General features: G+C 52.0%; 45 protein-coding genes and 1 pseudogene (2 of these 46 cut by a window edge). 39 read left to right on the top strand and 7 right to left on the bottom strand.

Annotation, left to right across the window (positions count from 1 at the left end):
* From OHJ21_RS11000 to OHJ21_RS10970, 7 genes are all read left to right on the top strand, one after another.
* Positions 1-326, top strand: partial view of a galactose ABC transporter substrate-binding protein gene (locus OHJ21_RS11000; RefSeq protein WP_394057367.1) — the final stretch only. It extends 700 nt beyond the left edge of the window; the window shows 326 of its 1,026 coding nt (coding positions 701-1,026); its start codon lies off the left edge, out of view; its stop codon occupies positions 324-326.
* A gap of 119 nt (positions 327-445) precedes the next feature.
* On the top strand, positions 446-1,975 hold the full coding sequence (locus OHJ21_RS10995) for a sugar ABC transporter ATP-binding protein (RefSeq protein WP_394057369.1): 1,530 nt from the start codon (positions 446-448) through the stop codon (positions 1,973-1,975).
* Entirely contained in the window at positions 1,953-2,972 is a 1,020-nt protein-coding gene (mglC, locus tag OHJ21_RS10990) for a galactose/methyl galactoside ABC transporter permease MglC (protein ID WP_100537674.1), read from the top strand. The genes OHJ21_RS10995 and mglC overlap by 23 nt, the downstream gene beginning before the upstream one ends.
* 632 nt (positions 2,973-3,604) lie before the next feature.
* Complete coding sequence (locus tag OHJ21_RS10985) at positions 3,605-4,678, top strand: Gfo/Idh/MocA family oxidoreductase (protein ID WP_486020047.1); 1,074 nt, start codon at positions 3,605-3,607, stop codon at positions 4,676-4,678.
* A gap of 3 nt (positions 4,679-4,681) precedes the next feature.
* Entirely contained in the window at positions 4,682-5,521 is an 840-nt protein-coding gene (locus tag OHJ21_RS10980) for a sugar phosphate isomerase/epimerase family protein (RefSeq protein WP_486020046.1), read from the top strand.
* Between the two features lie 150 nt (positions 5,522-5,671).
* On the top strand, positions 5,672-6,364 hold the full coding sequence (locus tag OHJ21_RS10975) for a response regulator transcription factor (protein ID WP_394055199.1): 693 nt from the start codon (positions 5,672-5,674) through the stop codon (positions 6,362-6,364).
* Positions 6,361-7,443, top strand: coding sequence for a sensor histidine kinase (locus OHJ21_RS10970; protein ID WP_326113272.1), 1,083 nt, complete (start codon positions 6,361-6,363; stop codon positions 7,441-7,443). Before OHJ21_RS10975 ends, OHJ21_RS10970 begins: the two co-directional genes overlap by 4 nt.
* 25 nt (positions 7,444-7,468) lie before the next feature.
* Here the strand turns inward: OHJ21_RS10970 and OHJ21_RS10965 are convergent, their stop codons facing one another.
* On the bottom strand, positions 7,469-8,662 hold the full coding sequence (locus tag OHJ21_RS10965; protein WP_486020044.1) for a glycoside hydrolase family 88 protein: 1,194 nt from the start codon (positions 8,660-8,662) through the stop codon (positions 7,469-7,471).
* A gap of 259 nt (positions 8,663-8,921) precedes the next feature.
* Here OHJ21_RS10965 and OHJ21_RS10960 point away from each other — a divergent pair, with 259 nt between their 5' ends.
* The 9 genes from OHJ21_RS10960 (at position 8,922) to OHJ21_RS10920 (ending at position 21,083) form a co-directional block, all read left to right on the top strand.
* Positions 8,922-9,104: a tautomerase family protein gene (locus OHJ21_RS10960; protein ID WP_076321763.1), complete on the top strand. Its 183-nt coding sequence runs from the start codon at positions 8,922-8,924 to the stop codon at positions 9,102-9,104.
* A 6-nt stretch (positions 9,105-9,110) separates the two neighbouring features.
* A complete protein-coding gene (locus OHJ21_RS10955) occupies positions 9,111-10,073 on the top strand; it encodes an ABC transporter permease (protein ID WP_100537668.1) in 963 nt (320 codons plus the stop codon).
* Between the two features lie 18 nt (positions 10,074-10,091).
* Positions 10,092-10,964: a carbohydrate ABC transporter permease gene (locus OHJ21_RS10950; protein WP_326113735.1), complete on the top strand. Its 873-nt coding sequence runs from the start codon at positions 10,092-10,094 to the stop codon at positions 10,962-10,964.
* Positions 10,965-11,089: 125 nt separating this feature from the next.
* Positions 11,090-12,667 carry an extracellular solute-binding protein gene (locus OHJ21_RS10945; protein WP_326118325.1) on the top strand — a complete coding sequence of 526 codons (1,578 nt, stop codon included), beginning with the start codon at positions 11,090-11,092 and terminating at the stop codon, positions 12,665-12,667.
* Positions 12,668-12,776: 109 nt separating this feature from the next.
* The gene (locus OHJ21_RS10940; protein ID WP_100537665.1) at positions 12,777-13,826 is read left to right on the top strand and encodes a response regulator transcription factor; all 1,050 of its coding nucleotides are present in this window, start codon (positions 12,777-12,779) and stop codon (positions 13,824-13,826) included.
* Positions 13,823-15,694, top strand: a complete 1,872-nt coding sequence (locus tag OHJ21_RS10935) for a cache domain-containing sensor histidine kinase (RefSeq protein WP_100537664.1) — start codon at positions 13,823-13,825, stop codon at positions 15,692-15,694. Before OHJ21_RS10940 ends, OHJ21_RS10935 begins: the two co-directional genes overlap by 4 nt.
* Positions 15,695-15,709: 15 nt before the next feature.
* Positions 15,710-16,477, top strand: a complete 768-nt coding sequence (locus OHJ21_RS10930; protein WP_486020043.1) for an SDR family NAD(P)-dependent oxidoreductase — start codon at positions 15,710-15,712, stop codon at positions 16,475-16,477.
* A complete protein-coding gene (locus tag OHJ21_RS10925) occupies positions 16,474-18,717 on the top strand; it encodes a heparinase II/III domain-containing protein (protein ID WP_486020042.1) in 2,244 nt (747 codons plus the stop codon). Before OHJ21_RS10930 ends, OHJ21_RS10925 begins: the two co-directional genes overlap by 4 nt.
* Complete coding sequence (locus OHJ21_RS10920) at positions 18,714-21,083, top strand: DUF4962 domain-containing protein (RefSeq protein ID WP_486020041.1); 2,370 nt, start codon at positions 18,714-18,716, stop codon at positions 21,081-21,083. Before OHJ21_RS10925 ends, OHJ21_RS10920 begins: the two co-directional genes overlap by 4 nt.
* 173 nt (positions 21,084-21,256) lie before the next feature.
* Here the strand turns inward: OHJ21_RS10920 and OHJ21_RS10915 are convergent, their stop codons facing one another.
* Positions 21,257-22,144 (bottom strand): helix-turn-helix transcriptional regulator, encoded by an 888-nt coding sequence (locus tag OHJ21_RS10915; RefSeq protein WP_486020040.1) that lies wholly within the window; start codon positions 22,142-22,144, stop codon positions 21,257-21,259.
* A gap of 191 nt (positions 22,145-22,335) precedes the next feature.
* Between OHJ21_RS10915 and OHJ21_RS10910 the strand changes: the two genes are divergently transcribed.
* The 14 genes from OHJ21_RS10910 (at position 22,336) to OHJ21_RS10845 (ending at position 42,953) form a co-directional block, all read left to right on the top strand.
* The gene (locus OHJ21_RS10910) at positions 22,336-23,376 is read left to right on the top strand and encodes a Gfo/Idh/MocA family protein (protein WP_486020039.1); all 1,041 of its coding nucleotides are present in this window, start codon (positions 22,336-22,338) and stop codon (positions 23,374-23,376) included.
* A 327-nt stretch (positions 23,377-23,703) separates the two neighbouring features.
* Positions 23,704-25,956: a helix-turn-helix domain-containing protein gene (locus OHJ21_RS10905; protein ID WP_486020038.1), complete on the top strand. Its 2,253-nt coding sequence runs from the start codon at positions 23,704-23,706 to the stop codon at positions 25,954-25,956.
* Between the two features lie 447 nt (positions 25,957-26,403).
* Positions 26,404-28,032, top strand: a complete 1,629-nt coding sequence (locus tag OHJ21_RS10900; RefSeq protein WP_486020037.1) for an extracellular solute-binding protein — start codon at positions 26,404-26,406, stop codon at positions 28,030-28,032.
* Positions 28,033-28,125: 93 nt separating this feature from the next.
* The gene (locus tag OHJ21_RS10895) at positions 28,126-29,028 is read left to right on the top strand and encodes an ABC transporter permease (protein WP_100537657.1); all 903 of its coding nucleotides are present in this window, start codon (positions 28,126-28,128) and stop codon (positions 29,026-29,028) included.
* 26 nt (positions 29,029-29,054) lie between these two features.
* Complete coding sequence (locus OHJ21_RS10890) at positions 29,055-29,930, top strand: carbohydrate ABC transporter permease (protein ID WP_100537656.1); 876 nt, start codon at positions 29,055-29,057, stop codon at positions 29,928-29,930.
* A 27-nt stretch (positions 29,931-29,957) separates the two neighbouring features.
* Positions 29,958-31,730 carry a hypothetical protein gene (locus OHJ21_RS10885; protein ID WP_486020036.1) on the top strand — a complete coding sequence of 591 codons (1,773 nt, stop codon included), beginning with the start codon at positions 29,958-29,960 and terminating at the stop codon, positions 31,728-31,730.
* The gene (locus OHJ21_RS10880) at positions 31,727-33,952 is read left to right on the top strand and encodes a glycoside hydrolase family 88/105 protein (RefSeq protein WP_486020035.1); all 2,226 of its coding nucleotides are present in this window, start codon (positions 31,727-31,729) and stop codon (positions 33,950-33,952) included. The genes OHJ21_RS10885 and OHJ21_RS10880 overlap by 4 nt, the downstream gene beginning before the upstream one ends.
* Positions 33,953-34,087: 135 nt before the next feature.
* The gene (iolD, locus tag OHJ21_RS10875) at positions 34,088-35,953 is read left to right on the top strand and encodes a 3D-(3,5/4)-trihydroxycyclohexane-1,2-dione acylhydrolase (decyclizing) (protein WP_486020034.1); all 1,866 of its coding nucleotides are present in this window, start codon (positions 34,088-34,090) and stop codon (positions 35,951-35,953) included.
* Between the two features lie 79 nt (positions 35,954-36,032).
* Positions 36,033-36,947, top strand: a complete 915-nt coding sequence (iolE, locus tag OHJ21_RS10870; RefSeq protein WP_486020033.1) for a myo-inosose-2 dehydratase — start codon at positions 36,033-36,035, stop codon at positions 36,945-36,947.
* 253 nt (positions 36,948-37,200) lie between these two features.
* Positions 37,201-38,214, top strand: coding sequence for a 5-dehydro-2-deoxygluconokinase (gene iolC, locus OHJ21_RS10865; protein ID WP_394055226.1), 1,014 nt, complete (start codon positions 37,201-37,203; stop codon positions 38,212-38,214).
* Between the two features lie 248 nt (positions 38,215-38,462).
* The gene (locus OHJ21_RS10860; RefSeq protein ID WP_326113288.1) at positions 38,463-39,908 is read left to right on the top strand and encodes a CoA-acylating methylmalonate-semialdehyde dehydrogenase; all 1,446 of its coding nucleotides are present in this window, start codon (positions 38,463-38,465) and stop codon (positions 39,906-39,908) included.
* A gap of 24 nt (positions 39,909-39,932) precedes the next feature.
* Positions 39,933-40,964, top strand: coding sequence for an inositol 2-dehydrogenase (gene iolG, locus OHJ21_RS10855; protein ID WP_326113289.1), 1,032 nt, complete (start codon positions 39,933-39,935; stop codon positions 40,962-40,964).
* 74 nt (positions 40,965-41,038) lie between these two features.
* The gene (iolB, locus tag OHJ21_RS10850) at positions 41,039-41,839 is read left to right on the top strand and encodes a 5-deoxy-glucuronate isomerase (RefSeq protein WP_326113290.1); all 801 of its coding nucleotides are present in this window, start codon (positions 41,039-41,041) and stop codon (positions 41,837-41,839) included.
* Positions 41,840-41,942: 103 nt separating this feature from the next.
* On the top strand, positions 41,943-42,953 hold the full coding sequence (locus OHJ21_RS10845) for a LacI family DNA-binding transcriptional regulator (protein ID WP_326113291.1): 1,011 nt from the start codon (positions 41,943-41,945) through the stop codon (positions 42,951-42,953).
* Positions 42,954-43,158: 205 nt separating this feature from the next.
* Here the strand turns inward: OHJ21_RS10845 and OHJ21_RS10840 are convergent, their stop codons facing one another.
* Entirely contained in the window at positions 43,159-43,995 is an 837-nt protein-coding gene (locus tag OHJ21_RS10840) for a helix-turn-helix transcriptional regulator (protein ID WP_486020032.1), read from the bottom strand.
* Between the two features lie 199 nt (positions 43,996-44,194).
* On the opposite strand from OHJ21_RS10840, the pseudogene OHJ21_RS10835 reads away from it, so the two are divergent.
* From OHJ21_RS10835 to OHJ21_RS10825, 3 genes and pseudogenes are all read left to right on the top strand, one after another.
* A pseudogene (locus tag OHJ21_RS10835) lies at positions 44,195-45,037 on the top strand (sugar-binding domain-containing protein); the annotation flags it as partial.
* A 56-nt stretch (positions 45,038-45,093) separates the two neighbouring features.
* A complete protein-coding gene (locus tag OHJ21_RS10830; protein WP_486021030.1) occupies positions 45,094-45,882 on the top strand; it encodes a glycoside hydrolase family 2 TIM barrel-domain containing protein in 789 nt (262 codons plus the stop codon).
* Between the two features lie 70 nt (positions 45,883-45,952).
* Positions 45,953-46,543 (top strand): TetR/AcrR family transcriptional regulator, encoded by a 591-nt coding sequence (locus OHJ21_RS10825; RefSeq protein ID WP_486020031.1) that lies wholly within the window; start codon positions 45,953-45,955, stop codon positions 46,541-46,543.
* A 134-nt stretch (positions 46,544-46,677) separates the two neighbouring features.
* On the opposite strand, the gene OHJ21_RS10820 is transcribed toward OHJ21_RS10825, so the two are convergent.
* The gene (locus OHJ21_RS10820; RefSeq protein ID WP_326113295.1) at positions 46,678-47,658 is read right to left on the bottom strand and encodes an oxidoreductase; all 981 of its coding nucleotides are present in this window, start codon (positions 47,656-47,658) and stop codon (positions 46,678-46,680) included.
* A gap of 170 nt (positions 47,659-47,828) precedes the next feature.
* On the opposite strand from OHJ21_RS10820, the gene OHJ21_RS10815 reads away from it, so the two are divergent.
* Positions 47,829-48,245 (top strand): Lrp/AsnC family transcriptional regulator, encoded by a 417-nt coding sequence (locus OHJ21_RS10815; RefSeq protein WP_326113296.1) that lies wholly within the window; start codon positions 47,829-47,831, stop codon positions 48,243-48,245.
* A gap of 186 nt (positions 48,246-48,431) precedes the next feature.
* Here the strand turns inward: OHJ21_RS10815 and OHJ21_RS10810 are convergent, their stop codons facing one another.
* Positions 48,432-49,022: a TetR/AcrR family transcriptional regulator gene (locus OHJ21_RS10810; RefSeq protein WP_486020030.1), complete on the bottom strand. Its 591-nt coding sequence runs from the start codon at positions 49,020-49,022 to the stop codon at positions 48,432-48,434.
* Between the two features lie 242 nt (positions 49,023-49,264).
* Here OHJ21_RS10810 and OHJ21_RS10805 point away from each other — a divergent pair, with 242 nt between their 5' ends.
* The 4 genes from OHJ21_RS10805 (at position 49,265) to OHJ21_RS10790 (ending at position 53,557) form a co-directional block, all read left to right on the top strand.
* Positions 49,265-50,023 (top strand): SDR family oxidoreductase, encoded by a 759-nt coding sequence (locus OHJ21_RS10805; RefSeq protein WP_326113297.1) that lies wholly within the window; start codon positions 49,265-49,267, stop codon positions 50,021-50,023.
* A gap of 192 nt (positions 50,024-50,215) precedes the next feature.
* Entirely contained in the window at positions 50,216-52,219 is a 2,004-nt protein-coding gene (locus tag OHJ21_RS10800; protein ID WP_100537640.1) for a Na+/H+ antiporter, read from the top strand.
* Between the two features lie 129 nt (positions 52,220-52,348).
* The gene (locus OHJ21_RS10795; RefSeq protein ID WP_486020029.1) at positions 52,349-52,798 is read left to right on the top strand and encodes an RrF2 family transcriptional regulator; all 450 of its coding nucleotides are present in this window, start codon (positions 52,349-52,351) and stop codon (positions 52,796-52,798) included.
* Between the two features lie 123 nt (positions 52,799-52,921).
* Positions 52,922-53,557, top strand: a complete 636-nt coding sequence (locus OHJ21_RS10790) for a nitroreductase family protein (protein ID WP_486020028.1) — start codon at positions 52,922-52,924, stop codon at positions 53,555-53,557.
* A gap of 130 nt (positions 53,558-53,687) precedes the next feature.
* Here OHJ21_RS10790 and OHJ21_RS10785 read toward each other — a convergent pair whose 3' ends face one another.
* Positions 53,688-54,311 carry a TetR/AcrR family transcriptional regulator gene (locus OHJ21_RS10785; RefSeq protein WP_100537637.1) on the bottom strand — a complete coding sequence of 208 codons (624 nt, stop codon included), beginning with the start codon at positions 54,309-54,311 and terminating at the stop codon, positions 53,688-53,690.
* A 167-nt stretch (positions 54,312-54,478) separates the two neighbouring features.
* Between OHJ21_RS10785 and OHJ21_RS10780 the strand changes: the two genes are divergently transcribed.
* The gene (locus OHJ21_RS10780) at positions 54,479-56,716 is read left to right on the top strand and encodes an MMPL family transporter (RefSeq protein ID WP_486020027.1); all 2,238 of its coding nucleotides are present in this window, start codon (positions 54,479-54,481) and stop codon (positions 56,714-56,716) included.
* 121 nt (positions 56,717-56,837) lie between these two features.
* On the opposite strand, the gene OHJ21_RS10775 is transcribed toward OHJ21_RS10780, so the two are convergent.
* On the bottom strand, positions 56,838-57,671 hold the 3' portion of the coding sequence (locus OHJ21_RS10775) for a LysR family transcriptional regulator (RefSeq protein WP_207797470.1). Its footprint extends 45 nt past the window's final position; 834 of the gene's 879 nt are visible here — the last part of the coding sequence; the start codon falls outside the window, past its right edge; it ends in the stop codon at positions 56,838-56,840.

Raw genomic sequence — 57,671 nt, 5'->3', positions numbered from 1 at the left:
CGGTTCTGGCCAACAATGACGATATGGCGCTCGGTGCCATTGAAGCATTGAAAGCAGCGGGGTACTTCAGCGGCGACAAATATATGCCGGTTGTGGGCGTAGATGCGACAGCTCCGGCCATTCAGGCACTGGAAGACGGCACGCTTCTCGGCACCGTGCTTAATGATGCCAAGAGCCAGGGCAAAGCTTCCGTCGCGATTGCCGCAGCACTATCCAAAGGAGAAACGCCGAACAAGGACAACACCGGATTTGATATTACCGACGGCAAATACGTATGGATCGCTTACAAAAAAATAACGAAGGACAATATCGCCGACGCGAAATAATAGCAGGGTTATAGGAAGGGGCAGCGGCTATTCGTAGCGTTGTCCCTTTATATTCGGCTCTTTTCGACCCGGCCAGCGAAGGAGGTAACCCCAACGTGACGGAACCGTATGTGCTGGAGATGCGGAATATATCGAAGGCGTTTCCCGGTGTTCAGGCCCTAAGCGACGTAACATTTAAGGTAAGACCAGGCACCGTGCATGCTCTTATGGGAGAGAACGGGGCAGGTAAATCAACGTTGATGAAATGTTTGTTCGGCATATACAAGCCTGATGAAGGCGATATTTATTTGAACGGCAGCAAGGTAACCATCAACAGCTCCAAGGATGCACTGAATCACGGAATTTCCATGATCCATCAGGAACTTCATCCCGTGCCGCACCGCAACGTGATGGAGAATATATGGCTGGGAAGATTTCCGGTGACGGGCTTCTGGCCTTTGAAATTCGTGAATGAGAAACAGATGGCAGAAGATACGCTCCGTCTGTTCCGCGAGCTCGATATCGATATGGATCCCAGGGCAAGAACAGGTGCGCTCTCTGTATCCAAAATCCAATCGCTGGAAATCGTCAAAGCGGTATCCTATCGCTCCAAGGTCATTGTCATGGACGAACCAACCTCATCGCTGACAGGCAATGAAGTGGAGCATCTGTTCAGCATGATGAACAGGCTGCGTTCGCAAGGCGTGTCCATCGTCTACATCTCGCACAAAATGGAAGAGATTTTGCGCATATCCGATGATGTGACGATCATGCGCGATGGGAAGTATGTGGGCACCTGGCAAGCCGGCGAGCTGACAACCGATTTGATTATCACCCGCATGGTGGGGCGGGACTTGACGGAGCGCTATCCGGAACGGATGAACGTTCCCGGCGAAACCCGGATGCAGGTCCACCAATTGAGTTCCCCGAATCCGAAATCGTTTCAGAATGTGTCCTTCGAGCTAAGACGGGGAGAGATTCTGGGCGTTGGCGGCCTTGTCGGCGCACAGCGAACGGAATTGGTTGAAGCTATATTCGGGCTTCGTCCAGTGGCTTCCGGAACCATATCGATAAACGGGAAGCCAGTAAAGATCAAATCACCCTCGGATGCCAAGAAAAATAATATGGCGCTGCTGACGGAAGAGCGCAGAGTTACCGGCATATTTCCGGTTCTCTCGGTCTATGAGAATACCGTCATTGCCAATCTTCGAAGGTATCAGAATTGGGCGTTCCTGTTAAATGAACGCAGAGGAATCGAGGATGCGCGAACGAACGTGGAGCAGCTGAGAACCAAAACTCCCTCGGTCCATACCCAGATACGGAACCTGTCGGGTGGCAACCAGCAGAAGGTACTGCTGGCGAGGTGGCTTCTGACTGAGCCTGAAATCCTTCTGCTGGATGAACCGACCCGTGGAATTGATGTCGGCGCCAAGTTCGAGATTTATTCGATCATTACGCAGTTAGCCAAGCAAGGAAAGAGCATTATTATGATTTCCTCCGAAATGCCCGAGCTGCTCGGAATGTCCGACCGAATCATGGTGATGAGCGAAGGGCGGCTGACGGGAATTCTCGCAGGGCAGGAAGCAAGCGAAGAGGAAATCATGAGGCTTGCCGCACAGCGGTCAGCTGATTCGGGAGGGGAAGTCGATGAATACGCAAACCATCGGTAAGGTGAAAGATTATTTGGCGCAGCGCGCCATATTTGTAGTATTGATATTACTTGTTGTCGGGATTGCAGTCGCAGATCCCAATTTTCTGGCCTTCTCCACGCTGCGGGATATTTTACAGCAATCCTCCACCCGATTAATTATCGCCCTTGGCGCGGCGTTCATTCTGATCACCGGCGGGGTTGACCTCTCCGCAGGACGCGTTGTCGGGTTAACGGCGGTTGTATCGGCTTCCATGCTGCAAACGGATGTATACGCAAACCGCTTCTTCCCGGACCTGCCCCAAGTATCGGTTGTATTGCCGATTCTTATCGGTATATTAGCGGGGCTTATCGTTGGGTTAATCAATGGTTTCATTGTAGCTAAACTGCATGTGCCGCCATTCATAGCCACGCTCGGTACGATGGTCGGCATTTACGGCATCAATTCCATCTATTTTGATATGGAGCCGAACCAATCCCAGCCGATTGGCGGCTTGAGACCGGACTTTACCGTGTGGGGCAGCGGCTACATTGACTTCGGCGGCGGATATTCACTCCCTTACATCGTCATTATCGCCGTCTTCGTTGCGTTCATCTGCTGGGTGATATTCAACAAAACCCGGCTCGGCAAAAATATGTATGCCATCGGCGGCAACGTGCAAGCGGCGCATGTTTCGGGGATCAATGTAGCCCGTAATCTTATAGCGATCTACGCTATTTCCGGTGCGTTGTACGGCATCGCCGGCGTACTGGAGGCTGCGAGAACCGGGGGCGCGACGAATAACTACGGCAATATGTATGAACTGGATGCGATTGCCGCATGCGTGGTTGGGGGGGTGTCCACTGCGGGAGGCATCGGTACGGTGCCGGGCGTGATGGCCGGGGTTCTTATCTTCGGCGTCATCAATTACGGATTAACCTTTATCGGCGTCAGCCCATACTGGCAATTGATCATTAAAGGGCTTATTATCGTAGCAGCGGTCGCATTTGACATTCGCAAATACATGGCAAAAAAATAAGAGGGATTGCGGCCGCAGGAGTATATCCTGTGGCTTTTGCCATAGATTATAGAATTTATTAGTTTTCAGCGGAGCTGAACCATTCAATAATCGCAAGAAAAACTTCCTTTAACCGCGACCTGTCTTCCGAGGAAGTACGTCGATAGACGTTTTTCTTTAGATATCAGGAAGTATAAACTTCGAGGCTTGGGCCTTCCTGATATCGCAAGGAAAACATCCTATAACCGCGGTCTGTCTTCTGAGAAGGTACGTCGATAGACGTTTTTCTTTAGATATCAGGAAGTATAAACTTCGAGGCTTGGGCCTTCCTGATATCGCAAGAAAAACATCCTATAACCGCGGTCTGTCTTCTGAGAAGGTACGTCGATAGACGTTTTTCTTTAGATATCAGGAAGTATAAACTTCGAAGCATGGGCCTTCCTGATATCGCAAGAAAAACATCCTATAACCGCGGTCTGTCTTCTGAGAAGGTACGTCGATAGACGTTTTTCTTTAGATATCAGAAAGTATAAACTTCGAAGCATGGGCTTCCTGATATCGCAAGAAAAACATCCTCTAACCGCGGTCTGTCTTCTGAGAAGGTACGTCGATAGACGTTTTTCTTATAATCATCCATTACAGGAGGTGCTGTCATGATCATGGAGAAGAAGGTGTTAAATATCGGCGTACTGGGCTGCGGCCCCATATCGCAGTACGGACATTTCGAGGCTTGCCGGAGAGCGCGCAATGCCAGGCTATACGCGATATGCGACGTCGCGGAGGATTTGCTGAACCGCATGGCCGATATCCATCAGCCGGTACAAACCTACAATGGTTATGACAAGATGCTGGCTGATCCCGAGGTGGAGGCTGTTATCATCGGCATCGCGGATCAATTTCACGTGGAAGCCGCTCTTAAAGCCATTGAAGCAGGGAAACATGTTCTAGTGGAGAAGCCTCTTGGCGTCACCGTAGAAGAGTGTGAGGAATTGCAGCGGAAGGCGCGGCATTCCGGATGTATTGTCCAAATCGGCAATATGAAGCGCTTTGACCCGGGCATCGCTTATGCTAAGCAGTTTATGGATCAAGAAATGGGTGAGATGCTGGCGTTGAAAGCATGGTACTGCGACTCAACCTACCGGTATACGGTCACCGAGAACGTACAGCCCATGGTACAGTTAAGTCCGAATGCGTTAAGGCCGGAAGGGAATCCAAAGCTGGATAAGCTGCGTTATTACATGCTGACGCATGGCAGTCATCTGGTGGATACGGCTCGCTTTTTAGGTGGAGAGATAGATAGCGTTACAGCCTGGAACACGCAAAAGTTCGGGGCGTATAACTGGTTTGTCACGGTGCAGTATGCCTCGGGCGCTGTAGGACATCTGGATCTAACGGTTGCCGTGCGGATGGACTGGCATGAGGGCTTTCACATCTACGGCGAACACGGAAGCGTGATTGGCAAGACCTATAATCCTTGGCTTTTTAAGTCCAGCGACGTCGAGGTATTCTCGGCACGGGATGGTTGTTATCATCGTCCGCTTGGCGAAGATGCGCATTTCTTCAAGCTGCAGGTTGAAGGCTTTGCGGATACGATTCTGGAGCAGGCACCCATGCGAGGAGCCAATCTGGAGGATGGAGTGGCTGCTATGCGTGCCATGGCGGCGATCGCACGATCGGTGGAGAGCGGGGATACGGTGAAGCTGGCTAATGTAACGGGAGGTGTATGAGGCATGAGGCTGGGCATTTTCTCCAAAACGTTTGAACGACCTACATTGGAGGAAAATTTGGACGCAGTGAAAGCAACCGGACTGAGTGTGATCCAATTTAATCTTTCCTGCGCGGGTCTCCCCTCACTACCGCACGAGATCGATCTGGAAACCGCGGTATATATAAGAGAAGAATGTGAGAAGCGCCATCTACATATAGCCGCCGTATCCGGAACCTTCAATATGATTCACCCGGACCGGCAGAGATTGCGAGGTGACATTCGACGATTTCGTCAATTGGCAGCCATGTGCCATTCGATGGGGACGTCGGTCATTACCCTGTGCACCGGCACAAGGGATAAGGACAATATGTGGAGGGAGCATCCGGATAACGATTCACAGGAAGCGTGGGATGACCTGTTAACGACTTTGCATGAAGTAGTGAATATGGCAGAGGAGTTCGAGCTGGAACTGGCTATTGAACCTGAGCCTGCCAATGTGATCAGCGATGCTGTCAAAGCCAGACGGCTGCTGGATACGATGGATTCTCCCCGGTTAAAGGTCGTTCTGGATGCAGCGAACTTGTTCAGTCCGACTGAGAGGAGGCCCCTGGCAGAAGTTATCGGTCAAGCGCTGTCACTGCTCAGCGAACATGTCATTATTGCGCATGCCAAGGATTATTCGACCGTAGACGGACTCCATTATACGGCTGCAGGAACCGGTGAACTGGATTATAAAGCTTACATGAAATTGCTGCACGCTTATCATTTCAAGGGTCCGCTGATCCTTCATGGCCTGCATGAACGTCAGGTGCCGCAAAGCGTCTCTTATCTGAAGTCCCAAATCACAGCGGCCATGTTATGACACGAACCTCAGCGCAATAACAGCAGCACTTATGCATGTTACGGGCTTCTTGGTTCATCCTCATCGAATCTTCACAAGTTTCAGTTACAATGGGGTCTTATGTTAAAGTTGACTTGTACTGACGAAGGATTCAATAAGGAGAAACCCAGAATGAAGACGATATTAATCGTGGATGATGAACCGAATATTCGAGAAGTTCTTGTATCTTACCTGAACAAAGAACATTATCTGACGCTGGAGGCGGCCAACGGTGCCGAAGCGTTCGATTTCTTACGAGAGGAATCCGTCGATCTTGTCATACTGGACCTCATGCTTCCGGATATGGATGGTGAGCGGATATGCCAGGAAATTCGTACGTTCAGCGCGGTGCCTATCATGATGTTAACGGCTAAGGTGGCCCAGAGCAGCCGGATTGGCGGGTTTGCCATCGGAGCGGATGATTATATCGTGAAGCCGTTCGACCCTCGGGAAGTTGTGGCAAGAGTCAAGGCCGTCTTGAGGCGGGGAGATGACAGCAAGCTGCTGGCGGACGTTATTGTATATCACCAAGGCGCGCTGGCCATTCATTCGATGAAACACGAAGTTACCTGCCATGGACAGGTCGTAAATTTGACGCCAAGCGAATACAAACTGCTGCTTCTATTGGCTAAGTACCCCCAGCGCAATTTCTCGCGCGAAGAACTGGTCGATCGTGTGTTAGGCTATGACTTTATCGGCGATATCCGAATTATTGATCAGCATATCAAGAATCTTAGGCAAAAGATTGAACCCGACCCAAGGCAGCCCCAGTATATCATCACCGTTTACGGATTCGGATACCGCTTTGGAGGTGATGGGCCTTGAAGCATCGGCTGGACCTGAGGCTTGCCGCCATCATTATCAGTATCACGGCAGGGATTCTGATCATGTTTACCGTGATCAATATTGTGACTAACCATTATCATATAGCCATGTTCCAGCAGCAATCATCCGTACATCATGGAATGGCTGAGCTGAATTATCATTTGGAGCAGGCGCAGATGCAATCCATCATTTTGACATGTCTCCTATCCATTGCGATTGCTTCCGTAATAGGCATGTATGTTGCAAGGAGAATATCGGCTCCCCTCGTCCAGATGAAACGAGCGGCTGAAATGATGGCGCAGGGGAATTGGGACATTCGTGTGGCAACCAAAGGGTACGATGAAATCGCAGGACTTGGCTCTTCGCTGAACGAGCTGGCTGTGCAGCTACAGAAGCAGGCGTTGCTTCGCAGGAATATGACCCAAGATATCGCACATGAACTGCGAACGCCGTTAACCACATTAAAGAGTCACACCCGTGCACTAGCGGATGGCATATGGGAGCCGACTGCAGAGCGGTTTCAAACGTGCCTGGAAGAGATTGATCGATTGATTCAGCTCGTCACGGAGCTCGAGGATTTGCATGATATGGAATCGCCGGAGTTTCAACTATCCCGATCCAAGCAGGAGCTTGGTCACATCATGGAGAGGGCCATCACCTTGGCGGCAGCAATGTATCATGAAAAAAAGGTGGACCTGCAATATGTCAGCGGTTCGCCGATCCTAGCCGAGGTGGATGCCGACCGGATGCTCCAGGTTCTCATCAATATGTTAAGTAATGCCTTACACTACACGCCAGCTGGGGGAACGGTACAAGCCGAACTCGTGGACGAAGGGGCAAACGCCCTAATTCGAATCAAAGATTCAGGGCAGGGGATCTCTTCCTCCGATCTGCCGTATATTTTCGAAAGGCTGTATCGGGGTGATAAGTCAAGGAATCGGTTAAGTGGCGGAAGCGGGATGGGGCTGGCCATCGTCAAGCAGCTGGTATCTGCACATGGCGGTCAGGTATGGGCTGAGAGCGGAGAGAAGCATGCCGGCGGCAGCTGCTTCTATATCCGGATTCCTAAAGAAGAATAGTTGAATGGACATGCAAAAAACCGGATCAGAAGATCCGGTTTTTCCATCCCATTAACTTGGCAGCGGTCTCAACATAATAGTAATCCCCATAGATCAGCGAGACGTTTATATTTTGTCCGGCAGGCAGATGCCCCGTGGCTTCCTTCAGTATGCCTTCATACGCGGGGTCATCCCATTCGGCGTAATGGGCCGTCAAGGAGTCGATGATACGCAAGGCACTTTCGCGGTACAGAGGGCTTTCGGTTAAAGGCACCAGGTCCGCGATTTCAAGCAGACCGGAAGCAGCGCAGGATGCTGCTGACGTATCCCGTGGTTCGGAAGTGATCGGGAATGATTCCGACTGTTCACGATCGGATGTTCGCATCTCCTTGCGCTCCGCACGGAAATCCCAGCGGGGTATGGAATCCTCCTCAAGGGAAGCTATGAAAAAATGGGCAACCCGCTTGGCGGCTTCAAGATACCGTATATCGCGGGTATAACGATAGGTATTAGCCATGCCATGCAATGCCCAGGCCGCTCCACGACTCCACGCAGACTCGGGACCATAGCCTTGTCCTCCCAGCGCTTCGATGAATTCTCCCGTTAACGGATCAAATCGGCAGATGTGCCGAACGGAGCCGTCCGGTCTTATGAAATGCTCGGCAACCGTATTGGCTTGCTCTCTGGCGACATGAGCGAATCTCGGGTCACCACTCTCCTCGGAAGCCCAGAATAGGAGGGAGAGGTTCATGGTGGAGTCGATAATGGACCAGCCTTCATTCCCATGATTCCATGAGGTTGGTTTCACTTGATTCCAAGCACGAATAAATCTGCCGACCGGGTTATACCTCCCGGCCAGCAGGGTAGCCGCCAACATTCCTCTCCGCCTGGCATCCGGATCGCCGGTCAGTTTGTATTTGATGACGGCTGTCGGCAGAAATTGAAAGCCGACATCGTGATGAAAATTACTGTCCCCGATAAGCGCTTGTTCAAGTCGAACATCCCATTCCCAAGCCCATTCCTTATACTGCGGCTCCTTGGTCATATCATACATGATCCAGAGCATTCCCGGCCAAAAACCGGAGGTCCACCAGTCGATCCGGGTGGAATCATAGATTCCGTTCGTTGTTGCATGAGGAACTTTGCCTTGGAGCTGTCCCGTCATGCGCGACAGTTTCTTATCCAATTGTCCCCATAATAACGAATAGGGCATTATCGTTTCCTGATGTTGTCCGTTCATCGCTAACCTCCCAAAACTGATGTCATCGTTTGGCTAATTATCGCAACTGCTTTGATCCATTGTTCCATAGAACGCTGCCAAATTCTACATATACCGCTTAAGAACTATTGAAATAACAAGCCGATCTTAAAAAAACACAAGCCGCCGATCCACCTAAAAAAAACACAAAGGAACCGATCTTCTTCCATTGCTGCCCGGTCATGAAAACTTATAGGATAAGGATATTCATCACATCCATTTCCTAAGGAGGCGAAAGCCGATGCCGCAAATTACGATTAAAATGTATGAAGGACGCACGGATGAGCAGAAGAACGAAATCGTTGATGTTTTTACAAAGGAGCTGTCACGGATCATTGACCGGGAGCCTGAATTTATCAGCATCCGGTTTGACGAAATTCCGATAGATGACAACGCACCGGCCAATTTGAGAAACAAGAGGTGATGACAGATGGCCGAGCCAAGCAAAGCAGGGGTAAGCCCGATTCTGGAGGGAAAGCTCGATAAACGGAGAAGATTACTTGGCTTCATGTGGAAATACAGGGCGCTGTACTTCATATCGCTGCCGGGACTGCTGTTCTTCGGATTATTCAAATATGTTCCATTAATGGGCTCCGTGATCGCATTTCAGAACTACAATCTGTTTGCGGGCGTAACGGGAAGTCCCTGGGTGGGCCTTGAGCACTTTGGGCGAATGTTCCAGCACTATGATTTTTTGAAAATTCTGCGTAATACGCTTCTGCTGGGTACATATGACATTTTGTTTGCTTTTACCGCCCCCATTGTTCTGGCTTTATTGCTCAATGAGGTTCGTCAGGTCGTTTACAAGAAAATAGTCCAGACGATATTCTATGCACCGCATTTTCTGTCATGGGTTATTGTAAGCGGTATCTTTGTGGGAATCCTGTCCCCATCATCGGGGATCGTGAACGTGATACTCGGCTGGTTCGGCATAGAGCCGATCTATTTCCTTGGCGAAGATTCCTATATTCGAACGGTATTGGTGGGCTCCGGATTATGGAGAGATGTCGGATGGGGGACCATCATCTATCTGGCGGCGCTCGCAGGCATAAATCCGGATCTCTACGAAGCCTCCGAAATCGATGGAGCGGGAAGATGGCGCCAGACCCTCAGCATTACCCTGCCAGCGCTGCTTCCCGTAATAACGATCCTGTTCCTGCTCAAGATCGGGGACTTCATGGATTATGGGTTTGAACGCGTATTCGTGTTTCAGAACCCGCTTAACATCCAGTCCAGCGAAATCTTGGACACGTACATTTACAAAGCGGGCTTGCAGCAGCTTCAGTACAGCTATGCCACCGCCATCGGGGTGTTCAAATCCGTTGTTGGCTTGTTCCTGATTTCCATTGCAAACACCATCAGCAAGAAAGCGACCGGCGAGTCGCTGTATTAGAGGGGAGTGACAACCAACGTGAAATATGACAGTGCAGGCAGAAAACTGTTTCTTGTATTGAACTATATCCTCCTTACCTTTCTTGCCCTCACCATGCTGCTCCCTTTTCTCAATGTCATTGCCCAGTCGTTCAGCAGCCCGGGCGCTATCGATCGCGGAGAAGTGATGTTTTGGCCGGTGGAGTTCACCTTTGCCTACTATCAGCATGTATTCAACGATGTCTCCATCTGGAGGGCCTTCGGGATCAGCGTCTATATTACGCTATTCGGAACCTTCATTAATCTGGCGGCAACCGCTTCGCTGGCGTATCCGCTCTCCAGGCCGGAATACGTCGGTCGAAAAACAATCATGATTATTATCCTGATGACCATGATATTCACGGCACCGCTGATTCCGCAATTCATTTTGATGCGCGAGCTGAATCTCGTCAACACGCTGTGGTCTTTGATGCTGCCATCCGCGATCAGCGCATTCAATCTGTTTGTGCTTCGAACCTTCTTCACCCAAATTCCGAGCGAACTGATCGATTCGTCCCGAATCGACGGATGCAGCGAGGTCCGTACCCTGTGGAGCATCGTGCTTCCGTTATCGAAACCGGCGCTGGCGACGGTAGGGATATTCTACTCCGTGACCAATTGGAACAAATATATGGACGCCCTTTACTATATCAATGATCGGGCCAAGTATCCGCTCCAGGTAAAATTGAGGGAGCTTCTGGTGAACGAGGGCCTGACCGATACGGGCAACATGGCATTTGAAGCAAGCTCCCAATCCGTTCAAGGCATTCAGATGGCGGTGATTCTGGTAGCCACGCTGCCCATCATTCTCTTGTATCCGTTTCTGCAGCGCTTCTTCATTCATGGGATGATGATCGGGTCGATCAAAGAATAACCCTAAAAAAACGACAAACCGAGCCAAAGACATTCCTTGTTCCCGCCCAGACGGCTCACTATACTGATATTAAGTTTGAAAGCGCTATTATAAGCGACTATATTAGCTTGAAAAGAGGGGTATTCATGAGAAAAAGCTGGACACGTGCGCTTACATCAGGTCTCGTACTGGCCATGCTTGTTGGCTGTTCGGGTAACAATGGCGGAGGCGGAGGAGCCAATGCGAGCGGCGACGGCCAAAGCGGGAATGAAGCGGGAGCCACGAAATTTTCCATGTCGATGCGGACGCTTAACGTATCCTACGTTGAGAAAAATCCGGATATCAACAAGGATAAGTACGTGCTGGAGCTAGAGAAAATGACGAATACGGACCTGGATATCCGTCTGATTCCGCATAACGAATATCAGGATAAAATGGTGCAAATGTTCGCAACGAATGACATTCCTGATGTGGTGCAGGGCACTGGCGGAATCAGCGGTCCCGAGCTGGCGGGTGCCGTAGAGAACGGAGTCTTTCTTCCGCTGAACGACCTCCTCCAGGAGCATGGGCAGGATCTGCTCAAGTTCATCCCCGAGGAAGCCTGGAAGCGGATGACGGATTCCAAGACGGGCAATATCTACGGAATTCCCGAAATCTTGTCCAATCCGTCCAGACGGGCCACATGGATTCGGACCGACCTCCTGGAGAAGGTAGGCAAGGAGATCCCGACAACGGTGGAAGAGACGATGGATGTTCTGCGCGCGTTCAAGGAAGCCGGGGTGGAGCAGCCTTATGCCGGACGTCAGAATTTCAAATATGCGGATACCTTCTTCGGTGCCTATGACGTGCTGGGTTACCTGAACCAATTCAAGGTATTCCCGGACGGGAAGGTAAAGCCAACCTTCTTTGATGAAGAAAACATGAAGCAAGCGATTCAGATCTATAAGACGATGCATGAGGAAGGATTGATCAGCAAGGAATTCGCGACGATTGAAAGCGCGGATTTCAAATCCATTGTCACGAGCGGCAAAGCGGGCATGTGGTCCATGAACGCGAATGAGCTTCCGATCTGGGGCACCCAACTGAAGGAGAATGTGCCGGACGCGAAAGTAGCGCTGATTCCTTCCCCTGTAGGACCAGACGGTAAAGGGGGATATGCCCATTACAATCCGGTCACGCGTTCCTTCTTCATCAACGCAAAGGCGAAGGATAAAGCGGAGGATATCGTGAAGTTCTTCAACTGGATGGTCAGTGAAGATGCGGAATTGTTCTTCAGCTTCGGCATTGAGGGCGAGGATTATCAAGTAACCGACGGCAAGCCGGTCTTCGAGGTTCCAACGGACACGGCAGGTGCGGATAAGATGCGTTATTTGAACTACTGGCTGTGGCTGGTGCAGGACACGACCTACAACAAACGCGTATCCGAGTTGTCCGATTCCGGCAAAGAGCTGATTGATGCTTTTGATAACATGCTTACGAAAGAGGGCCGCCGCGGCATTGAATTCGATCCGCGTCTGGAGGCGATGGTGAAATATCCGGAGCTGAATCCGAAATCGGATGAACTGCCGCCGCTGATTCTGGAGCATGTGCTCCGCATGGTATACGGCAGGGAGCCTATCGATAACTACGGCAAGGTGCTCGAGGAATATCTGTCCAAAGGCGGCAGCGAGATTATTGAGGAAGCTACGAAACGATATAACGAAAAAGAAAACGCTTTCGAATAAGCGGAGCATGTTTTAGTATAGTGTTGAAGAATGACTCCTCTGCTTGTCTGGCAGAGGAGTATCTTGCTAAAGCTAAACTACTCTCGCTGTCTTGAAAGGGGAATGGGTGATGTACCGCATTCTGGTCGTTGATGATGAACCTATGATAAGAATGGGCTTGGCGAAACTGATCACGCAGACGGATCCGGCCATGATTCAAGCCGCAACGGCCGGCAACGGCATGGAAGCATTGGAAGCGATCCAGACGACACGACCGGACTTTATTTTTACGGATATCAAAATGCCCAAGATGGACGGCCTGGAGCTAAGCAAGCAGCTATATGAAACATACGGCGATATCACGGTTGTTGTCATCTCCGGTTACGGCGATTTTGAATATGCCCAGAAATGCATGTCCTATGGGGTTAAGGAATATCTGCTCAAGCCCGTGACCAAATCGGTGGTACATAACACCATGAATAAATTGATGGCGGATCGAAAGTCCATGCAGGAGAAGCAGCGGTTCTATTTTCCGCTCTCCAAGCTGGAGGATTGGCTGGAGCAGCTCGAGCTGGCCGTATGGCATTTGCAAATGAACGATATCCAGAACAAGCTGCAAGAAATCGAGGATTATTGCAGTGAGCGCAGGCTCGAATCGATTCAGCTTCAGGAGCTGCTCGATGAGCTGTACGCGAAACTGATCAAGCAGCTAAACGGCCGGGATGTGTATTCGTTCGAGCGGATGACAGGTATCTCGGGGGCGGAACCCGGAGGGAACCATCATTATTTCGAGAGATTCCGTCATGCCGTGGATCAGACGGTAAAGCTCATACGCGACAAGAGGAAAGGAAATGCCAAGGAGCCTGTAGAGGAAGCGAAAGCCTATATAGAGCGGAACTTATCCCGCGATCTCTCACTGGATGAGGTTGCGGATATGCTCGGACTCAACCCGTCGTATTTCAGTCAGCTGTTCAAACAGATGACGGACGAGACCTTTGTCCACTATCGGATCAAGAAACGAATGGAGAAGGCAAAGAAGCTCCTTGCCATTCCGCATTATAAAATAACGGATATTTCGTTCGAAGTGGGGTATGCGGATCATCCCCATTTTACCAAAACCTTTAAGAAGGTCACCGGCTATACCCCTTCCGAATACCGGGAGCTGCTGGGGATCGAATGATGCGCAAGAGCCTGTCTCGTCAAATCTTTTTGTACTTCTTTATCGTCATATTGTTCTCGCTATCTACGGTCGGCGTATTCTTCTATCTCAAATCATCCGAAGCGATTGATGAACAGGTCGAGAAGTATATGACCACCGTCATCACGAACGCCGCAAGGCAAACGGATAATCAGCTGAAGATGTTTGAGCGAATCAGCAATACGATTTTGCTCCAGGATTCGGTGAAGCGATTTTTGGATATGGACCCAAGCGACAGCTATGAGCATTACCGGTTCACCAATCTCATCCGAAAGGATGTCTTTCAGAAGATCTTCATTCAATACCCTACCCAGACCCATATGATGTACATTCTTGGGTTTCATGGCCGGTCGATTTTTGATCAGAATCAGAATTTCTCCGCCATGTCGATCGATCCGTCGGACCGTCTTCGTGAACTGAGGGAGAAGACGCCGGGGAACGGGGAGATTGTCATTTTGAAGACCAGCCTGCTGGAACAGGATCGGGACAACGTCATTACGGTTGCCCGCAAAATCCGGGGAATGAACTCGTACGACGTGAAAGGCGTGCTTGCGGTTGAGTTCAATGAAGATCAGCTGTCGGGTTTATGGAACGGCGTCGATCTCGGGGAGCAGGGCTTCTTCTTCATCCTGGATCGCGAAGGTGAAGTGGTCTATGCCCCTGAGCACGTGGATATGGACGGAATTAGTTCAACCGACCTGCCGGAGCGCATTATCGCCAAAGGCGATCATCGCTTCATTGAACCGGTGTTAGGCGAGAAAGCGATGATCATCTCGCGCCAGTCCGAGTATTCAGGCTGGAGCCTCGTCATTATGATGCCGCTGGATGAGCTTCGGGCACCGATTTCGGGGATTCGGTCCACCACCATTATCGTAGGCTTCGTTACGCTGATCATAGCGCTCATTCTTGCCTATAGATTCGGCAAATCGATCGTGAACCCGATCCGCAATCTGAAGAACGGGATGAGGCAGACGGAGAAGGGAAACTGGACGCATATCACCGATGTGAAGCCGCGGGAGGACGAGATCGGCGGATTGATCCATAGCTACAATCTCATGGTCAGCCGCTTGTCCGATATGATCGAGCAGGTATACGACACGGAGCTCCACAATCAGAAAACGCAGCTGGAGCTGCAGGACATCCAGCTGGAGCGCCAGCGGGCAGAGTTCCAGGCGCTCCAATTACAGATCAATCCGCATTTTCTGTACAACACGCTGGAAACGATCAATTGTTACGCGATCGTTCAGGATTCCGACGAGATCTCGGACATGGTGGAGGCCATGGCTTTCATGCTTCGATATTCCATTCAGACCAACCTGGAGGAAATCACCATTGCCAACGAGCTGAACCATGTGCGGCATTACATGATGATCTTAAAGCATCGGATCGGGCGCGATTTCGAGATCGAGGTGGCGACGCCGCCCGAGCTCCTATTGGAGAAGATGGTCAGGCTCTCCTTACAGCCGATTGTCGAAAATATTTTTCAGCATGCTTTTCCGGAAGGGATCGAAGCATGGCATTACATTCGGATCGACACGAGAATCGAACAGGACAACTTGCTGGTTATCGTCGAGGACAACGGGGCAGGCATAGCGGACCATAAGCTTCATAAACTGCGCAAAAGGCTCGAGGAAAACCGCCTGGTCGATGATGAAGAGGGGATGCATGCGCGGCGCAGGGGTGGCATCGGCATCGTGAATGTCCATCGGCGAATTCAGATGGTTTACGGCGAAGAGTACGGGATAACGGTTCATAGTTCGCCGGATCAAGGCACAAGCATCGTCATGACGATGCCGCGAATGGAAAGAGTGCGTGAACAAGAAAGCAGACTGAAACAGCTGCAAACCTAATCAGGAGGGATCAACATGCATATTAACTTATCGGGTAACATCGCTTTAGTCACAGGTTCGAGTGGAGGGATCGGTCGTGCGGTAGCATTGAGGCTGGCAAGAAGCGGGGCCAAGGTTGCCCTGAACTATCTAAACAGCAGGGAAGCCGCCGAAGAAGCCGTAGCGGAGATTCGAAGTTTAGGCGGCGAGGCTTATGCATTTCAAGCAGACGTCACGCATGTGGAGCAGGCAGAGGCACTCGCAGCCGAAGTAGAGAAGGCATTCGGCGGCCCGGTTACGATTCTGGTTAATAATGCTGGGCATTTGGTTGAGCGTCTGGCGAATGCGGAAATGACCGAAGAGCTATACAACAAGGTTATGGATGTAAATATGAAAGGCACGGTATTCGTGAGCAAAGCCGTCATTCCGGGTATGAAAGCCGCAGGTCAAGGTCGCATTGTCAATATGACCTCCGTAGCGGCACATAACGGCGGCGGACCGGGCGCAAGCATTTATGCAGCCAGCAAAGCTGCCGTCCTGAGCTTTACCAAGGGGCTGGCGAAGGAGCTTGCTGCAAGCGGTATTAATGTGAACGCCGTATCGCCAGGCTTTATCGGACAAACAGCGTTTCACGCCACCTTTACCCCGGATGACGCGCGAAAAGCAACGATCAAGGGCATTCCGCTCGGCCGAGAGGGCACCCCGGACGATGTCGCTGGCTCCGTTCTGTTCCTCGTCTCGGAGCTGTCTTCTTATCTAACGGGGGAGACGATCGAAATTAACGGCGGTATGTTCATGCGATGAGGGATTGGATGAAGGTCAACGTGAAGTCGAAATTCTATCCTTGGAGCGAACGCACAATCGATATCCTGAAGGCCGAGCTTGATCAAGTCATCGACCGGCGGCTGGATGTTCCAGTTGACCCAGGCGGCTGGTGGCACCAATATGTGTGTTCCGAACATCATACGGAACTGGTGTTTGATCCGCTGGAAGCTGACTGCAGCCGCTTTCGTTGTCCGCATGGCTGCGAATGGGAAGGAGAACCGTATCGGGGAGCATGGTTGGTATTCAAGCATCAGGCCATGGCCCGATATGCTCTGCAATCTGCCGCCGTCTATGCAGGCACGGGGGAGGAGGCCTACGCCGATCTTGGAAAAAGGCTGATCGTCCGCTATGCGGAGCAATTTCCGCTATACCCTGTACATCCCGATGCCCAGCCCTGGATGCTGAAAGGTCGCGCATTCCATCAGGCTTTGACCGAGGCCATCTGGGCAACGACATTGCTTCGCGGCTACCTGCTGCTGGAGGATGCGCAAGTGTCGTTCGACGAGGCTGACCGCCGGAAGATTCATCAATTTCTGTATATGCTGGAGAGCAGCATGACGGAGTATCATCATATTTTGACCCGGGAGCGTGGAAATCCAGAGAACAACTATACCGCCTGGCTGATTGCCGCGCTGTTCAGCATCTACGCGGTACAAGGCGAAACGGAGAAGCTGCGGCAGCTGGTCGTGAAGGAAGGCGGCCTGCGGCATCATCTCAGCATTGCCATCAGGCCGGATCAGCTTGAATTTGAAGGCAGCATGTATTACCACGTATTTGTACTCCGTGCTTACCTGATTGCTGCGGAAATGGGGGGCAGAGTTGGTGAAGAGCTTTTTTCCCTGAAAGGCGAGCAAGGCCAATCCATGCAGGGAATGCTGGAGGTACTGGTTCGATTGTCAGACCAGAACGGATTTCTGCCTGCACTTCACGACGGTCCTTATTGCAGGGCTCCGTATGCGCGAGAAATTGCCGAAATAGCGGAAATCGGTTTATCCGTATATGGGGACAAGAGCTATCAGCAATTGCTAGACAATGTATATCGTGAACTGAATGGAGAAGCCGGCCGGATTGGCATGCTGGAAGCTCTGCTATACGGAATGGGCCATTGGGATGGGAGATACGGAATGGCTGCTTCTGAGGCGAAGGGTTCTCATAAGGAGACAGCGGGTGGAGTATGGGAAGTAGGGGACATCATCGAAGTCCGAGTTACACGAGAAGTCCGGCCAGCAGGTGATGCAGAACATGTAAAACAAGCAGGTTATGAACATGGTGGTAATGAAGCATGGCACATCGAAGGCAGAAACGAGAACGACTTGCCCGATCTGTGTAGTCCTTCCGTCTTTCTTCCTCACAGTGGATTCGCCCTGTTAAAGTCGTACCATTCGAATGGGCTTCATGCGTTGGTCGATTTTGGCCCTCATGGAGGATCACATGGTCACTTCGATAAACTGAATTTGATGATTCATGTCGGGAACCAGCCTCTTTCACCAGACCGTGGAACCGTACCGTACGGTTCGATCCTGAAGAAGGAGTGGTATCCCCATACAGCCTGCCACAATACCGTCTCGGTAGGAGGCCGTTCCCAGAATCCGGCAGAAGGCATATGCATGCGGTATGAATCCGCTTCAAACCGTTCCTATATTTGGGTTCGGGCCGATGAGGCCTACGATCAAGCCATTCTGGACCGGCATTTGATATTGACGGAAGATTGGCTGCTGGATTGGTTTGAAGTGGAATTGGATGAACCGGAAGCCGTGGATTGGTGGTTCCATTACGTTGGCATGGGGCAGCTGAGCGGACTTCCAAATACTGATCAAGGCCACGTTAAAACGGATCTTGGAAACGAAGACGGATACGCATATGTAAAAGAGAGGTGCACCTGCGTCTTGTCCCAGGATGGCTTGCAATTCAATCTCCACATTGCCAATGCATTAGGGCCGCTGGCGGTAATCTCATTTATCGCCTTCGAGGGGATGGAATGCTCACAGGTAGAGTCACCTGGGCTTGCTGACGATCCCAGCCGCCTCATGGAAGGAATCCGGCTTCACCGATTGGATTCGAAAGCCCGCTTCATTGCCGTCTATCGTGCCGGCGATGAGCCGATCACCATGGGATGGACGCGCTCAGAGGATGGGGATTGGCTCAGCCTGTCCGATGGAAGGACCGCAAGAAGCTTCACGATGACCAACAACGGGTTGGAGGAGAGGGGTACTCGATGAAAACCTTGTTTGAACCGAAAAGCGGATTGTTGTCCGTGCCATATCAACCGGATGAAGAGAGTAAGCTGCTTGAGAATCCTCCCCGTTTCACCTGGATGCCGGGACAGCTGGAGAACGATCGTTATATGCTGCAAATTTCGACCTCGCCCTCGTATGAAACGGAAGCGACAACGACGATATCGCCGATTCCCTATAACTTATACACGCCGGAGCAACCGCTGGAGCCGGGTACTTATTATTGGCGATATGCCTTGCTGACCGGGGAGCCAGTGGAGGATACGCCAGACTTGGACCATAACCGTTCTTCATGGAGCCAATCCCGGATGTTTCATGTCCCGGGGGGGCTGCCCGAAACTCCCCTGCCTGGCAGAGGGGAGCGGTACGAAAGCACGCATACCGGTCATCCGCGGTTATGGCTGGACGAAGAGGGAATTGAAGCGTTCCGGGAATGTCTCCGAAAGGATGAAAATTACTGCGGCTGGCGCGCTTTTTACGAGAAATCGGTCCTTCCGTGGCTGGATAAGCCGTTAATTCCGGAACCGGAACGTTATCCTGGCAATAAGCGTGTCGCCAAGCTGTGGAGAAAAATGTACATGGATTGCCAAGAAACGCTGTATGTTATCCGGCACTTAAGCGTGGCAGGGGTCATTTTGCAGGATGATGTTTTGATAGCCAAAGCGAAGACGTGGCTGCTCCACGCGGCCCGGTGGGATACGGAAGGTACAACGTCCAGAGATTATAACGATGAAGCCGCATTTCGGATGGTGGGTGCACTTGCATGGGGATATGACTGGCTCCACGATTACCTCAGCGCAGAGGAGATTCATCTCGTCAGGGGAGCTCTTCTGCGACGTACGGAGCAGGTGGCCTTCCATGTGATGGAGCGCTCGAAAATCCATCATGTCCCTTATGACAGCCATGCTGTTCGTTCGTTGTCCTCCGTTCTTGTTCCGGCCTGTATTGCCATGCTTCATGAAAAGGGTGAGGCACAGACATGGCTGGATTACACCTTGGAATACTACGCCTGCCTCTATTCGCCTTGGGGCGGAGAAGATGGGGGCTGGGCCGAAGGGCCGCTCTACTGGACAACGGGCATGGCATTTGTGATCGATGCGCTCAATCTCATTCGCAACTACGTAGCCATTGATTTCTTTCGACGGCCGTTCTTTGGGCGCACGGGCGATTTCCCACTCTACTGCAGCAGTCCGGATACGATCCGGGCCAGCTTCGGGGACCAGTCCTATCTCGGCGAACCCGTCAGTCTGAAGACGGCTTTTAATATTCGCCAGTTTGCAGGCATTACAGGGAATGGATTATATCAGTGGTATTATGAACAAGTAGCCAAGGCGGATACGGACGCCGACTCCAAGTTCTACAATTACGGCTGGTGGGATTTCCGTTTTGACGATATGCTGTATCGGCATGATTACCCTCAGGTGGAAGCTGTTTCTCCTTCACTTACCGTTCCGTTTTCTTTAGATAACGTCTCGGAACCAAAGGATGGAACCATCCAATCCGTCAAATGGTTCCGCGATATTGACTGGGTGGCGATGCATCACCGCATGGATGATCCGGATGAGCACATTATGCTGCTTGCAAAGAGCAGCCGTTACGGCTCCATGAGCCACAGTCACGGTGACCAGAACGGATTCCTGCTGCACGCGTATGGTGAACCTCTCGCAATTGAAAGTGGATATTACATCGCTTTTGGAAGCACGATGCATATGAATTGGCGCAGGCAGACGCGTTCCACGAACAATATTCTCATTGATGGCCATGGTCAGTATGCGGGAAAAGATAAGGTGCTTTGCATCCAAGCCAGCGGAAAGGTCGAGCAAGCAGCTGCGTCATCGGGTTATGGGTACGCCCGTATGAACGCTACGCAGGCCTATCGGGAGAATGTCCCTTATCTGGAGCGGTATGTGCGCGAGATCTATTTTTTTGACGAATCTTATTTTGTCATCGTGGATACGGTGGATCTTGCCAAGCCAGCCAGCATCGAATGGCTGTTTCATACCCTGAACCGGATGAAGCTGTCCGGGCAGACGTTTCGGGTGATGGGCAGCAAAGCGGAAATGGAAGGGCGATTCGTGTACTGCTCATCAGGCGATCTATCGCTGAATCAGCATAATCAATTCACTGACGTCGATCCCGAAGAGATTGAAGGGCTGGATAACCAGTGGCATCTGCATGCTGAAACGAAATCAGCCACAAGCCATCGCATCGCGACTCTCCTGGTTCCCATGAAGGCACAGGAGAGTAAATACGTCTCGTATTTTCTGGACGATCAGGACCATGGGGTTCATATCTATTTCACCAATGAAGACGGGAACACAAGAAAGGTCGAAGTGCCTAAGGCATATTAGGTCTTAGAGGCGCTGATTCGAACCAGAATTCACAAAAAGACTCAACTTCAGCGAAAGCTGCTGTATGTGGAGTCTTTTTTTGCATATTCGTCACCATGCTTATGATTCAGCTGGCGTTTTCGTACAGGTCATGGCCGCAGATCGTTCGCTAAGGAGTGTTCTGGAACCCGGATCTATAACTGCCTAGCCTGAGAAGGCGTCATGCTCTTGTACTGTTTGTACAGCTTGGTAAAATAATTCGGGTTGCTGCAGCCGACGATGCCGGCAATCTCCGTGATGGTCAACGACCGTTCACGGAGCAGCTTCTCCGCTTCATTCATCCGGGTCAGGTTGACGTAATCCACGAACGTGCGGCCCGTTAAACGCTTGAACATTTTACAAAAATGAAACGGATTCAAACCGACCTCTGCAGCGGCGGTCTCTACCGACAATTTCTCACCGATGTTGCTCTCGATGTGCTGAATGAGTTTTTTATAACGATCCCGATTCGCAAAATACGGCTCGGCCGACTTCTCCGTGAACGGTGTGGGCATAAATGTACGTGCCAGCAGAACGAACAGCGTGTACAGCTTGGACTTGGCAATGAGCTCATAGGCCGGACGGCGGGCAACAAGCTCATCAATGACTTCATCCAGCAGCGGATAGCAGTCTGCGCCAGCTGGTTGGCTCTCGGCAGGCTTGACGGGGAAACGGAGCCGGCCTTCCATATAGGGAGCGACATAACGCGCATGAATCGGATCATGAAGGAAATCGTTAAAGAGGGATGCATTCACCACGACACAATCAAAACGCACGTCGCCATCTTCAAGGGCATATCCCACGTGCAGGCTGCCGCCGGGGATGATGATCATTTCTCCAGCCTTTACGTCATACGGAGTTGTATCAATATGGAATACCGCGTGCCCTTGGCGCATGCTAATGATCTCAAAGTGTTCATGCCAGTGGAGATACAGGATACAGTCTTTCGATTTGGCATGGGAGCAGAAGTTATTAAATACCTGCACAGGATAGGCTTTATAGTCAAGTCTCGTATTTTCATGAAGCTCTCTTGGATTGGACATGTGAATTCACCTCGGACCGCAAGATAAGAGTGGTAATGCACAAGGTTGTATAGAGAAATTGTTGAGTTTCGCCATTATAATGAAGTTGCTTCATTTACATTAAGCCAATATTGGAATGATGACAACAGTTTAGGATGTATTATTGTAAGCGGTTTACAACATTATGACGTATTCAGGGGGAGTTAGCGAGTATGACCACGACATATAAAGTTGTGATAGCAGGATGCGGCAGTATGGCGAATACATGGGCGGAATATGCGAAAGGGCGAGAGGACGTTGAAATCGTGGGCCTCGTGGATATCCAGGAGAAATTTGCAAAGGCATTTGCCGATCGGCATGGACTTTCTTGTCCCACATATACCAATATTACGGAGGCTCTTACTTCAAGCGAAGCGAATATCGTATTTGATGTGACCATTCCCGCCAGCCACTATGGGATTAGCAAGGCAGCGCTTAAGCACGGGTGTCATGTATTCAGCGAAAAACCGTTAGCGGAATCGATGACGGAATGCCTGGATATTGTGAGGCTCGCAGGGTCGGCAGGCAGAACCCATGCCGTCATGCAAAACCGCCGATTTGATCCGCGAATTCGGGCATACAAGGATTTGATTGAAAGTGGAGTGATTGGAAAGCCCGGGTTCATAGGAGCGGATTTTTTCCTTGGCGCCCATTTTGGCGGGTTTCGGGACCTGATGGACAGTCCCCTGCTGCTTGACATGGCCATTCACACCTTCGATCAAGCCCGAATGATCAGCGGAGCCGATCCGGTATCCGTGTACTGTCAGGAGTTTAACCCGCCGGGTTCCTGGTATGCCGGAAACGCGATGGCGATATGCATCTATGAAATGACGGACGGCTCCGTGTTCAATTACCGCGGTTCCTGGTGCGCCGAGGGCGCCCAGACCTCCTGGGAGGCCGCATGGCGCGTAACGGGAGAGAAAGGGACTGCGATCTGGGACGGCCACGATGATATTTATGCGGAGATCGTGGCGGAAGGGGATCAATCAGGAAACTTTATCCGGAAGTATGAACGGATTGAAGGGACGCTGCCCGAAATGGAGAAGACCGGACATCACGGCTGCCTGGAAAATATGTTTCATGCTCTCGGAGCCGGCATCAAGCCGGAGACGGATTGCAGCGACAACGTCTTCAGCATGGCGATGGTGCTGGCTGCATTGGAGAGTGCCAAGACGGGACGGAAAGTCTTGATATCGGAGTTCATGAAGGGTTGAAGGGAACGAGTGAGTAATCTTTCGACATTTTGATACAACTTTGGTCTTGGCTGGACGGTAGCCTGCTCTTGCAGGTGTAGTTGGGGACGAAAGCAAATAGGGTAAATGAAGCCGCGGATTCGCGGCTTTTTTTGTTTTAAGTACCGTGTAGAGAAGATTAGACTGTACCTGCCTTTTCGGTGCGAATGATCCATGAAGCAGGAAGAATGAAAAAGGTATCATTCCAGTGGTCCTTCCTTCGAAGACACCCCTCTTCCAGAGAGGGACAAAGCCGTGCTACAATATAGCACAAGCATAAGTAAAACGCTTAACCTGGAAGAGAAAGGAATGACCTCTTTGCAGCAAAACTGGTACCGCAAGCTGCTTCTTTCCTATTTTCCCATTTTCCTTATTACCATTACAATCATCGTGTTTCTTTCTTTCATCATGTTTAATGAGGCCTCACGCGAAGAGGCAGCCAAAGCAAACGGGATTTCCACAAGGTTTATTATGGAAGACCTGGACCGCTCCATCCATGCCATTGAGATGAACGTGCTGAACGAAGTGGAGACGAGTTCCCTATACTCAAGCTATCTGTTCAGTACCCCGTCATCCGACCAAAATCTGATGTACTCGCTGGTGAAACGACTTCGCGTGCTGCAAACGGACAGCGACATGATTGAATCGGTCTATTTGTACCGTCATTCGGATCAGTCCGTGTTGACCACCAGCGGACAGAGCTCCCTCTCGTCGTTCCCGGACCGTTCATTTATCGAGCACGCCGTGAAGGACCACGATTATCGGGGCTGGTCGGCCGTACGCTCCATGACGGGTCTCGGGGAGAACGAACCGAAGCAGGTCATCTCCATGTACAAAAATTTGCCGCTTCCCTTCGGAAGCCAGGGGCTGCTGGTGATAAACGTCAGCATGTACCGGTTGGAGCAGATGATTAATCCGATGATAAATGACAGCGTTTCCTTTTTGAATATTCTGGATTCCAGCGGGGAGCTGATCTTTGAAGCATCCCAGACGGGAGAGGATAACCGGGCCAAAGAAGGCAAGGTGCTGACAACGCTGCAATCGGAACAGCTGGGCTGGACTTTTGAAAGCGGTCTCCGTGCGGGCCAGCTCTATGCCTGGGTGTCCGTCGTATCCTATATCTGGGTCGTTATCGGCTTCGTGACTGTGGTGCTTGCCGTTATTTACATCATTTATATTAGCAGGCGGAATTATCAGCCGATCAAAGCCATAATGAACCGCATAGAATCCATTCAGCTGAACATGCCGCAGGCGGCCAAGGATGAATTATCCGTGATCGACAGCGCGCTTGAAAGCCTGATCAACAGGTCCATGGATTATGACAAAAAGCAGGACGAGAATCTCCAGCTTCAGCGCAGTCAGCTGTTTATGGACCTGATCGGCGGGCAGAAGCACGAAGAGGAGCTGCAATCCCGGATGAGCGAGCTGACCCCGATGACCCTGCCGGAGCAACTGGAGGGCTACGTTATGATGCTCGGTGAAATCAATGATTACAGCGGCTTTCAGGATGTTCATACCGCTCGGGACCAGAACGTGTTGAAGTTTGCCTTGATGAACGTGTTCCAGGAGCTTTCACGTAATGCCGGCTTCAACAGTTGGCTCGAATGGATCTCCGGCAGCCGCGTCGGTATTCTGATCGCGCTGCCGGAGGTAAAAGATGAGACTCGTCCGGCCCTGATTCATGCTGCCGAGGAATGCCGCGGCTGGGTTGAGGACAAGCTTCGCCTGCCTTTGAGCTTCGGGCTAGGCAGCACGGTCACCGGGCTTCATGAGGTCGGGGCCTCGTACCGCTCCGCCTCGGAGGCGCTCGGCCATAGACTGGTGATGGGGGATCATGGCGTCCTGGTTGGCGATGAGCTGTCCAAGGAGGATTTAAGTCACCTGCTTCCTTATCTGACGGAAATTTCAGAGCTGGTCAAGGACTTTCGCTTAAATAACGATGGCTGGAGAACCCGTCTGCAGGATATGTTCGTTTCGTTCAAGGAGGAGCGGCTGAAGGATGATATCATCCGTTCTCTGGTCAACAGCATGCTTCAGCTGCTGTCCCGGGAGGTTGGGGTGTTATCCGGCGAGCTGCGGAATCAGCTTTCGGAGAGCAAAGACCATATGCTGGCGGGAGCAGCGACCCTGGAGGAGCTGCAGAGCAGGATCGGCGATCAGTTAACGGAAACTTACCGTACTTACGTTGCGCTTAGCGAAACCAAAAGCTACCGGGCCATGATCAGCGAGATGAAGCACTATATCGAAGAGCATTTTGAAGATCCGGATTTGTCCCTGAAGCATCTTAGCGACCGTTTTCAGATTTCCGGCAAATACGCAAGCTATCTGTTTAAGATGGAATACGATATGAAGTTCGTTGATTTCCTGGTTCAGCTGCGGATGAAGCGGGCGGAGGAGCTTCTGGCGGAGACCGAGTTCTCCATACAGGAGATTGCGGAGAAAATCGGGTATGCAAACGCCATAACGTTCGGGCGGGTGTTCAAACGGACGGCCGGTGTGACGCCGGGAGATTACCGCAAGCTGAAGATGAAGCCGTCTTCTGGTATGGAGCCGGGATCTTAAATCAGCGGCTCGGATTGCGAAAGCAGTTTATGACTATAGTTTATCAAGAAGCGGGTGCAGAGATTTCCGACTAGGAGCAGCACCCGTTTCGTATTTCCGCAAAATTACGGCATGTTTCAAACCAGGACATCATCTGGCGAGATATTCCACGTAAGGATCAAACCATGCATGCAGCAAGGCTTTAAGGCGGTCGTGTGAAAACAGTTTATGATACGAAAATAGTCATTGCTAAACGGAGGAACCTTGTAACCATGCGGGTTCTGTCGATTGGAATTTGGTTTATTGTCATTCCCGGGCCTCTGAGGCATACTGAGGACACCCAAGAGGTTAAGCGCTTACATGAATGGATCCCAAAGCAGCGCAGGGATGCAGCCGCAGGATATATTCAATTAAAAGAACGGCGCGAACGTCAGGGCAATTATCCAAATAAGAAAAGGGGATGTAACTATGGCGGCAAGCAAGAAAAAATGGGGCAAGCTCGCAAAGCTCTCGCTCGTCATGCTGTTGGCCGGAACGGTCGTATTATCCGGTTGTTCATCAGACTCGGGCAGCAGCACCAATACCTCAAGCGGAAGCGGAGATGCCGGCTCTAATGACGGCAAGCAGGTCACGCTGAAGGTTGAAATTTTTGACCGCGGCAATACACCGAAGCCATACACCATAACCGACAGCTACCTAACGAGATACATCCAGGACAACTTTGGAACTCCTAACAACATTAAAATGGAATTCGTACCGGTACCCCGTTCGGAGGAAATCAAGAAGCTGAACGTTCTGATGGCCAGCGGCGGCAACGTGCCGGATATCGTTTTTACGTACGATACCCCGACCTTCAATCGCTACGCGGAGCAGGGCGGATTGACGGAACTAACCGATCTGATCAACGAGCACGGTCCGAACCTGAAGGAATTTCTCGATGAGGACGCGATGAGTTACGGCCAGTACATGGGCAAACAGTTTGCCGTTCCTGGCAAGCGGGCTTTCCTGGGTAAGTATTCTTCCTTTATTCGTACCGACTGGTTAGAGAAGCTCGGCATGGACGTGCCACAAACCACGGATGAGCTGTACGAGGTCTTGAAAGCTTTTAAAGAAAAGGATCCGGGCGAAACCGGTGGCAAGGTCATTCCTTTTGGCATGACAATCGAACCGGCTCAATACGATCCGTTAATCTGGTCCTTTATCCAGCCGACCACGGAAGAACAGAAGTACACGCAGCTCCAAAAGCTCGGGGCCAATGACTATCCGACCCTGCTTCCCGGCTTCAAGGATGCGCTTCAATTCTTCAACAAGCTGTATAATGAGGGGCTGATCAGCCGTGACTTCAGTTTGGACGAAGACAAGAAGCAGTTGACCCAGGATGTAACTAATGGTCTCACTGGCTTCCTGACAGAGGATTATCCGAACTTGTACTACGCGGACGGAACCTATGATACGCTGCTGAAAAACCAGCCGGATGCCAAACTGGAACCGATCGATCCATTCACCAACTCCGAAGGCAAGCGCGCGAAACCTGAATATGCGCCAAACGGCATGTATATCATGATTCCGAAAACAAGCAGCCATGCTGTAGAAGCGATTAAATACCTGAACTGGATGGCGGATCCTGACAATCTGCTGGCTCTGCAAAACGGCGTGGAAGGCGAAAACTATGAAATGGTGGACGGCATTCCCGTCATGAAGACCGACGCTCCTCAAGATGTGATTGATCGTCTTTACAACTCCGGCGACATTGCCATTATCGCTAACGGCAACTTTGTAGGTGACGAGGCACAGAACCGAGAGAAGCTGACGACCAACTTCCCGGAGAAGTTCCAGGATCTGCACCGCAAGGCCGTTGAGATTGCGGCAACGGATACGTTTAAGCCGGTCAACTTTGACCGACCGATCGAAGCTGAGGCGAAATACGGCACGAACCTCCAAGCTAAATATGAAGAGATGATCGTCAAGACGGCGATGGCGAAACCGGAAGACTTCGAGAAAGTGTTCGAAGCTACCATGAAGGATTATATGGTCAGCGGCGGCCAAGCGATTCTTGATGAGCGGACCAAGGTTTATCAGGAAATGCAATCCGAATAGAGGCAATCCGCAGCGGGACAAGGGAAAGGACGGCTATATACAAGAGGCCGTCCCCTCGCTCCCGGCGTCATGAGCAAGGAGAGGATGATTCAGATGAGAGGAACCGTTTACCTGCGCCGGTACTGGCAACTATATGCACTGCTTGTTCTGCCTTTGGTCTACTTTATCATTTTCAAATACGGCCCGATGTGGGGCGTTCAGATTGCTTTTAAGGATTTCAATTTCTTTGAGGGTATAACCGGAAGCGAATGGATTGGACTGGATGCCTTCCGAGAAGTCTTCCAGACACAGGACTTTTATAAAACACTGCGTAACACACTGATGCTTAATCTGCTGGACCTCATGGTTTCATTTCCGGCCCCGTTGATTCTGGCCATTATGCTGCATGAACTCCGAATCCGATGGTTCAAACGTTTATCCCAAACGATATTGTATATTCCCCATTTTATTTCATGGGTTATTATAGGCGGCATTGTATACCAGGTGTTTGGCACGCAATCGGGCATGATCAACAACATGCTGATGGCGCTCGGTTTTGAATCGGTACCTTTTCTAACAGAAAAAAATACGTGGCTCATCACCTACCTGGCGACGGGTGTGTGGCAGAGCGCAGGCTGGGGAACCATTCTCTATCTGGCTGCCCTAACCGGCATTAACAAGGAGCTGTTTGAAGCGGCGGAAGTGGACGGCGCGGGCAGGTTCAAGCGAATCTGGTATATCACGCTGCCGGGCCTGAAGACGACGGTCGTTACACTGCTTATCATCAATCTCGGAAATATGATCTCGATCGGCTTTGACCGTCCGTTTGTCATTGGCAATAAAGCGGTCATGGATTACTCCGACGTGCTGAGTACCTATGTCTACCGTACGGGTCTGGAATCCGGGCAGTATACACTTGCGACGGTGGTTGGCCTGTTCCAGGCTGTTGTTGGCTTGATCTTTATCCTTGGTGCCAACTATGCATCCAAAAAACTGACAGACGAGTCCATCATTTAACGTTGTTGCAGAAAGGAGTATCACACATGAGCGAGCGAGCGTCGAACCGCGTTTTTGATACCGTCAACATGATCCTGCTTACGGTTTTTGTCCTTCTGTGTTTGGCCCCTTTTTTCCATATTATCGCCATTTCTTTCAGCTCGAACCGTGCGGTAACGTCCGGTGACGTGACGTTGTTTCCGGTGGAGTTCAGCCTTCAGGCTTACAAATCCGTATTCTCCGATTCCAGCATGATCCGGTCACTTGGCTTCACCATCACGCTGACTTTGCTGACAACGGTGCTGTGCATGATCATGACCATCATTGCCGCTTATCCGCTGACGAAAAAGAAGCTGAAAGGCCGCAAGATCTTCATGTTTATCATCATTGTGACCATGTTCTTCAGCGGAGGCATTATCCCGGAATATATTCTCGTGAAAGACCTGAATTTACTGAATACGATTTGGGCCCTCGTTCTTCCGGGACTGATCAGTCCGTTCTATCTGATTATCCTGATCTCGTTCTTTAATGGAATTCCGGAAAGCCTGGAGGAAGCGGCTGAGATTGACGGCACAAGTCAGATCGGAACGATGCTTCGGATTATTCTGCCGCTGTCCTTGCCGGTCATAGCGACACTAAGCTTGTTCTATGCGGTCGGGCGCTGGAACGGGTTTCAGGATACGCTGCTGTACATTACAAGCGAAGAGCTGTATCCGCTCCAGTTGAAGCTGTATCAATTGGTACAGAACAATATGATTACGGATCTGACCCGCAACGAGGGACCCGCAGCGGGTGTCAGAGCAACCACGGAAAGCCTGAAAGCGGCGAGCGTCGTATTTGCCACGGTGCCGATTCTCATCGTGTACCCATGGCTGCAGCGTTACTTCGTCAGCGGCGTGATGCTGGGCGCCGTGAAGGGCTAAGGACGACGGATATCAGGAGGATCGTATATGTATAACAGGGTTTTTGAAGTAAATGACAGCTGGGTTCGGGAGGGGATGGACCGTCAGATTATGGAGCAGGGGCACCGCTGGTTCGGCGGGGTTCGTACCGTCGAAAACGGTTTGCCTTCGCCTAACCATAACAGCGGGACACCGACCGCCATGGCGATCTGGGCTGCCGCGCTTTGCAATCCGGCATCCGACTATTACCGCAGCAGGGAGCTGGCGCGCAGATTAACGCTTGCGGCGCGTTATATGCTGGAGGCTCAGCACAGCGACGGTACGATCTCGCCGGGCTGGACCAATTTTCATTCTCCTCCGGATACCGCCTTCGTCGTGGTTGGTTACGCGCAAGCGGCGCAGCTGCTTCTGGCTGACGGTTGGGTGGAGCTGAAAGGAGCGGCTGCGGATATGCTGCTGTTTCTGGAACGCACCTTGCCTGCGCTGATCACCGGAGGCTGCCACACGCCGAACCATCGGTGGGTGATCTGTGCGGCTTTGGGGTTCTTGAATGAGCTGTTTGATTCGCCAGATGCCCTGAAGCGGGCGGAAGCGTGGCTCTCAGAAGGTATGGATGCCACGGGCGACGGGGAATGGACCGAGCGCAGCAACGGGATATATAACGTCGTCAGCGATGTCATGCTGATTCATGCGGCCAGGCTGCTGAAGCGGCCGGAGCTTCTGGTACCGGTCCGGGCCAATCTGAAGATGATGTCCTATCTGGTTCATCCTGACGGGGAGATCGTCACGGAATATTCCGGGCGGCAGGATTTTGGTCAAAGCTTCGATATGTCGGGATATTTCCTGCCGTGTCTGATGATGGCTTCCCTAGACCACGACCCGGTATTTCAAGGTATGGCGGAACAGTCGCTGTCTCTGCTGAAACATCCCGGCGGAGCACCAACCAACGCAGCCGTTCGGCTGCTCTTGGATCCGGGGCTAAAGCGTCAGGGTGCAGAGACAACGCCGATGCCGGACCATTACAGGGTCGTGCTGAACGCGGATTTTCCAAGGGATCGTTACTTGTCCGGATTTGCGGGTGCCGGCCATCACGGTGTCATCCGTTACAGCCGGATGCACACGGATTTTGGCGCTCCGGTTGCGCGAATCCGTGAAGGACATACCAGCGTGACCGTAAGCACGGAGATGTCTTCCTTCTTTTCTATTCGTCATGGAGCGGCTCGTCTGCTGGGCGTGCAGTTCGCTTCCTATTTCGACCCGGGCTTTGTCAAGATGAGCCGGCTGGCGACGCTGGAGAATGGATATCGGCTATCCGGCGAACAGGAAAAGGGCTACAACGGACCGGTGCCGGAAGCAGATTTGCCTGCAAGTGCCAAGGCAGACATCAGCCCTTGGTATCTGCTGCCGCATCACTGCCGTCCGCAGACGCATGTCCAGCGGCACAAGGTGGAGGTGGATGTGGTAGAAGCGAGCGATGGCTGGAAGCTGGTTGTTTCGTCGACGGAGCCGGAGGAGGTCGTGTCGCAGATCTCGCTCATTTTTCCGGCAGCCGGAACCCTTAACGGCGGAGAGCTTGCTCCCGCCGGCGTGGATGCCCAGTTCTGGATGGAAGGGAGCATCCGTTACGAAATGGACGGCGATTGGATGGAAATCAGCGGCGCTGGATTTCAGCACACGGCGGCGGGCGTCCGGGAGGCAGCATATCCGCTCGGCTTCCGAACGCTGCTGCTGAATATGGTGACCCCTTTTGTGAAGGAGATTCATATTAAGCTTTCTCCAGCGGTAGAACACGCTCGAACGGAAGGGGGCGTATCTTCATGACAAGCTATATCGAAGCCCGGGAAAGCATCCGGTATTGGATGGGCGATGATGATGCCGGCATGCTGAAGACCATTGCCGGCCGCTACATCGGGGCAAACCCGGAAATTCCGTTTGCGCTGCGGTCGTTCGCCGAAACGGGCATTCTTCAGACAGAGGAAGGATATTATGATTTGGACTTCGGTGAACGGTTCCGGAATGCGAAGCAGGGGGATGCCGCTTATGCGCTCGGTCTGGTATGGAGCGACGATGAGCGTTCGATTGACGCCGGGATCATGCCGTTCAGCCCCGTACGCTTCTATCTGAACGATCAGCTGATGTACCGCTCGGGAGCCGAGGACGAGATGAAGCCGGATGCCAAGATCGTCATTTCGCTTGTTCTGAAACCCGGCTGGAATACGCTGCTGATCGAGGCGCGTTGGACCGAAGCTGGCTTTGGCTGCCGTTTTGGCGCCCAGGAGGGCAAGGTCAGAATTCTGCAGGTGCTGTCCCCTTTTACGAACCGGAAGGAAGCAGCCGGCTGGGTTTACGCCGGACCCTTGGCTGCCGGCATGTTCGGCGAAAGCGGCATCTTTCCGAATGCGCACGGAACAGAAGACGAGACCGGTGTTCGCTGGCTCCCGATTACAGGCTGGAGCGAGGAAGAAGCGGCGAAGCCGAATTTTGAGCGATTATTCGGACTGCCTGAGCTTCAGGCAGCAGGCTATGCCTGGAGCCGGCTGAATGTGCCGGCAGGCGTTGACCATGTTGTGCTTAGAGGCCGCGCTCTGGGGCGGACCGAGATATGGATCGGCGGGCAGCCTGTACTGGACACTCAAGAGGGAGGCGACTTTGGCTGCGAGCTTCCTGCTGCGGCCTGCCGAGGGGATCTTCTCGTGCGCAGCTGCCGAGGGCCGTCCGGCTGGGGATTTGAGCTTGAGGCCTACAGTTCAGAGAATGTACTGGGGTTTGTCCTTCCGGTTCCGGTACAGGGCGCACCCTCTCCTTGGCTGTTTGCGGGGCCTCTGGCTGACGAGAAGGAGGAAACGCCGGAGGAGGTGTGCTCGGTCAAAAGGCTGTTCCCGCGCGCGGATGGCCGCGGTTTGATTGGCTGGTCCCTGGATGCGCCGGGGCGCCGGGTCAGGCCGTTTTATGAGAATGCGATGCTGAGCAATAAATGGACCTCCGGCTCTGCTAGCAATTTCGGGCGCTGGGATTATCCGCTTGGGGTGACGATGTATGGCCTGCTTCAGACGTCGCGAGTTCTGAAGCGGCCGGATATGGCGGAATATGCCCGCGCGCATATCGACATCTGTACTTCATGGTACGAATACGCCGTTTGGGACCGGGATACGTATGGATTTCCGTCCGTTAACCATCAGCTGGTGCTGATCAAAATGCTGGACAACTGCGGTTCCTTCGGCTCCGCGATGCTGGAAGCCTACATGGAAAGCGGCAATCCGGACGGTCTGAATGTGGCAGAAGGTATAGCGGACTTTATGACGAACCGCCTGGAACGCCGGGAGGACGGTGCATTCTACCGTCTCTGCATATCGGAGTACTCTGCGGATACGATGTGGGCGGATGATCTGTACATGAGCACGCCGTTCTTGTCGCGGTATGCCATGATTACAGGCGATTCCTCTTATCTGGATGACGCGGCCCACCAGTTTCTGAGGTATCGGGAATACCTGTTTATGCCGGAGGAAGGCGTGATGAGCCACGTGTTTGACTTCAAATACGGGAAGGCAACCCGAATTCCTTGGGGACGTGGAAACGGCTGGAGCCTGTTCTCCTTGTCCGAACTGCTTGAACGCCTGCCGGAGGATCATAAGGATCGGCCGGCCCTGATTGAATTTTTCTGCGAGCTGTGTGCCGGGATCGCTTCCTACCAGGGAGAATCGGGACTGTGGAGGCAGGTCATCATCGATCCGGATGCTTATGAAGAGGCTTCATGCACGGCCATGTTCACCTATGCCTTTGCTAGAGGTGTGCGGTTCGGCTGGCTGGAGAATCCCGCGCCGTTCGCCGATGCCGCCATTCGGGCATGGCAGGGGCTGACCGGAAAAGCCATCGACCGCCGCGGCAGCGTGCACGGGGTATGCAGCGGGTCCCGATATTCCTTTACCGGGGATTATTACAAGCATGATCTGCTCACGGTGGTGAATGACAATCACGGGACCGGCATCATGATGCTGGCGGGCGTGGAAATCATAAAATTGAAAGGCATGCTGGGCGGCCAGTAAGGCATACACTTTCTGTAAAGCGCTTAACCACTCGTTGGTTAAGCGCCTCGATCCAACAGGTTAAGCGCTTAATTCACATTAAGCTTTATCCATAGGATGCAACGACAATGAAAAGCTGAAAAGGAGATGAACCGGTTGACGACGACACGATTAACGATGGCGCAAGCACTGCTGAAGTTTTTGGATGCACAGTATATTTCTGTTGATGGAGTGGAGACGAAATTCGTGCACGGGGTGATGGGGATATTCGGACACGGGAATGTAACCGGTGTTGGTGAGGCCTTGGAACGAAGCCCGGGAGACCTGGTTTATGTTCAGGGCAAAAACGAACAGGGTATGGTGCATACCGCCGCGGCATACGCAAAGCAAAAAAACCGTCGGCAGATATGGGCCTGCACCTCGTCCATCGGACCCGGTGCGCTCAATATGGTCACCGCCGCAGCTACGGCAACGGTAAACCGCATCCCGGTACTGCTGCTGCCTGGTGACAACTTTGCCTGCCGCCAGCCTGATCCGGTGCTGCAGCAGATTGAGGCCCCGTCGGATTACACCGTGTCGGCCGCAGATGCATTCAAGCCGGTGAGCCGGTATTGGGACCGGATTTCCCGGCCGGAGCAGCTTATCGCGGCCGTCCGGCAGGCGATCCGGGTGCTGACCGATCCGGCGGAGACGGGGGCGGTTACGTTGGCACTGCCTCAGGATGTGCAGGCCGAGGCGTACGAATATCCGGATTCGCTGTTTGATAAAACGGTACACGTCATCGACCGCCGCCCGCCGTCGGCCGAAGGACTGAAGCGTGCGGCGGAACGGATTGCAGCCAGCAAGCGTCCGCTCATCATTGCCGGAGGAGGCGTGCACTACAGCGAAGCTGCCAAGGATCTGGCTGCATTTGCGGAAGCTTTCGGCATCCCGGTTGCTGAAACGCAGGCCGGGAAAAGCGCGCTTTCCTGGAAACACCCTCTGAACCTCGGCGCTATGGGCGTAACGGGCTCACTGGCGGCGAATCGCGTCGCGGCGTCTGCTGATCTGATTATCGGCGTCGGCACCCGGTATTCGGACTTTACAACTTCCTCCAAATGGGCGTTTCAAAGGGAGGACGTATCGTTCCTGAACCTGAATGTCAACAGCGCAGACGGCGCCAAGCTCGGCGGCGAAGCACTGATTGCCGATGCGAAGGAAGGGTTGAAAGCGCTGCATCAGAAGCTGTCTCGAGACGGCTATCAAGCGGGTTACGAAGATAGCGAGCTTGCCAGTTTGAAAGCGGAGTGGGACTGCGAGGTGGACCGCTTGTACGCTGCCGAGCATCCGGACGGCTTGTCGCAGACGAGAGCCCTTGGCGTTATCAATGAGGTCATCTCCCCATCTTCCGTCATCGTCTGTGCGGCAGGCAGTCTGCCGGGAGACCTGCACCGGTTATGGAGACCTTCCGAACCGAAGACGTACCACATGGAGTATGGCTTCTCCTGCATGGGGTACGAGGTGAGCGGGGCCTTGGGTGCAGCCCTCGCGGAGCCGGACCGTGAAGTCTATGCGCTGGTTGGCGACGGCAGTTACCTGATGATGCACTCGGAGCTGGTCACCAGCTTGCAGGAAGGGCGGAAGATAACGATTTTGCTGTTCGACAACCACGGTTTCCAATGCATTCATAATCTGCAGCGGAGCAACGGCAGCGACGGGTTCGGCAATGAGTTCCGACGCCGCGAAGAGAGGACTGGCCGCTTGACCGGAGCGTACCTCCCGATTGATTTTGCCGCGCACGCGCGTGCGCTCGGCGCTAAAGCCTACAAGGCCAACACGCCGGAGGCACTGCATGAAGCGCTGCTCTTGGCGCAGAAGGAAAACGTGACGACGCTGATCGAGATTCCGGTCGTTCCGGGAACGAACACCGACGGTTATGAGTCCTGGTGGCGCGTAGAGGTGCCGGAGGTGTCGGCCTCAAGCAAGGTGACCGAAGCGCAGCGCCAGATGGCGGCCCGAAGCAAGGAAGCAAGGCCCTACTAGCGGCTGGAGCAGGTGCCATACTATTTGGCCCGGAGCAAAGAAGCAAACCTCTACCAAACAAAGCAAAGGAGCGATGGTCATGAGTGACAGGCTGTTCAAGCTAGGGATTCATCCGATTAACTGGGTCGGCGAGGACGTTAGGGAGCATGGAGACGACACGACATTTGAGATGATTGTGAATGATATTGCGGCTTTGGGTCTGACAGGCACGGAGATGGGAAGGAAGTTCCCCAAGGATCAGGCAGTGTTGAAACGGGAGCTGGATGCGCGCGGCATTCAGCTGGTCTCCCAGTGGAAGTCGGTGCTGTTCTCCGATCCCGACTATCGCAAGCAGGAGCTGGAGGATTACCGACGGCACGCGGAGTTTCTGGCTGGGTTCGGCAGCAAGGTCATCAGCACGGCGGAGGTCGGGGGATCGCTGCACTTCGATCCCCGCCGGACGCCGAATGAGAGCATCGTTCTCCGTCTGGATGACGCCGGATGGGAAAGCATGGCGGAAGGACTGAACCAGGCTGGAGAGATTGCGGCAAGCTACGGCATGAAGCTGGCTTATCATCATCATGGCGGCACGGTTGTGGAGCAGCCGTACGAGATCGACCGGCTGATGTCCATGACGGACCCTTCGCTGGTGTCTCTCCTGTACGACACCGGTCATGCCTATTACGGAGGAAACGACCCGCTGGAGCTGTTACGCAAGCATTATGACCGGATCGCGTATATCCATCTGAAGGATATCCGGCTTGATGTGCTGGAACAGGCGCGCCTCGACAACTGCGATTTCGTAAGCTGCATCCGCAGGGGCGTGTTTACGGTTCCTGGCGATGGATGCATCGATTTTGCGCCGATTATCGGAGAGCTTGTTGATCGCGGCTATGACGGCTGGGCGATGCTGGAGGGTGAGCAGGATCCTGCGCTTCATCCGGCCAAGGAGTATGCTCAACGGGCGATTGAATACCTGGACGGCCTGGAGGACCTGACGAAGATGCAGGGCTGAAGACCAAGGCTCGAGGGTCGAGCCAGGCTCAAGGCGATGCGACTGAGTTCGAGGGTGGAATCGTAACATACTTATCGGACAAAAGTAAACTCATTCAAGTGCGGGCGGATCAAGCTGGGAGTGTCTACCGGTTGGAAGTATTTCTGAACTGTAAGTATTACGAGAGCTGCAAGTGATTACGGCCATTGGCGAACGGAGTCATGAAGTCATATGAATGCTCAGCCGCGGCTGATCTGATCAAGGAGGTTTATCCATGAGTGAAATCACGTTCAATAACGCAAAACCGATGGATTTTGTGGCAGTAGGGAGGCTGTGCATCGACCTGAATGCCAATGAGATTAACCGGCCGATGGAGGAAACGACCACGTTTACCAAATATGTCGGAGGATCACCCGCCAATATCTGTATCGGGATGGCGCGTTTGGGCCTGAATACAGGCTTCATCGGCAAGGTGGCAGACGATCAGATGGGGCGTTTTATTACAAAGTACCTCGAAGATAACCGGATTGCAACGAAGGGCGTGACAATCGATCGTACGGGAGCCGTAACGGGTCTGGCCTTTACCGAGATCAAGAGCCCGACCGACTGCAGCATTCTGATGTACCGCGACAACGCCGCGGATTTGCTGCTGGAGACGGGAGATGTGAGCGAGGAGCTGATCGCATCCGCCAAAATGGTACTGATCTCCGGCACCGCGCTCGCGGCCAGTCCTTCCCGGGAGGCCGTGTTTCTGGCTCTGGACTATGCCAAGCGCCACGGCGCCGTGATCGCGTTTGACCTCGATTACCGTCCGTACACATGGAAATCCCCGCAGGAGACGGCAACCTATTACAATTTAGCGGCGGAAACATGCGACATTATTCTCGGCACGCGCGAAGAGTTTGACATGATGGAGCAGTTCGGGGGCAATCCGGAGCGCAGCGATCGCATCACGGCGGCCAAATGGTTTGATTATAACGCCAAGATCGTGATTATCAAGCACGGCAAGGAAGGCTCCATCGCATATACCCCAGGCGGTGCCAGCCATACGGCTCGGAGCTTTCCGGCGAAGGTCATCAAGACGTTCGGGGCGGGGGATTCATACGCTGCCGGCTTTCTGTACGGCCTGATGCAGGGCTGGACCGTCGAGCGCTGCATGGAATTCGGCAGTGCGGCGGCTAGCATCGTCATCTCCAGCCACAGCTGCTCCGATGCGATGCCGACGAGCACGGCGGTTCACGATTATATCGAGCGCTGCAAGCGAGGCGAGATTACTGCCAATTCCTGAGTTTAGTCCATGGTTAGGATTTTATTGAGTTTTGTCATCACTGATATTTCGTGTTCTTAAGATTTCGCGTACTTAGGTTTTCGTGTTTAGAGATTAGACCTGTTTTTGAGATTCCCCATGTTCGTGAGACTACACACTTTCATTAGATTTCACCTATTCTTGTAATTTTGCCAATTCATCTTTTCTTACAGAGCAGAGTTTTCATTTTGTCAATGCTCGCAGATCCAATCGAAAGGGGCAAAACAGCCATGACGCAAACCCTGAGCAATTATATCGGGGGACAATTCGTTCCATCCCGATCCGAAACAACCGATCCCGTATACAATCCGGCAACGGAAGAGATTCTTGCTTACGTCCCGTTATCCACGAAAGAGGAAGTGGATGAGGCCGTGCAGGCAGCCGCCAAAGCGGGGCGTGCCTGGGCCAAGACGGCCGTTCCTCGCCGCGCGCGCATTCTGTTTAAGTATCAACAGCTGCTGGTGGAGCATTGGGAGGAGCTGGCGCGCCTGATTACGGCGGAGAACGGCAAAAGCTATGCAGAAGCCTACGGCGAAGTACAGCGCGGCATCGAATGCGTGGAGTTTGCCGCCGGTGCGCCTACGCTGATGATGGGCAAGCAGCTTCCCGACATCGCCACCAACCTGGAGTCCGGCATGTACCGGTATCCGATCGGCGTAGTGGCGGGAATCACACCGTTTAACTTCCCGATGATGGTACCGTGCTGGATGTTCCCGCTCGCCATCGCTTGCGGCAATGCGTTCGTGCTGAAGCCGTCGGAGCGCACGCCGCTCTTGGCACAGCGTCTGGCGGAGCTGTTCGCCGAAGCCGGTCTGCCGGACGGCGTCCTGAACGTCGTTCACGGCGCGCATGATGTGGTCAACGGCATTCTGGAACATCCCGGCATCGCTGCCGTATCCTTCGTTGGCTCCCAGCCGGTGGCGGAGTACGTGTACAAAACCGCTTCTTCCCACGGCAAGCGCGTGCAGGCTTTGGCGGGGGCGAAGAATCACAGCATCGTGATGCCGACTGCCGACTTGGATGGGGCCGTGACCCAGATCGTCAGCGCGGCCTTCGGTTCTGCCGGCGAGCGCTGTATGGCCTGCTCCGTCGTCGTGGCAGTGGGCGACGTGGCGGAACCGCTGATGGAGAAGCTGAAGCAGGCGGCCGATGAGATTACCATCGGCAATGGAGCGGACGAAGGTGTTTTCCTCGGGCCGGTGATTAGGCAAGCTCACAAGGAGCGCACGATCCGTTATATCGAGGCGGGGGAGCAGGAAGGTGCCAAGCTGGTGCGCGATGGACGAAGCGACGAGGCCGTGAGCGGTGACGGATATTTTGTCGGACCGACGATTTTTGATGAAGTGACCAGCGAGATGAAGATTTGGAAGGACGAAATTTTCGCCCCGGTGCTGTCCGTCATGCGTGCGGAATCGTTGGAGGAAGCGATTGAAATCTCCAACCGCTCGGACTTCGCGAATGGGGCCTGTCTGTTCACGCAGGACGGCAGCGATGTGCGCCAGTTCCGTGAGCATATCGAGGCCGGCATGCTGGGCGTCAACCTTGGCGTTCCTGCGCCGATGGCATTCTTTCCGTTCTCCGGCTGGAAAAACTCTTTCTATGGGGATCTGCATGCGAACGGAACGGACGGCGTGGAGTTCTATACCCGAAAGAAGATGGTGACGGCGCGCTGGTAGCCCTTAAGCAGAGGAGACGTTCATATGAAAACCATTAAAATCGGAATCATCGGTGCCGGACGAATCGGCAAAATTCATGCGGATCATCTGCTGGGCATGCCCGGCGCGGAAATTGCGGCCATCGGCGACTTGTTCGCAGGCGACGAGCTGCAGGCCTGGGCCGTGGAACGCGGCATTCCTATGGTTACCACTAATAGTAACGATATCATGGAGCATCCGGATATCGATGCCGTGTTGATCTGCTCCTCGACGGATACGCATGTCCCGCTGATCAAGCAGGCCGCGGCGAACGGCAAGCATATTTTCTGCGAGAAGCCGGTCAGCATGAGCGTGGATCAGACCCGCGAGGCGCTGGCGGCCGTGAAAGCGGCCGGTGTAAGTCTGCAGATCGGCTTCAATCGCCGGTTTGACCACAACTTCAGCCGGGTACGGGAGATTGTGTCCGAGGGAAGAATCGGGAAACCGCATCTGATCAAGATCACCTCGCGCGATCCAAACCCGCCGCATCCGGATTACATTAAAGTGTCCGGCGGGCTGTTTATGGATATGGCCATTCATGATTTTGACATCGCTCGTTATCTATCGGGCAGCGAGGTCGTCGAAGTGTACGCCCAGGGAGCGGTATTGGTGGACCCTGCTATCGGGGAGCTGGGCGACATCGACACCGCCCTCACAACGCTGCGGTTTGAAAGCGGTGCGCTTGGCGTCATCGACAACAGCCGCAAGGCCGTCTACGGTTATGATCAGCGGATCGAGGTGTTTGGCTCCGGAGGCAGCGTATCCGCCGATAACGACTATCCAAGCACCGCTGTTATCAGCGGTCCGGAAGGCGTCACCCGCGATAAACCGCTGTATTTCTTCCTGGAGCGGTACAAGGAAGCGTACATGAACGAGACACGGCAATTTATCGACAGCTTGCAAAACGGGACGCCGGTGCCGGTCAGCGGCCATGACGGCCTTCAGGCGGAACTGATCGCCCTGGCGGCTAAGCGCTCGCTGCAGCAAGGCCGACCGGTAAAGCTGGCCGAGCTGACCACCGGCATATCGGCAGGCTAAACCCGAAAAAGGGTGTAATGGGTAGCCGTCGGAACTTCACCATTTCCAGAGCAGAACCATAAAGGAGGAACACCATGCCGAACTTAATTGTACCCATTACGAAGCCGGACCTGGACGGGCGCGTGCTATCCATTACGCCGCAAAGCGCAGGCTGGGTATATGTGGGCTTTGAAGTTTTCCGTTTAAGGGAAGGACAGACGCTGAACCGCGCCACGGGAGATCAGGAAGCAGCTCTTGTTCTGCTGACCGGGCGAGCCGACGTGAAGGCCGGGGGAGAGAGCTGGGACAACATTGGCAAGCGCATGAGCGTGTTTGAGAAGACGCCTCCCTATACGGTTTATGTACCTTCACACAAACAGTACGAGGTCACGGCACGAACCGAGGTGGAACTGGCAGTGTGCCTGGCCCCTGGGAAAGGCACTCATCAGGCCCGACTCATTGCACCGGAGGATGTCGGCGTGGAGAACCGCGGGAGCGGGAGCATGTCGCGTCTGGTGCATAACATTTTGCCGGAGCAAAAGCCGGCGGACAGCCTATTGGTGGTCGAGGTGTTTACGAACGGGGGGAACTGGTCCAGCTACCCACCGCACAAGCATGACCGCGACGAGCTGCCGGAGGAATCGCTGCTGGAGGAAACCTACTACTTCCGGGTTCAGCCGGAGTGCGGTTTTGCCGTGCAGCGGGTTTACACCGATGACCGTTCGCTGGATGAAACGATGGCGGTCAAAGACGGCGAGGCCGTTATGGTGCCCGAAGGCTACCATCCGGTATCCGCGCCTCCCGGGTATGATGTGTATTACTTGAACGTCATGGCGGGGCCGAAGCGAATATGGAAATTCCGCAATGATCCGGATCATGATTGGCTTATGAGATAAAAGTGTCCGAAGGCTGCATTAAGGGTAAGACGGTCTTGCGCTAAATGAGTTGAAAGCTCATAATAAATTGAAATGCCAAAATTAAACAAATGGAGCACAAGGGATGATAAGAGCGACTATTTATGACGTTGCGCGTGAAGCCGGCGTCTCCATTGCTACCGTCTCTCATGTCATGAACGGCAAGGGCAAGATCAGTCGTGAACGGCGTGAGGAGATTCTGGATATCATGCAGCGCCTGAATTATCGACCGAACGCGATTGCCTCAGCCCTTGCCGGCAAAAAAACCTATACCCTGGGATTGCTCGTCCCCGACATCTCCAACCCGTTTTTCGCCGAGATTGCACGCTCGGTCGAGGATCATGGGCATCAGCTTGGATACAGCGTGATCATCTGCAGCACGGACAACCAGGAAGAGAAGGTAAAGCGCTATGTTAGTCTGCTGAGACAAAAGCAGGTGGACGGCGTTATTATCGGTACGGGCATATCCCATGGTGAGCTGCTTAAGCCGCTTCAGGAGCATTCGCTGGCTATAGCGCTTATCGCCCGGGACAATCCGGTACTTGGCGCCAGCAGCGTCCGGGTTCATGATTTGGAAGGGGGGCGTCTGGCTGCCGAGCATCTGCTTTGTCTCGGTCACCGCAGGCTGGCGGTATTAGCCGAGCATGAACGGGTGACGAGCAGCAATGAGCGGGTAAGGGGATTTGTCGAAGCTGCCGCCTCGCTCGGTTTGGGGCCTTCACCCGACTATATTGCAGCCTGTGACCATAAGATCGAGGATGGATATCGCCGAGCCAAAGCTATGCTGGAGCTGGAGGAACGGCCTACGGCGCTGTTTTGCTGCAACGACCTGCTGGCGATCGGCGCCCTTCAGGCGATCCGCGAGCTTGGGCTGCGCGTTCCGGAGGACTGTTCGGTCGTCAGCTTTGACGATACGATCCTGGCCCGGGTAACCGATCCGCCGCTCACCGTTATTGCCCAGCCGATGGAACAGATGGGTCGACTGGCGGTGGATCTTGTGGTCAGGAATCTGTCCAGCCAGGGAGAGCCTGCACAGCGGATTGTGCTCCCTCCGGAGCTGATCATCCGCCGATCCACGGCCCCGCCGCCGGCATAAAATTTTGGGAGATTTATGGTCCACTAAGGAATCATTTTGCACGTGAAACGGGCTGCAGAGTCGTTATAAAGGGGGGGGGGCCGTCTATTTGCTGCTGATCTGCTGAATAACGTCTCTTAAGTCCGTTTTTTATTTAGAACCTCATTCGCTTGCATAAGTTGCTTTAGATCCGAAAGGTACACTTCGAGACACCAATCAGCAACCATTATGGGTCTGAATGATTCGCATGTTTTGAGGTTTTGCGGAACGCTGCGGGTGCCATCCCTTTGTACTTATGAAATGCTTTACTGAAGTGAAATTCATCATGGTACCCGCATGCGTTGGCGATGAACCTCAGCGTATACGACGTGTATGCCAAGTAACGCTCTGCATGCCGCATACGGATGTCGGTCAGGTAGTCCTTGGGAGAAACATGTAGATGCTTCATGAACAGCTTTCGCAAATACGACTCCGAAATGGCATGTCTCTTCGCTAATGCTCCAATATGAAGCGGATCGGCGTAATGGTCCTCGATGTCTGATTTAATCCGTTGGTATGCCTCATATGCGGGCTCTATGAAAGGCGGCTTGTTCTGCTGATGTAATCTGGCGATCAGCCTTAGTAGAAGGGCGCTGCTCTCCAGCTCACTCTCCGTATTCCCGGGAACCCAAGTCGTTGTCAACTCGCTGAAAGCATGGTCCATCCCGATGGCCTTCTCGCCTAGATAATGAGCCATAAATGGGATTTCAAGCCGCTGAACGCTTTGAGGGAACTGCCATTGAGACCGGCAATGATGAAGGCTGCAGCATTCAAACAGCACCATGCTAATGGTAAGAGGAGTTTCCGGCGCGCTCTTCATCCGCATCTGCAGGCCTGGTTCCATGTAAAACAGCATGCCTTGACTTACCGGATATGCTTGATCCGTATGGAAGATCCCGCTGCCTTCATGGATCCAGTAGAAACTGTGCACGGCCGTGTTATTACGGATATCCGACCAATCGGAAGAGGTTGTCTTCCGATTGGTCCAGTTGATCCTTACGACCAAATCTCGTGCTTCATACAATGCAGTTCAGCCTCCCATTCGATAGGCGATATATTAAAAGAATAACTCAGGATCACGATATTCGCTAGAACGCCAGGAGCGATTTTTACATGTTTTGTATCGGCTTTTCTATGGAATACGCTGTTACAATAATCTAGTGTTATACCTATCCGGACTTGGGGGAAACCTCAAAGCCGCATGATGGATAGGAGGAGAAGAGATGCTGCGATTATTTGATACCCACCACATTCGAACGTGCAAGGAACTGGAGGGTTTATGGGAGTTTGCACCGGCAGCCAGCATGGGGGAGCGACCAGCAAGCTACAATGACAAGCTGCCTGTTCCCGGTTGCTGGGAGATGCACCCACACTTTGGGAACTATAGGGGAGTCGGGGTATATCGCAAAATGATCTCGCTGTCTCGGAAAACCAATTTGCGAATCGAATTTAAAGGGGTCAGTCATACGGCACATGTCTATTTCAACGGGGAATTGGCAGTTCGTCATTATAATGCCTATACCGCCTTTGACATGATCATCCCGGAAGTTCAAGCCGGTGAACATGAACTGCTGGTGTACGTGGATAATTCCTTCAACGAAGAATCGGCCCTTCATGTTCCTAATGATTACTATACGTACGGCGGCATCATTCGACCGGTTGCCCTGGAAGAGATAAGCGATTTATACATTGAAAACGTCATGTTCACTCCATATCAACAGGACGGGATTTGGCACGGTTCTTGGAAGGTAGTGATCCGAAACATTGGAAACCTTGTGAAGAAAGGATCACTCCGCGGTACGCTGGCTGAGGTGAAGGAACCGCTCGGAAGCTTTGAAGCGAAGCCAGGCGAGCGGGTCGAAATTATAGCCGCCGTATCCTATCCAGGCATATTGGAATGGTCGCTGGACGACCCGAATTTGTATGTACTGCGAGCGGTACTTGCCGTTGATGATACCGATTGCGATGATTGGCTTGACCGCGTAGGCTTTCGTGAGGTAACCACGCATAACGGGAAAATCCAATTGAACGGCCAGGAGCTCGTATTCAAAGGCGTTAACCGGCATGAGGATCATCCCATGGCCGGTTCCTCGCTTCCGCTGCCACTCATGGTAAAAAAGATCTGGACCTCATTACGGATCTTGGGTGTAACTCCGTTCGAACGAGCCATTATCCGAACGATGAGCGATTTCTCGATCTATGCGATGAACGAGGTATTGCGGTGTGGGAAGAAAATCACGCCCGCGGTTTGAGTCTGGAGCAGATGTTGCACCCGAATTTCGGTTGGCAAAGCGAGCAGGTGACTCGTGAAATGGTGCAGCAGCATTTTAACCATCCGTCCATCCTTATATGGGCCATTCTGAATGAATGCGCCAGTCACACTGAAGAGGGGAGAGCTCACTACGAGAAGCAGCTGACCATCATTCGGGAGCTTGATCCAAGCAGGCCCCGGTCCTTCGCTTCCCATCATCGGGAACAGGAGAAATGTTTTGACTTGGCGGAAATCGTGTCGTTCAATCTCTATCCAGGCTGGTATACCGACGAGAATCCGGGGGAACTGGCGGACCTGGCCAGGGGGTGGGCTGATGCGCTTGGCGGAGAAGGAAAACCCATGATCATAAGTGAATTCGGAGGGGACGGGTTCTACGGATTCCGCAGTCCGAATCGGGAGAAAGGCTCCGAGGAGCGTCAGGCCGATATTATCGCGGGTAATCTGAAGGCATACATGGAGCGTGAATACATTTCCGGCATGTTCATATGGCAATTCAGCGATTGCCGAGTGACGGAAGGGCTTGGCTGGCTGCTGAATCGTTCATGTACGCGGAACAGCAAGGGCATCGTGGATGAATATCGTCGTCCGAAGCTGGCGTATGAAACCGTTCGACGAATCTTTTCGGGGGGAACCCCATAATATTTGACTGAGTGGTACATAAACCCTATACTTTTAGGTAACACGATTATGTTCAAAAGGGATGAGGGGAATGACCACGAACGGAAGACCGCGTGAGTTCAAGAAAGATGCGGTCATTGGTGCGGCCATGGACGTATTCTGGTCCAAGGGTTATGAAGCGAGTTCTACGCAAGAGCTGTGCGAGAAGACAGGGCTGGGTAAAGGGAGCCTGTACAATGCGTTCGGCAGCAAAAATGAGTTATTCGAGCAGGTGCTTCAGCGTTACAATGATGAAGGATTGGAGATATCCAGAGAGATTTTGGGCCGCTCCATCCCGGTTAAGGAAAGGCTGCGCGCCTTGTTTGAATGGGCGATCGGCATGGATTTTTCAGACCCGAATCACCGCGGCTGTATGGCGGTTAATATCAGCATGGAACGAGCGGGGCGGGACCCGATGGTTGAACGGATATTCGGGCAGTATATTTATGATCTCGAGGAAGACTTGATCAGCGTGATGGAAGAGGCGATTCAATCGGGGGAGATTCCGGCTGAACGCTCTGCGAAGCAGCTGGCCAGCTTATTCTTAAGCAGCTACTATGGACTGCGGGTGATGAACACCGCTACGATGAATCGCGAGCTGGCCGATCGAATCGTCGAAAGTACACTCGACGCTATTTTCTAGAATGTAGATTAAATTAATCGGTATTAATGAAAAGGCCGCACCCTAAGGTGGTTCAAACCTACCTTCGGAGACGGCCTTTGGCTTTTCAATTGAATTGCGCAAGTAAACGAATAGGTCACTTGAGATCGTAGCCTTTAAGCTAAGGACAGCATTTGTTCACCGAAATTTGCATCTTCCAGCAATGGGCGGCCGATGGCTATCATATCTGCCATCTCATCTGCTAGAATGAAATTGGCTAACGCTGGGGTGCGGATATTGCCGACCGCGATCACCGGTATTTTTACATATTGTTTGATCACCGCTGCATAAGGTGTTTGGTAGCCTTCCGGTGTGGCTAAAGGTGCCGCAGGAACGAGACCGCCCGAAGAAACATGCACGGCATCCAGTTCGGATTCCAGGTACGTCAAGGCGAGCGCAACTTCTGCTGGTGTCAGGCCGCCATTGGCGAAGTCGGATGCAGAAACCCGCAATTGCACCGGGTAGTTGATCCCTACTTCGGTTCGGATGGCGCCCAGAATTTCTTGGATCAATCGGACTCTGTTTTCCAGGCTTCCTCCATATGTGTCCGTTCGCCGATTCGACAGCGGAGAGAGAAATTGATGGAGCAGATGCCCGTGGGCGGCATGAAGCTCGATTCCATCAAAACCGGCCTGCAGGCTTCGACGGGCTGCCATCCGAAACTGGTCGATGACTGCGTGAATGTCCGCTTGGGACATCGTTTGGGGCAGTCCATACTCATCATCGTAGGCAATCGAACTAGGGGCTAACCTTTTTTCGGTGACTGTGGGCCATCCTTTTCTACCGGCGTGGGTCAATTGGATGAAGATCGGCGTTCCTTTCGCATGGACGGCATCGACAATCCTGCGTAGGGGAGCAGTATGCTGCTCAGTATATATCCCGATATCGTCCGGGAACAGCCGGCCATTTGCAGACACGACGGTAGATTCGATAATGATCAAACTGACATGTTCCGCCCGTTCACTGTAAAACTTCACATGGTAATCCGTTGCATAAGAATCCGGCGTTCCTTGATGTTGCTGCATAGGAGCCATGATCATTCGGTTCTTCAATTGTACCGTTCCGATTTGTATGGGATCGTGCAGGGTGATTGTCATTGTATATTCCTCCTTGAATGAATGATTGTTAACCTAGTTCCATTGTATAAATCGGAGCCCTATAGTTACAGGTTAAACTCAAGGCATCCCTACCGTATTACTTTGAATTTATAGCGATTTCGTGCATTCGACTTTGAAATTGAATTTGGGTAAGGCAGAGGAGTGTAAACATGGATCAGATCGATCTTCAAATCTTGGAGCTATTAAAACATAATGCAAGAATCTCCTTCTCCGAATTGGGAAGAAAGGTCAATATGACGCAGCCTGCGGTATCCGAACGCGTGAAGCGTCTGGAGGAGAAGGGCGTAATTACGGGGTATCGTGCGGTTCTATCTCCTGACAAAATGGGGAAGGGCGTAACGGCCTTCATCCTGATTCAAGCCAGCCATTGTGACCGGCTGACGGCATTCGCCAAACAGTCGCAGGAGGTCGCCGAGATTTACCAAGTCAGCGGGCAATACAATTTTCTTATGAAAATCGAAACAGCTTCCATGAAGTCTCTTGAAACCTTCATTTATCAGTGCAGCGAGTACGGCCATACCACGACGATGACGGTTCTCTCCATGCCTCTGGACCAACAAGCATAAGAACATCCGCCGGGGATAAGACTGTTTCACGATCTGGACCAGATTGGCGGCAGGAGGCGTTGTAAGAAAAACCGTTAACCCAGCAACCAAAACCAGCAACCAAAACCATCAACCCGTTCAATTTGCGTTTTGAACGGGTTGATGGTTTTTCTACGTTATTTTTCTACCGTCATCTGCTCACCGATTTCAAGTATGATCCGTGCGCTTAATCTGTGTTCTTACGCTTCTCGGCCTCCAGTTAATCATGAGAACCAGCTGATCCCTCATATAAGGGACGGAATAGTGGAAATTGTTCTCGATCCAGTGGAATACCAGGCCGATTAAGGCGTGCATGTTGTAGATGATGAGAAGCTCATGATTTAGCTCTTCGTTTGGATAGTCCAAGTCCTCCAAGGCGATTTGCTTTAATGCCGAGAACATTTTATCCCGGACTAACGGCAGCACATCGCTTTTGAACAGCGACGTATACACGCCGGCATTCTGATGAATATGATCAAATATTTTTACCGCATTGGCGGGCAGCTCATCGATATGAAATACGTCGACTTCCCCGTAAGGAGCCCTGAAGGAAGCGATCAGTTCCTCCATTAAAGGAGTCAGGATATCATCCAGAAGAGCCTCTTTGTTGTCGTAGTGGGTATAAAAGGTTCCTCGATTGTAATTGGCTAGCTCCACGATTTCCGTAATGGAAATGCTGGAGAAGCTCTTCTGGGAGAGGAGTGATAGGAGCGCTTGCTTTAAAGCTTCTTTGCTGCGGACGATGCGACGATCGGTCATTTTATTGCTCGTTTGCATAGATTCGATTCCTTTCGGTTAAAAATATAACGAATTTAATAGTTAAAATATAAACAATTTTATGATTTTTGTTCGGTATCGTACATTTCCACGTTTTTTAATGATTGTGACCTAAATCATACTACGATTATACTAGAATAGACATATGTCGTGTATTGTACAGCTGTTGAATGTTGTCCCTGATTTCCAAAATGATATCACAACCAATAATGGGGGTATGGAACATGAGATTATCTGGTAAAGTTGCGATTGTTACAGGTGCCGCTTCCGGTATGGGAAAAGCGACAGCGGAACTGTTTGCTGCCGAAGGCGCAAAAGTTGTCGTGTCCGACTTACGTCTTGAGGCGGCTCAGGCGGTTGTTGACGGAATTACAGCGAAAGGCGGCACGGCCCTGGCACTGGCAGCGAATGTGGCCAAGGAAGAAGAAGTGCAGCAGCTGGTGGATGCCACCGTTAATGAATATGGAACGCTTGATATTTTGATCAACAATGCCGGCATTATGGACAACTTCGTACCGGCTGCAGATGTAACGGATGAGTTGTGGGATCGCGTATTTGCCATTAATACAACCGGACCGATGAGAACCATTCGTAAATCGTTGCCCATCTTCCTGGAGAAGAAGAGCGGAGTCATTGTCAACATTGCTTCCGCTGGAGGTCTTATGGGATCCAGAGCAGGTGCAGCGTATACGGCGGCTAAACATGCCGTTGTCGGATTGACCAAAAATGTCGGTTTTCAATATGCAACGCAGGGAATCCGGTGTAATGCGGTTGCCCCAGGTGCTGTTAGCACCAATATCAGCACCACCATCAACGCGCCGAATTCGTTTGGCATGGAAAGAGCGATGGCTGGAATGAACTTGAACCCGCGGGCAGGCGAACCGGAAGAGATCGCGAAGGTGGTATTGTTCCTCGCTTCCGATGAAGCCAGCTTTGTAAACGGTACGGTGGTTACAGCCGATGCAGGCTGGACGGCATATTAATAAGCAATCACTAGCTCAAGGGCTTTCTAAAGGACCTCTCCTTTAGGAAGCCTTTTTTTAAGGCAGCATGAGGGTTGAAACTTCTCCAACTCATAATAAACCTTTCCCATTCTACACAACCTAAATCCGTCTACTGACGGATATGCCCATGCTTACATAGGTTATTCTTCTCGAGGAAGGAGCAGATGCATTGTGGAAATATTTCTTATGGTACTTATTTTTCTCGTCCTTGTCGGTATTTCCAACATCATCAATCGATTTCTGCCATTCATTCCTGTCCCGTTGATCCAGATTGCGCTTGGGATCGGGGCCGCCTATATCCGCGGTTTCCATCACGTGCCGCTGAATCCGGAATTGTTCATGGTCCTGTTTATCGCACCGCTCTTGTTTAATGACGGGAAGCTGACCCCGCGGAGCGAGTTATGGAAGCTCAGGTCCAATATTCTGCTGCTGGCGCTAGGCCTCGTATTTGCAACGGTTCTGATCGCGGGACCTTTCATTCATTGGCTTATTCCGAGCCTACCGTTATCGGCTGCCTTTGCGTTGGCGGCAATACTGTCGCCTACCGATGCGGTTGCGGTGGGCTCCCTGTCAGGCAGGGTGAAGCTGCCGGGAAAAATCATGCATTTACTTGAAGGCGAAGCGCTCATGAATGATGCGTCCGGTCTCGTGGCATTTAATTTTGCGATTGCGGCTACAGTGACGGGTTATTTTTCTTTAACGAATGCGATCGGCAGTTTTTTTGTCATTGCGGTTGGAGGCATCGTTGTCGGGGCGCTTCTAGGATTTCTTGTGATCTGGTTCAGAATGCTGCTGCGCCGGCTCGGAATGGAGGATGTCACGCTTCATATGCTGATCATCATTCTGACGCCATTCATCATCTATCTCATAGCCGAAGAATTTCATCTATCCGGGATTCTGGCTGTCGTTGCGGCGGGTGTTACCCACGCTGTGGAGAGGGATCGTATGCGATCGGCATCCATTAAGCTTAGAGTTGTATCAGACAGCACCTGGTCCGTCATTCTGTTCACATTAAACGGGCTGGTGTTCCTTCTACTCGGGCATGAAATCCCGGGGGTCGTCAATCAAATATGGAGTGACCCTGCCTATAACAATGGACAAGTCGTCGGTTATATATTGCTGATTACGGCTGTACTGATATTGCTGCGCTTCGTATGGGTATGGGCTTCAACGAACCGTCAGTTCAAATCTTCCCTGCTGACTGCACTATCGGGCGTACGGGGGGCATTGACGCTGGCCGCGGCTTTCTCCATTCCGCTCACACTTGCGGATCATCGTCCTTTTCCAGAGCGAAGCTTAATGTTATTCATCTGCGCGGGCGTCATCCTCTTAACGCTGGTCATCGCAAGTGCTCTGCTTCCGCTGCTGACACGTGAGAAACATGCGGATTCGGCTGTGGCCATCGATCGCGAGAAAGAAGCGCGGCTTCATATGCTGCAAGCGGGAATTCGAACCGTGCGGGAAGAGATGACGGATGAAAACAGGGAGGAGGCGGTTCAGCTCATCTATGCGTATACCAAGCGGCTTCAGCAATCTCAAATCACGGATAAAAACGACATGCGAGCGTTCTGGGAAGCCACGATCGCAGTCAGAAAAATCGGACTTACTGCGGAACGGAACGTTGCAGAAATATGGCTTAAGGAAGATAAAGCTTCTGCAAGGGTCGCGGAGCAGTTCCTATCCTCGCTGAACAAAGTCGAGATGCTGCTTACCAGCCGATATAAGTTCAAGCTGCTCACGAAAACTGTATGGCGGAAAATGAAGCGCCTGTTGAAAAAAAACGAGGCCAAAGAAACGCCGATGTCTCCGGATCATCCGAATTGGGACATGTATAAGGCATTGAAGCTGGCGGCAATTCGTGCAGCGATACATGAGATCCAAGCAGTGAAACCGGCGCCGAGGCAGGAAATCCTGCAAGCGGTTATTGCAGACTACCGTGCAATGGAGCATTTTCTTCAGAATGATCGTGTATGGAGCCGAAGAAAGCAGAAGCTTAGCAGTGAACGCAGAGAACTGGAACTAAAAGCCATTCAGTCAGAGCGAAACGAGATCCAAAACATGTTCGAACAGGGCGATATTGACCGGGCATTAGCGAGCCATTTAAGAATGGATGTGAATTACCGTGAGGCGAATTTGTATGAGTCTCAAGCCTTGGTTGAAGACGAGGGCCATTAGACGATGGTCCTTGTTGTTCTTGATGGAGTGTCAGGTTTACGTTACAATAATGAAAAGCTTGATGGGAACCACAGCTAAAGCTGCAGAATACCTATTAAAGGCAATTCCAATCTTAAAGGGGGTAGGAACATGAGCATCCATAAAGAAGCGGCCTCCAAAAAATCGACAATAGCCTGCCCGTCCACTTATAAAACCTTCAGTCTGGCCGTACAGGCGCTGGTTACGCTTGAACGTCACTCCGGCAAGTGCTCAAGCGGCGATATCGCATCGTATCTGCATTCGGAATCGACTTTGATTCGACGGGTGCTGAAAACACTTGCGCAAGCCGATATGATTGAATCGCGTGAAGGAAGAGACGGCGGATACCGGCTAAAGAAGAATGCCTGCGACATTACGCTGGCTGAAGTTTACTCGATTCTTCAGGTCCACAGCTCCATCAGCGACAGTATGCTGGATGCAGCTTCCGGACATTGTTTTGCCGAGGAAATCAAGGAATCCTTTGTCGGAATTTTATCCGAGATTGAGGAAAGCACCCTGAAAATACTGGAATCCCGCACGATTGCGGACATGGCTCAGTGAACCGTTCAAAATGTTGTTGACAAAGAAATTCAGTCTGCTATATACTGTGCATAAATCAACACAGTTAACTCGCGATTTAAACTGTGCAAAAAAATGCACAATATAATTTTGGAGGGAAAAACCATGTCAACAATAACAAAATCCGATTTTCAAACCGTGATTCGGGAACGCCACTCGGTTCGTCAATATGACCCGTCGGTAAAGATTCCAAGAGAAGAGATGGAAGCCATCCTTAGGGACGCTACACTGGCACCTTCCTCAAGCAACCTTCAGCCATGGCGCTTTCTGGTGATTGATGATGCTGAGCTTTTGAAGAAGCTGCATCCGATTGCCAACAATCAGGATCATGTTCTTCAAGCCTCGGCCGTCATCGCCGTATTGGGCGATCTGAAATGGTATGAAAAAGGCGAGAAGATTTATTCCATGTCTGAAGAAGCCGGTTATATGACCGAAGAGGTGAAGGAGCGCTTCATTTACACGGCCGAAAATATGTATGCGAACCTGGATCCATCCGTTAAAGAAAGCATCGTGGATGTGGATGCCGGATTGATCTCCATGCAGCTGATGCTGAGTGCACGGGCCAGAGGGTATGATACGGTACCGATGGGCGGATATAACAAAGTTCAATTCGTGGAAGAGTTCAATATTCCTTCCCATTATCGCAGCGTCATGTTGATTGCCATCGGGAAAGCAGCCGCTCCAGGTCGGCCAACGGTAAGATTGCCGCTTGAAGACGTTGCTTTCTGGAATGAAATCTAAAACATAAGCAAAAAGAACGGAGATCCTGTTTGATGATCTCCGTTCTTTTGCGTTGATATGATCGATGCTCATGATTCGTGAACTAAATCTCTTGATTCATGTGTGAAGCATGCAGTTATAGAGCAGCGTGTTACTTCGGAAGTTTCACTGCTCCGTGCAAGAATAGATCTACGATCTCAACAGCCATATCACGAGGGCTGGCATAACCGCTTCGGGTATCTTCACGATTGCCCAGCATCAGCATCGCCGAAAAAGCCTGCGCCATGAGCAAAGGATTGCCTTCCCGAAGTTCACCAGAACGCATGGCTTGATTAAATCGATCGGCGATGACTTCATGAATGCGCTGTTCCGCCTCACGGATAGCAGCCATCTGCTCCTGGGATAAAAAAGGCTGTGCTTCCCGCATCATGGTCTCCATCTCGGCATGAGGCTTGGCAATCTTCGCTTCGGCTACCCGGATCAATCCAGACTCTAGGGTATCGGCTTCCTGCAGAAACTGACGAGTAGAAGCATATGCTTTATCTAGAATCGTGGTTACCGCTATTTTAAACAGCTCGGGTTTACTTGTGAAATGATAGTAGATGGAAGCCTTGGTCACTTGGCAAGCCTTCGCGATCTGCTGCAAGGATACGGGCTCGTAGCCATTTTCCATGAATAACTTGGAGGCGGTCCAGAGGATGGTTTCCTGGATAGGAGCCTGATCGGCAGCTGCTTTGGGACGCCCGGGATTTCGGGGGTTTCGTATTTTTGTCATGATGACCTCCTGTGTATAGTGTAAGACATGCAGGTCGTTTTTTCAAAATGAATATTGAAAATTAACCTACCGGTATATATAATTAATTTGCGCGGTTTGTTTTCAGTCTTACAAAGAAAGAAACAAGATCATGATAAAGAACATCACGGAATGGAGAGGATCTACAAATGCACGGATCAGGACCGAATTACGGTAAATGGGTTGCAGGGAAGCGAAGCAAATGGGTCACGCTCTGTGTATGGGTACTCATCGCACTGGCGTTGAATTTGCTATGGCCGGCTGTTGCAGATAAAGAGGATAACAATGCAGCCAACCTGAAGGAGGATACTCCATCCGTCATAGCGGAAGCCATTGCCGATAAGGAATTTCCTAGCAACGGGGGAGTACCGGCTCTCATCGTGTGGCATAAAGCCAATGGATTGAACGAAGGGGATTTAACCAAGCTGCAGGAGTTGACGGCGAGCCTGGAATCCGATCCGCTCCCGTATCAAACCTTCGTTGTTCCTCTCCATCAGCTGCCTCCGCAGGCTTTAAGCGCCCAGTTGTCAGAGGATCAGAGCTCGCTGGTGATGCCGCTATTTTTTGAAGAAGACCAGGAGACGGACCAGCTGAAGGAAGGAACGGCAGAGCTTGAGAAGCGCTCGGAACAATTGCTGGGCGGTAATCCGTTTCAGACGGCCATCCAGAACGGAGACGGAATCAGTGCTCGCGTAACAGGTCCGGTTGGAATCTCTATTGATGCAACCGGATTGTTTGAGGATGCCGACGTGTCGCTCATGATTGCAACCGTGCTTCTGGTGCTGATATTGCTGCTGCTGATTTACCGTTCACCGATTCTTGCCCTAATCCCGCTTGTAGCAGTCGGTTTTGCCTATATGGTAACTAGCCCGATTCTCGGTTTTATGGCGGATCAAGACGTAATCACCGTGGATTCCCAATCCATCGCCATTATGACCGTGCTGCTCTTTGGAGCCGGGACGGATTATTGCTTGTTCCTTATTTCGAGATTCCGCCAGCTGCTATGGCATGAACCCGATAAACGCAAAGCCTTGTTCCAGGCGATTACGAGTTCATCGGGCGCCATCGCGATGAGCGGCTTCACGGTTGTTTTGTCTCTATTTGCGCTGCTTCTGGCTCAGTACGGGGCATACCAACGATTTGCGGTGCCTTTCAGCTTGTCAATTCTGATCATGTTCATAGCCAGTCTGACATTGGTACCGGCATTGTTGGCTATTTTCGGGAGAGGTTCCTTTTATCCTTTCATTCCGAGAACGCCGGAGATGCAAGCGGAGCGCGCCAAGAAAAAAGGAAAGCCGGTTCCTGCACCGCACAAAGAGAAGGAGAGCCGGATCGGCCGTATGGTGACAACGAAGCCATGGACCGTCGTCTTGGTAGCATTAGTATTGCTGGGTGGACTTGCGACCTTCTCATCCCAAATCAAATTCACCTACGATCTCCTATCCTCATTCCCTGAGGATGTTCCTTCCCGCGAAGGATTCACCGTCATCGGCGAACAGTTCTCCGAAGGAGAGCTTGCGCCGGTTCGGCTGATGGTGGATGGCGCCGGGCAAGCTTTAGATCTTGAAGAACGTCTGAAGGCTCTGGATTATGTGGATCGTGTATCCGAACCGCAGAATGGGGCGGAGAATAACGATATTATCGGTTATGAAATCGAGCTATCCATGAATCCTTACTCTATGGAAGCGATGCAGCATATTCCGGATCTCAGGGAGATCGCGGAGGTTTCACTTGAGAAGGCAGGAGTCGAGAATCCGGCGGAAGCCGTGTGGATCAGCGGTCAAACGGCTACCCAGTATGACACGGAGATCGCGGGAGAACATGATGCCAAACTGATCATTCCCGTCGTTATCGGCTTGATTACGCTGCTGCTTCTGGTATATCTGAGATCGATTGTAGCAACCGTCTATCTGATTGCCACAGTCATCTTGTCTTATTTCTCCGCCTTGGGGCTTGGCTGGATTATCATTCATTACGGTTTGGGGGCAGAATCCATCCAAGGAGCCATACCGCTGTATTCGTTTGTATTCCTGGTCGCGCTGGGCGAAGACTACAACATATTCATGATTTCGAGCATATGGCAAAAACGGAAGCAGATGCCGCTGAAGCAGGCGATTAAAGAAGGCGTGGGCGAGACGAGTTCGGTTATCACCTCAGCCGGTTTAATCCTGGCAGGGACCTTCGCCGTACTGGCCACGCTTCCGATTCAAGTATTGGTACAGTTTGGGATCATAACGGCCATCGGTGTTATGCTGGATACGTTCATTGTAAGACCCTTCCTGGTACCCGCGATCACAACGCTCCTGGGCAAGTGGGCTTTCTGGCCAGGCAAACAACAGTTGGTTACCGAAGAGAAATCTACATTGACCGTTGAGAATAAAGCGTAGCCTTAACTTAATAAGGATTTCTTGTGACAACCACCTCATCTTAAGGTTATGTAAGAGATGAAGGTGGTTGTTGCCGATTTTGACGTGTGTGAAGGGGGGTTAGTAAGATAAGGAGAAGGCTTCATGACATCGTAGATTCTATGTGCAAAAGAAGGGCCCTTAACGGAGTTGTCAGATATTTATCTCGATGGTGAACGGCAAGCAATTCATTTCTCAACAAGAGGTCTTGAACAGACAGTGAAATCAATTCCCCCTGCAATAGCTGCTCACTTACAAGAACATCAGGCAAAATCGTGATGCCGAATCCAGCCTTGGCAGCTTCGATCAATGCTAGGGAATTTACGCTTGTCCAGGCAGGTTGCGCGGTATGTCCGGACAAATAAAGAACGCTGTCTAAAGTATCGCGGATCGCACTTCCCTTTTCACGCAACAATAGTTTTTCAGAGCAAAATTGTTGCAGAGTCAACTCGTTGTGCGTGATGAGATAGTCAGGGGCGCACACAACATATAACGGATAGGAAGCAAAAGGGATGCATGTAAAAGGCCCTTGGGGAGCCGCACCTTCAATCAAAGCGATGTCAGCTTTGCCGTTTCGCAATATTTCAATGGCATTCGCTGCGCTGACCACATCGACATGGATCAGTATATCAGGCCAATCTTTTTGAAAGGCTTTCAAGATTTTTGGTAACCAGAACGCTGCAATGGTAATGCTGGAAACGATGTGCAGGGGAGCTTGTTTTTCCAAACAGCTAATCCGTGCATCTAATGCTTCGCACGAAGATAGAATCGGTGTAACTTCCTCCAGCAAAAGCCGGCCGCTTTTTGTAAGCTGAACGCTTTTTGAAAGTCGGTCAAACAAAGCGGTTTCTGCCTTTTCTTCCAGTTCACGTATGGCATGAGAAACTGCCGATTGCGTGATATATAACCTTTCCGCAGCCCTTGTGAAGTTTCCCGT

It is taken from the genome of Virgibacillus sp. LDC1, assembly GCF_025792345.1.
GTDB classification, from domain to species: Bacteria; Bacillota; Bacilli; order Paenibacillales; family Paenibacillaceae; genus Paenibacillus_AQ; species Paenibacillus_AQ lautus.
Note: the sequence above shows the minus strand (reverse complement) of the source record. Positions and strands in the feature narration are given on the sequence as shown.

Excerpts from the sequence above, each read along its gene's own strand:
- OHJ21_RS10920 (WP_486020041.1), top strand. The coding sequence starts at position 18,714 with ATGAAAACCTTGTTTGAACCGAAAAGCGGATTGTTGTCCGTGCCATAT.
- OHJ21_RS10985 (WP_486020047.1), top strand. The coding sequence starts at position 3,605 with ATGATCATGGAGAAGAAGGTGTTAAATATCGGCGTACTGGGCTGCGGC.
- OHJ21_RS10995 (WP_394057369.1), top strand. The coding sequence starts at position 446 with ATGCGGAATATATCGAAGGCGTTTCCCGGTGTTCAGGCCCTAAGCGAC.
- iolE (WP_486020033.1), top strand. The coding sequence starts at position 36,033 with ATGAGTGACAGGCTGTTCAAGCTAGGGATTCATCCGATTAACTGGGTC.
- mglC (WP_100537674.1), top strand. The coding sequence starts at position 1,953 with ATGAATACGCAAACCATCGGTAAGGTGAAAGATTATTTGGCGCAGCGC.
- OHJ21_RS10810 (WP_486020030.1), bottom strand. The coding sequence starts at position 49,022 with ATGACCGATCGTCGCATCGTCCGCAGCAAAGAAGCTTTAAAGCAAGCG.
- iolB (WP_326113290.1), top strand. The coding sequence starts at position 41,039 with ATGCCGAACTTAATTGTACCCATTACGAAGCCGGACCTGGACGGGCGC.
- OHJ21_RS10980 (WP_486020046.1), top strand. The coding sequence starts at position 4,682 with ATGAGGCTGGGCATTTTCTCCAAAACGTTTGAACGACCTACATTGGAG.
- OHJ21_RS10940 (WP_100537665.1), top strand. The coding sequence starts at position 12,777 with ATGTACCGCATTCTGGTCGTTGATGATGAACCTATGATAAGAATGGGC.
- OHJ21_RS10845 (WP_326113291.1), top strand. The coding sequence starts at position 41,943 with ATGATAAGAGCGACTATTTATGACGTTGCGCGTGAAGCCGGCGTCTCC.
- OHJ21_RS10890 (WP_100537656.1), top strand. The coding sequence starts at position 29,055 with ATGAGCGAGCGAGCGTCGAACCGCGTTTTTGATACCGTCAACATGATC.
- OHJ21_RS10895 (WP_100537657.1), top strand. The coding sequence starts at position 28,126 with ATGAGAGGAACCGTTTACCTGCGCCGGTACTGGCAACTATATGCACTG.
- OHJ21_RS10880 (WP_486020035.1), top strand. The coding sequence starts at position 31,727 with ATGACAAGCTATATCGAAGCCCGGGAAAGCATCCGGTATTGGATGGGC.
- OHJ21_RS10815 (WP_326113296.1), top strand. The coding sequence starts at position 47,829 with ATGGATCAGATCGATCTTCAAATCTTGGAGCTATTAAAACATAATGCA.
- OHJ21_RS10785 (WP_100537637.1), bottom strand. The coding sequence starts at position 54,311 with ATGACAAAAATACGAAACCCCCGAAATCCCGGGCGTCCCAAAGCAGCT.
- OHJ21_RS10795 (WP_486020029.1), top strand. The coding sequence starts at position 52,349 with ATGAGCATCCATAAAGAAGCGGCCTCCAAAAAATCGACAATAGCCTGC.
- OHJ21_RS10825 (WP_486020031.1), top strand. The coding sequence starts at position 45,953 with ATGACCACGAACGGAAGACCGCGTGAGTTCAAGAAAGATGCGGTCATT.
- OHJ21_RS10790 (WP_486020028.1), top strand. The coding sequence starts at position 52,922 with ATGTCAACAATAACAAAATCCGATTTTCAAACCGTGATTCGGGAACGC.
- OHJ21_RS10885 (WP_486020036.1), top strand. The coding sequence starts at position 29,958 with ATGTATAACAGGGTTTTTGAAGTAAATGACAGCTGGGTTCGGGAGGGG.
- OHJ21_RS10900 (WP_486020037.1), top strand. The coding sequence starts at position 26,404 with ATGGCGGCAAGCAAGAAAAAATGGGGCAAGCTCGCAAAGCTCTCGCTC.
- OHJ21_RS10965 (WP_486020044.1), bottom strand. The coding sequence starts at position 8,662 with ATGAACGGACAACATCAGGAAACGATAATGCCCTATTCGTTATTATGG.
- OHJ21_RS10905 (WP_486020038.1), top strand. The coding sequence starts at position 23,704 with ATGACCTCTTTGCAGCAAAACTGGTACCGCAAGCTGCTTCTTTCCTAT.
- iolC (WP_394055226.1), top strand. The coding sequence starts at position 37,201 with ATGAGTGAAATCACGTTCAATAACGCAAAACCGATGGATTTTGTGGCA.
- OHJ21_RS10930 (WP_486020043.1), top strand. The coding sequence starts at position 15,710 with ATGCATATTAACTTATCGGGTAACATCGCTTTAGTCACAGGTTCGAGT.
- OHJ21_RS10960 (WP_076321763.1), top strand. The coding sequence starts at position 8,922 with ATGCCGCAAATTACGATTAAAATGTATGAAGGACGCACGGATGAGCAG.
- OHJ21_RS10975 (WP_394055199.1), top strand. The coding sequence starts at position 5,672 with ATGAAGACGATATTAATCGTGGATGATGAACCGAATATTCGAGAAGTT.
- OHJ21_RS10955 (WP_100537668.1), top strand. The coding sequence starts at position 9,111 with ATGGCCGAGCCAAGCAAAGCAGGGGTAAGCCCGATTCTGGAGGGAAAG.
- iolG (WP_326113289.1), top strand. The coding sequence starts at position 39,933 with ATGAAAACCATTAAAATCGGAATCATCGGTGCCGGACGAATCGGCAAA.
- OHJ21_RS10935 (WP_100537664.1), top strand. The coding sequence starts at position 13,823 with ATGATGCGCAAGAGCCTGTCTCGTCAAATCTTTTTGTACTTCTTTATC.
- OHJ21_RS10780 (WP_486020027.1), top strand. The coding sequence starts at position 54,479 with ATGCACGGATCAGGACCGAATTACGGTAAATGGGTTGCAGGGAAGCGA.
- OHJ21_RS10945 (WP_326118325.1), top strand. The coding sequence starts at position 11,090 with ATGAGAAAAAGCTGGACACGTGCGCTTACATCAGGTCTCGTACTGGCC.
- OHJ21_RS10915 (WP_486020040.1), bottom strand. The coding sequence starts at position 22,144 with ATGTCCAATCCAAGAGAGCTTCATGAAAATACGAGACTTGACTATAAA.
- OHJ21_RS10805 (WP_326113297.1), top strand. The coding sequence starts at position 49,265 with ATGAGATTATCTGGTAAAGTTGCGATTGTTACAGGTGCCGCTTCCGGT.
- OHJ21_RS10910 (WP_486020039.1), top strand. The coding sequence starts at position 22,336 with ATGACCACGACATATAAAGTTGTGATAGCAGGATGCGGCAGTATGGCG.
- OHJ21_RS10820 (WP_326113295.1), bottom strand. The coding sequence starts at position 47,658 with ATGACAATCACCCTGCACGATCCCATACAAATCGGAACGGTACAATTG.
- OHJ21_RS10925 (WP_486020042.1), top strand. The coding sequence starts at position 16,474 with ATGAGGGATTGGATGAAGGTCAACGTGAAGTCGAAATTCTATCCTTGG.
- OHJ21_RS10860 (WP_326113288.1), top strand. The coding sequence starts at position 38,463 with ATGACGCAAACCCTGAGCAATTATATCGGGGGACAATTCGTTCCATCC.